This is a genomic window from Alphaproteobacteria bacterium (genome assembly GCA_016722515.1).
Classification (GTDB): Bacteria; Pseudomonadota; Alphaproteobacteria; order Rickettsiales; family JADKJE01; genus JADKJE01.
In genome coordinates, this window is sequence record JADKJE010000001.1 from 230687 (window position 1) to 288357 (window position 57671).

Genomic DNA, 57671 nt, shown 5'->3' on the forward strand with positions numbered 1-57671 from the left:
AGCTTTTGTATACGGCTTCACCAAAATGCCCCTTTAACACCTGTTGGAGACTGCTCCATACAGAGACGACACGCGAGGTATCGTTGGCAATTGGCGAATGTATCGCAGCTAATGTCATATTCACTCCCATTTTTATTCATAAGATAGCTACATAAAAGAGACTAAAAGAAAGCTCTCATCTCTTCGTTAAAAAAGAAAAGTTCTATGTAACAATCATTCATTTCATTTATATCAGAAATAGATCACATATTTCCTTCACCCATTAGGGACGAAAATTTCGCTTCACACAACCATATTTTTTTCATTTTTTTTTGACATGAGGGTTGACAACGTAACCATCCCAGACATTTCCTGGGAGCATAAAAAAAAGATTTTTTTTGCTTGCAATATACCTCTTTTCTGCTAGCCGGAACCTTGTTATTTCTTTCTCTGTTAAAGCTGAATAAATTGCTTGTAAGCTACTGAAATATCGCTATAAATTAACATAGATATTAGGAAACACCTATGACTGAAAATAATGACACAAAAATCAAGAGAATCCTTTACCGTAGCTGGCATCGTGGCTGCAAAGAGACTGACATCCTCCTTGGTGATTTCGCCAAGGCTAATTTAACTGCAATGAGTCCTGATGATATCTCATGTTTTGAACAATTACTCGATGAACAGGATCTCGATATTTACAGCTGGATTAACCATCCAGAACTCATTCCAGTTGCTTATCAACAGATGATAGCGACGATCAAGCGCTTTCAAGAGCAAAGGTTTGAATAATGATATGTCGATGCTGACACTTTCTTCTATTCCTGCAGGTGCTCGCGGTTATGTTTTAACCCAATTGTTTCACAAGCAGTCTGATACTATTATCCACGTATCGCTTGATGACCAAAGCATGACGCATCTGCATGATGAAATACGATTTTTTGATTCCACCATTCCCACTCTACTCTTTCCCGCATGGGATTGCCTGCCATACGACCGCACTTCTCCTAATATCCCGATTATCAGCCAACGCGTTGAAACACTTTGCAGCTTAAGTAAGCGCACCAAAGACAAATCAAAACTCATTGTTTTGACAACCATCAATGCCATTATTCAACGTGTTCCTCCGCAAACAGCCTTTGCTTCCCATATCTCAACCATCACGACCCAAATGCAGCTTGATCGTCAAGCATTAGTTCACCAGCTGCTTACACTGGGTTTTAGTCGTTCTGGTACGGCCGTTGAGGCGGGCGAATTTGCCGTACGCGGCAGCATCTTTGATTTAGTCATCACCAGTGACAGCGGCTATCGCCTTGATTTTTTTGGCAATCAGGTTGAATCAATACGCGTGTTTGATCCTATTTCCCAGGTGAGCCAGGGAACCATCAACTCAATCACCTTATTTCCCGCCGGCGAAGTAATGCTGGAGCCTGACCGTATCGAACATTTTCGCCAGCAATATCGCCATTTATTTGGGACCAGCTATAAAGCTGATCCACTGTATGAATCGATTTCCGCTGGCCGTAAATACCCGGGCATGGAACATTGGTTGCCACTTTTTTACCCTAAGCTTGATACCTTGTTTGATTACCTGCCAAACGCTCAGCTGATACTCGATTATCACGCAGACGATGCACGTGTCAAACGCTTAGAAACCATTACCGACCATTATCAAAACCGTAAGGACGCATACGAACATAATCGTTTTGATGATGTTGCGTATCACCCGCTAGAACCAAATTGCCTTTATTTACAGGATGATGCCTGGAAAACCGAACTCTCTAAATTAAAAGTTGTTTCTTTATCACCTTTTGTAGCTACGGACGAAAATATCGTACCGTTTGCCTTATTACCTTCGTTAGACTTAAAACCACTACCACCCGTGCTCACCTTGGCTAAACAACAAAGCCAGCATCCTCTGGCTTACCTCAAAGAATGGCTGGAATCCGTGCGTATTGCCAACAGCAAATCAAAACGTTCTAATCCTCGCCCCGTGATTGCCTGTTTTTCGGATGGCTCGCGTGATCGTTTACATGGAATGTTAGAAAAACATCAAACCAATTCCGTTATTTCAGCCAACTGGCAGGACGTACAGAAAAATCCAAGCAAGCTCATTCAGCTGATAACCTTGCCACTGGAAACAGGTTTTATCAGCGATGACGTTTTGATGATTTCCGAACAGGATATTTTCGGCGAACGTATTTCCCGAAGTCTGCGTAAAACCAAGCGCAGCCAGCAATTTATCATTGAAGCCACCTCTTTAAATCCGGGCGAATTAGTCGTCCATATTGAACATGGTATCGGTGAATTCTTAGGGTTACAGAAACTCGAAATCTCTGGCCATCCCCATGATTTTATCCAGATTGCTTATGATGGTGGCGATAAACTTTATGTACCGGTAGAAAACATCGAAACCATAACCCGTTATGGTAAAAATGAAGGTGTTAAATTAGACCGCTTAGGTGGTGTTGCCTGGCAGGGACGCAAAGCACGGCTTAAACAACGTATTAGGGATATTGCCCATGAGTTGCTTAAAATTACCGCGCTGCGGGAACTCCGAAAAACCGAGCCACTCATTGTGTCTGAAAATCTCTATCAGGAATTCTGCGCCAAATTCCCATATTCAGAAACCGAAGAACAATTACGGGCCATTGACGAAGTTGCCACCGACCTTGCTTCTGGTAAACCGATGGATCGTCTCATCTGCGGCGATGTCGGATTTGGCAAAACCGAAGTAGCCCTGCGTGCTGCCTTCATGGCCGTATTCAGTAATCTACCAGGCGATGCACCATTTAAACCCAATGGCAAACAAGTTGCCGTAGTCGTGCCTACCACCTTGCTATGCCGTCAGCATTTTCATACTTTTAGTGAACGGTTCCGTGGTTTCGGTATTCGAGTTAAACAGCTCTCACGCTTAGTAACCGCTAAAGAAGCTGCCCAAACCAAACTCGAATTAGAACATGGCGAAGTCGATATCGTTGTGGGCACCCATGCCCTGCTTAGTAAGCATATTTCATTTTTAAATTTATCGTTATTGATTGTTGATGAAGAACAGCATTTTGGCGTTAAACAAAAAGAGGCACTCAAACAACTCAAAGCCAATGTTCATATTCTGACCCTCACCGCCACCCCCATTCCGCGAACCTTGCAAATGGCTATGAGTGGCCTGCGCGAACTAAGCCTGATTACCACCCCACCCATTGACCGCCTTGCCATCCGTACTTTTGTCATGCCCTATGACTCAGTCACGTTGCGTGAAGCTATTCTACGGGAACACTACCGTGGAGGAAGAACCTTTTATGTATGTCCACGCGTCAGCCACCTGATAGACATTGAGAAAAAACTTCACCAACTCATTCCTGAAGTTAAGGTGGTGAAAGCGCATGGCCAAATGCCAGCCGCCGAACTCGACCAGATCATGACCGATTTTGACGAAGGTAAATTCGACGTGTTACTCTCCACAACAATTGTTGAATCGGGGCTGGATATCCCCCAAGCAAACACCCTCATTGTGCATCACGCCGACATGTTTGGGCTATCGCAACTTTATCAAATTCGTGGACGTATCGGCCGCGGTAAAATTCGTGCTTATGCCTATCTAACGACCCCTTCCCGCATGACATTACAGGGAAATGCCTTGCAGCGTCTTAACGTCTTGCAGCATTTGGATACCTTAGGTGCGGGCTTCACCATCGCAACCCATGATATGGATATCAGAGGTTATGGAAACCTCTTGGGAGAAGAACAATCCGGCCATATCAAAGAAGTCGGAATGGAGCTCTATCAACACATGCTTGAAGAAGCAATGGTCCTGGCAAAAACCGCTACTGAAGCCAACCCTAATCCGGTTGAACAGGACAACCAATGGAGCCCTTCGATCAATTTGGGCATTCCAGTTTTGATTCCTGATGATTATGTCAGCGATCTAAGCCTCCGCCTTGGCCTGTACCAACGGCTATCGGCATTGCAAAGCGACCCAGAAGTAGAAGCCTTTGGTGCAGAATTGATCGACCGTTTTGGCCCCCTTCCTGAAGCGGCAAATTTTCTACTGGAGGTGATGAAAATCAAATTCCTCTGTAAGCAAGCCCATATCGAAAAAATTGAAACCGGTCCACGTGGTGCCGTTATTTCTTTCCGAGAAGGCCACATCCAAAACCCCTTACATATTTTAAACATGGTCCAGTCTAAACCACATCTATGGAAATTGCGTCCGGACCAAAAGCTAGTCTACCAACAAGAATGGAACGATCATCATTCACGCCTCTTATTAATCCATGGCTGTATCCAGCAACTACTGTCAGCAAACGATGGATGCAACGGTTAATCTCCCCATAACAACCATTTCTTAATAAATTTTATTTAGGCTCATGTGTCCCGAATGTATTCCTATTGAGAGAGAGGCCTATGTATTCAAAAGGTATCGCAGCGTATCAAACCGCAAAAGCTGTTGTTAGTCCGTCACGACAAATTATTTTACTCTATGAAGGTATGATTAAACATATACAGCAAGCTAAAGCCGCTATATTGGAAAAACGTATCGAAGACCGTTATAACGCACTTGATAAAGCCGGAAAAATAGCCATGGGCCTACTGTCTGCTGTTGATTTTGATATCGCACCAGAACTTGCCAAAGCCCTTCAACGCTTCTACATCTCACTCGATGTTCGCTTCCTTCACGTCCAACGCAGTAACGATATAAAAGTATGCGACCAACTGATTAAAGAAATAAATGAGATGAAAAAAACCTGGGAAGCCGTGGATGCTGAGCAACATACGATGCAAGTCAATTAAGCATTAGCGTCATCATTATTCCCACCTTACGCCTTTGAAGACTCATTAATTAACCCAAGTTCGGAGTTTTTTGATAGATGAGATAGGAGTTGCATTGGTATGGCTCAAAACGCCTTCATCTTCGACCGCCCATGGGCGGTCGGGGAAACTGCGCAATACTATTTATCGACCAGTAAAATTCCTATCTACCCCCAATAATAAACGCCGAGCTCGAGTTAATGGTGCTTAATATCCATCACTTCCGTGCGGGTGAATAGTTCATTTTTGCTGCAAAATTCGCACTTCACATTGATTACATCGTCTATGTAAAGCGGTTCGATTTCTTCATTTGGCATCGAACACAGCACCGAACATATTCTCTCACGAGAACACCTGCATTTAGCGATAACTGGCTGTGGGTTAAAGATACGTACGCCATCATCATGGTAGAGTCGGTAAACCAACCCTTCTGGTGATAAATGCCCATCTGTCATTTCGTCATGTGTTAAGGTTTGAAATAAAATAGAAGCATGTTCCCATTCATTGGGTTCGACATACAGCGCACGCTCATCATTATCATCACTCAGTGCTTTATCGTGCTTATCATAAACCAGTTCGACTGGCTTGCCACCCTGTTGGGGTAAACGCTGAATCATCATCCCACTAGCAATCCAATAACTGCTGCCATTATTGGCTTTAAACGAACTATCTAAACGGATACAGGCATCGAGCTGATCTGACTGCCGAAAATAATCTTCCATACAACCTGCCAGAGTCTCTTTTTCGATAGGAACGATCCCCTGATATTTATCATTCCACTGGCGATGGTCAATCGATATCATTAAATTGCCACTGGCCATGAGTGCTTTAAAATCATATTCCTGGGTTTGCTTCAAATAGTCGGCGTCTTCCTCATTCCATTTGGCATATCCCCTTACGTGGCCTTCAGAAGTATAATCGGCCACGATTAAACGAATAGGCCGATTGCCATGTAACTGGATACTGACAACACCCTCTAATTTGAGTGTCGCTCCAACTAATGCAGCCATAGCCAGCATTTCACCCAACAATCGTGAAACCACATGCGGATATTGATGTTGTTTTATCACTTCAGTCAGACTCTTTTTAAGCCGGACAAAACGCCCCCTTATATGGGAACGTTCAATCATAAACGGCATCACAACATCATGCTCTAGCAGATTGTCATTTGCAGATAATTCAACCATAGGAACCCTCTTAGAAAATAAGGTTAGGAGAATAACCTGCAAATCTCTACGAATCAAGTACCTAGAGCCAACGTTTACTTCAACCACATGGTTAAAATTTAATTAACATCCAAACTATTGCCCCCATGAATACTCATTATCATTCGCATTTAATATTCAATTAAGAGTCTTGAGTCATACTAGTGAAATGGGGGTAAGTGAGTATGAAAAAAATCAACTATCATTCTCAACCTGTCGAAATTGAGCATCTGGCTTTTCGTGCTCTCGCTAAAGCCTTAACGACGGATTATGATCTCAAAAAACCGACATTAGTGAGTGCCATCCCTAACCAGAAAAGTTATACAACATTGATCCATGCCATCAAGCATGGCATCAGCAAACAATTCCATAAACCCTGGAAAGACATTTCACCACAGGAAATTCATCAATTTCTAGATCATTATGAAACCCTGGATGAACGTGTCGACCTCATGCACCGAAAAGAACTTATGTCTGATATGCTGGCGCAAGTGCTTAAATACCACCAGGTTCCCATCAAACAAGTAGACCAGTTCGAGGAACATCTCAGCTCGATTGTGGCTGATCCAAAAACCTATGAATTCGTCACGAATATCGTCTGGGATCATCACCCAAAAGCACTTTCCATTGATAAGGAAGAAGTACATTTTCTCTATCAGCTTATGTATAAAAAAGCGGATGAGCTTCATGTGGATACCGAGGCTTTATGCCAGGATGCCAAATATAAAAAGGACATTCAGGACATCACAAAAAATTATGAAAATTATAAAAAAAACAGAGGGAGTATTGCTTAAGGAAAATATTCACCTTTTAGTGTATATATGATAAAGTTATGCGCATATAAATTATAATATATTTATTATTGTAATTTATATTCCATAATAAATATCAAAAGAAGTTTATATTAAAAAGATATCGAAGAACCTGGAATTTAAGTTATGGGGTTTAACGCATCCGTTATCGATGCCCACGCTAAATGTGTCTTTAGTCGTTTAGGTGAAGGAGCCCCCCAATAAAGCTTTGCATTCTTGTTAATAATATTTTATAAATAGAGAAGCAGATCCTTATCTATTTAGCATTATGAAAGAAAAAACAGTACCTCAATATTTCAAAACCTATATAGAACCTGCCTTCGATAGGTTATGGGAACTCTCTTGTATCTATGACTATAATAAAGCGTGTGTTCAGTTGATTAATAGCCTAAGGTCATTAGACGATACGGATATAAAGGTTATATTTGAAAAAAACTTCCCGCATATTTTTACAACGGAGCAAGAAAGAAATCAAACATTGCCTCTGTTGATAAGCATGTCAAATTTACTCAAAAAACCGATACAAGCTCAGACTCTAAAACGCTGCGGGTTGGAAGCCACCGATGGCAATCAAATGGCATCAGCGTTATTAAACAGCCTCGATGGATGGCTAAGAAATCACGAAAGCAGGCACCTACTACTCCAACAGACCTCCCCCTTGGCATCACCACCAACCTCCCCTTCACGACATGCAACTAACATTAAAAATAGGCGTATACGGTTTGACCACAAACAAATAGCCCCCTCCTTCTAAAACATACGTCGCTTAAATCAACATGGCATGAATTGTTATTCTCTATGTATACCAGGTGGATTTTTGTGGTCTTTTTTAATGAGATCCTGGTGCCTCTCATGTGGCTTTCTAACTTGTTCAGAAACAGTTCTATAGTTACGCGTACGAGCCTGTTGAGCAATTTTTCTCCCCCATGTTTCTTGCTTCTTAGATTCTTCTCTCGCTTTCTGATGTTCAATGACGGTAAAAATAATTTCTGGTGACTTGATCGATTGATTAGTAACAAATTCATATAAGGTTGTCGGTTTATGAATCTGAGGCTGATCATCATCCGTTAACCACTTTATTTTTTTACCCAGAAGGGTGGGATGTTCTGTTAAAAGCGTATCCAGCAAGTCGATGTTCGATTGAATGAGTGCACATTGGAGGCGAATCTGTAGTGCCAGTTCCTTGCCAGCCACTAGATTTCTATCCATGACTTCACACATTTGATACCCTAAATTGTTGAGAGTAACCGCTTCTCCAAAACGGCCTAAAGCCTTCGCCACGCCTAATGTGTCTGGATGGTGCTTGAAAGCATTACCTATTTCTTTTGCACTACTATGAATAATACGCTGTAATTGCGTGAGATCTTTTTTTGATAAGGATGAAAAAGCCTCTAGCTTATCTGCAAATTCCAGGGAAATGAAATGTGAGGAACTAATATCATAATGTCCTCCATGAATACCCCTTACAATATCAAGAGGCAATACAGGGTCGCCCTTAGTCATACCATCAAACAAATGTGGTTGATTCATCCGATTTCGAGTAAATTTCTCATAACCAAGTCGTGATCCAAAAGCCCCAGCACAATCAAGGACCGACGCAATATCATTGCCATTTTTATCTTTCACAACCCCAACATTTCCCATATGTATATCATAATTTAAAGTTAAAATGGAGAGTGCCAAGACCTCATGTATGCCGGTGAGATGAACTTCTTCATATGCTTCGTACGGCTCTATATTCGTTCTGACAGAAAAGCTCCATAGTGATTCAAAATCTTTTATAAAACGAGAAGCGAGCAAGATGCTTTTATCACGACCTTTTACTAACCGTATTTTAGGCGCTCTTTCTCCCACAAAGAACCTGGCAATATCAGCCCCCCATTTCTCAGCAATCGTATCTTCAATCGATTGATACTTGAGCATCCATTCATTTTTATATTTAGATTTTTTTGGGGTTGTCATTTCCTTTTATTTTTTTTTCCACGACAATCCCAGCTTCTAAACCTTCTGCTTTTTCCCTTACTTCTGCGTACCTGCTAATAGGCTTAGGGCTGCCAATTGGTGTATCATGACTTTTTGAGTCATAATCCTGGGCTAATCCCCATTTCAATATGTTTATTTTTATTAGTTTTTCTGCTGTAACCGCAATGTGATGAGGCCCTCTGTCTTTATATTTTTTATCATGCTGCTCTAACCTTCTCGATTTCTTTTCATATGCCTTGTTTTGATAGGATTCCATACATTGATTAATCATCGTGACATATTTTTTCATATATTGATTTTGCAAGACTTTATCTAACACCATTTCAGGCGATATGGTCTCCCCGTTTCCCGCGCAAGCGATCGAAAAAGTTGCAAAGGCAGCATAGTTAGTTAATGTTTTATGGACAAGTTTAAGAGCAACAGCGTCTGGATCCTTTGCCAAAAACCCACGAATGTTACGTAAGAATTCTTCTTTTATATGCTGATGAACCCTTCTTATCGTGTTGTTTTGCAAATTGTGTGTTTGCACGTATTGTTGCATATTTACGAGCAACACTTTTTCGGGTAACATAACATGTGGATGTTGTTGTGTACGCCAATTTATTTCTCTTTCCAAATCAAATCTTACTTTTTTCTGAATAACAGAATGTAACCCTGCAGGATCAAAGAATAGGCTATCTTCTAAAATCGCCATAGGATGAACGCAAGCCATGTTGAAAATGTGTCGATGAACACGATCAAAATAGTCATACGTAGACGTAAGCCACCTTTGAGCATCCTGATCAATTGCGTCAATAGACAAAGCACTATTTATTTTTGTTGAAGTGTACAACGATTGAAATAAAACTTTCGTTAGCTGACTAAAATACTGTTTTATCGGCTTTCCCTTTGCGACCTCATGAATCATACTCATGCAAATAACGGGGCTTCTCCCATCTAGAACAGCCAACGAACCCATGATCGTCGCATACGTCAAGGCAAAGTTGGCTAATTTTTGTCTCACAACGTAATTTTGAGGCACATCAACAAAAGTGCCAGCATAACTATCAAATTTGTTGCACATCTCTGTAATGGCTGAATCTAATACAACAGGAGGAACGTGATCTTTATAGATCATCACGTCCATACGCTTAATAGTTTCTGGATAATTTTTCCAAGAATCAGATTGGTGGGCTTTTAAATAAATTGTATTTATATGCTGAAGAATGCGGTCATTTAATTTATATCTAAAATATTGTCCAAAATGACTTTCAATTAATTTTAAGGAAACTGAATAATGACCATCAACCATAAATTCAACCATCAATGTATTAATAAGCTTAAATCTACTATATGAACAATCATACTATATTTTTATTTTTAAGTACCAACATCATATTATCCTAATGAGAACACGTCCAGCGCTTGTCCTAATTTTAACTGCCCTCTTTTAGGATTATTTATACATGACTCAATTGAAAATGCTCTATCTCTCTATAAAGCCATCCGCACTTATCGTGATTAGAGCATTGCTAACACCGCTAATGCTGCATTTTCACTGGGCAGTTTAGGGGCATCTAATCCCATTTTCTGCAAGGCTTCTTTCATCCCCTGACGTTGATCATTCCAAACGGATTGATCGCTCAAAAGCGTGATGACTTGATGAGATAAGCGTTCTGGGGTGCAGTCATCCTGAATACATTCTGGTATCACTAAACGGTCGAGGATAATATTGACAAGTGATGCATATTTAATCGAAAGCATCCATCTGGCAATCATCGCCGTTAGTGGGTTCATTTTATAGGCGACCACCATAGGGATTTGCTGACGTGCCAATTCTACCGTGACTGTTCCAGATTTAGTCAGCGCAGCAGAACAAGCTGCCATTGCATTCATACGCTCATGGGAGTCGGTAATTAACGTCATCGGTAAGTCGAGTGATGTTAACGATGGCTCAAGGGTAGCAACCAAATGCGGCATCGTTACCACAAGCACATGAAATTCCGGTATTTTGGCTTTAACCAACGCTAACGCCTCTTTATAAATAGGCAATAAACGCTGAACCTCCCCCAATCGACTCCCCACAAAAACACCAAGCACCGGAACATGCATTGCTATACCGTGTTTTTTTCGAAAGGCCAGTCCGTCACCTCGAGGATCTTCCACTACCGGATGGCCCACCCATACCGTCCGTAACCCATGCGGCAAAAAATAAGCCGGTTCAAACGGCAATAACGCTAATAATAAATCATACAGTTGGGCCATGGTTTTAGCCCGTCCCGGCCGGTAGGCCCATACGCTGGGCGCTACATAATGAACAAGAGGAATGGTTCGAGGCTGAAGCCCTCTGGCAACCCGTTTATTAAATCCGGGTGAATCGATGGTAATCACTAAATCAGGCTTTTTAGATTTAATATCAGCCATTGTTTCCTTAATTAACTTTTTAAAATGGAAAATTTTTGGAATGATTTCAATCAGTCCCATTACGGACAATTCCTTCATAGGAAACAGGCTTTTCAACCCCTGCTCCTGCATATTCGCACCGCCAATCCCCGAAAAAACAAGATCAGGTTGATGCACTTTCAAGGCTTTCATTAATTTAGCCCCGAGTATATCTCCTGAAGCTTCACCGGCGATAAGATAAATATGCGTCATGAGTACCCCTTTCTTATACCGGACATAATCGCCCCGCTTCCTGATCTTCTACCATATAACCATAATCAAATAACCAGAGCAATTGCTTTAATGCCACCCCACGTGTGGATGTCAGATTGGGGTCCTGTTCGAGGGTGTAGCGGGCATCATCCCGTGCCGAAAGCAATAATTTATAATGGACGTTAAAATCGGCAAAGACCAGATCAGGCAAACCACTTTGTTTCGTACCTAAAATTTCACCAGCTCCACGCAAGCGCAAATCTTCTTCAGCGATACGAAAACCATCTTCGGTTTGACGCATAATTTCCAGGCGTGCCTGCGAAATCTGCGACAATGGCTCATGATAAAGCAAAATACACGACGATGCGTCCTTACCGCGCCCTACCCTACCACGTAATTGATGGAGCTGGGCTAAACCAAAACGTTCCGCATGCTCAATCACCATCACGGTTGCTTCAGGAACATCTACACCCACTTCCACTACGGTGGTAGAAACAAGGCAATCAATCTCGCCTTCTTTGAATTTTTTCATAACGCTATCACGTTCCTGCGCTTTCATTTTACCATGCACTAAACCAACGCGTTGGCCATAACATTGTTCAAGCGTTTGAAACCGCTCTACCGCAGCCGACAAATCAACCAGCTCACTTTCATCTACCAGCGGGCATATCCAGTAGACCCGTTGTTTTTTCTCAAAAACGCGTCTTAATCCCAATGCCACTTCACCGATGCGCCCCAAGGGAATCAAGCTGGTTTTAATAGGCTGACGCCCAGCTGGCTTTCCGTGTAGGCTCGAAATTTCCATATCACCATAAGCCGTCATTGCCAATGTTCGAGGAATGGGAGTTGCCGTCATCAGTAGCACATCCACTTTATCGCCTTTATCTGCAAGCGCCATACGCTGCTTAACACCAAAACGATGCTGCTCATCAATAACAACCATCCCTAAATCAGCAAAATTCACCTGTTCTTGGAATAACGCATGGGTTCCTACCAGCAGTTGGATTTCATTTTTTTCAAGCCTTGCTAAAATAGCGCGACGTTCTTTTGTTTTGGTCGAACCGGTAAGTAACGCTACCTCAACGCCAAGGGCACTAACCAAGGCGGTAATGCTAGCTGCATGTTGTTTAGCTAGAATTTCTGTGGGTACCATCAAGGCAGCCTGTTTGCCGGCTTCAATTGCTCCTAGCATACTTAAGAGTGCCACCACCGTTTTACCGCTGCCTACATCGCCTTGTAGCAAACGCATCATCCGCGTGCTGGAGATTTGGTCTTCTTTAATTTCACGCAATACCTGTTGCTGGCCTGACGTTAATTCAAAACCAAATCGACTCAGTGCTTGCTCTACGAGTTGCCCTTTTCCTTGCATAGGCTGGCCAACTGGCAGCCTTTTAAAACGACGGCTAATGGCCAGTGCTAATTGAAAGGATAATAATTCATCATAGGCTAATCGTTCACGCAGGGGTGATTTTAAATCCAGATCTTTAGGCGACGTTGGATTATGCAGTCGCACTAATGCTTCATTCCATGATGGCCAATGATTTGCTTTACAGATAATTGGATCAATCCATTCAGGTAATGGCGGAACGTGTGGAAGGATATATTTCAAAGCACCCAACACATGCTTATTGGATAAACCCGAGGTAAGAGGATAAATGGGTTCAATGCGACACACCGAATCTAGGCCGGTTTCCGGAACCATACATTCTGGATGCGGCATATTTAAACCACCATGGAATCGCTCCACTTTGCCACTGACCACATAACGTTTGCCTTTCTGTAATTGTTTTTGGATATATTGAAGGTGATAATGGAAAAACACTAAGGTCAATACTCCCGTTTCATTGGAACAATGCACTTTATAGGGTATTTTCCTGGCTCCCTTGACTGGGGCCTGGTGTGCATCAATCATAACAATGGTGGTAATATAGTCGCCATCTTGTGCCTGATGTAGGGCTGGCATGTGTCGTCTATCGATTACATCAACTGGGACGTGGCATAACAAATCCCATACCGTATGCCCTACCAACCGCTGCAAATGCGACGATAGTTTGGGGCCAACACCCTTGATCGAGGATAATGGTTGGGACAAATAATCAAGGCCTGGATGTAACATGGTGATGTGAATTGAGGATAGATAGAAACAACCAACGCTTAACGAACGCGCTTGACGATATTACCACCTTCCCCGGCAAATTCCAGTGCTTGATCAGCACATTGATTTAACAGTACTTCAGATACAAATTCTGAGGTAACTTCTTTATACGCAATACTGACCTGAATTGGCATTGATTTCTGACTATCTACAGCATAAGGCTGTGCTGTAATGCCGCGATGGATACGTCCCAATGCACTTGCTGCATCATCAATGGTACAATCAAAAAGAATGGCGCCCAAACGCCCGTCACCCAAATAAGCAACCATGTCTTCATCACGGCAGCGTTTGCGAAATTCTTCTGCTACGTGTGCCACGACAGCTTCTGCACCATTCTTGCCACGATTTTTCTGGATGAACATAAAATCTTCCAGTAGCATCACGCCCATCACCGCCCGCACTCCTTTTTTACTCAAAAAGGAACGAACCAGATCAATCGTCCTTAAATAAACTTCACGGTTAGGCAACCCCAATTCATCTTCTTTCATTTCTCCGCGCTTACGGCGTTGATAAATATCCTGATACAGTTGATGCATCGCCGTTTGCACGATCGCATCACGCATCAATAATTCAAATCCCATATGGCGTGCATCGCTCAAAATATAAAATACCGACAACGTCACCGGAGCGATTTCGCCATCTTTCTTTTTAACTTTAAACCGATTATAACGCCTAAGCAACCGCGCCACATCATTACCACCCATGGTATAATCAATTTCTTCGGTAAATTCCTGACGAATTTCTTCTGTCAAAATAACCTGTATCAATTTACCGTTTAATTCTTCAGCAGAATAACCAAGCAATTTTTCTGCGGCTTCGTTTAAACCTGTGATAATGACACGTTGATTGTTATTATCCTGCTCAACGCTTATCACACAATCGTCACGACGACTTGCAGACATCATCTTAGGTGAAGCTATGTTTTGCTCTTGGTCCATACCTTGTCTTCGCATCCACTCATTGGCTAATTTATTAAGAATGATATTAAATCCTAAATAAACTCTTAATAGGCCAAAAATAATTTACGAAAATAGATATTCAACACGGTATCCAGTTCAGCGAGTGATATGTTAATCCCTAATTTAGAAAAAGAAGTCACACCAAATTCACGAATACCGCAGGGAACGATCCCCCGGTAATGGGTAAGATCGGGATTTACATTAATAGAAATACCATGAAACGTGACCCATCGCCTGACCTTAACACCAATGGCTGCAATTTTGTCTTCCTGGCCACGAGCAGAGATAACCCACACACCAACCCGGCCTTTGCGTCGTTCGCCCCTTATCCCAAAATGCGCCAACGTCTGGATAATCCATTCTTCCAGCAGATAGACAAAGTCACGGATATCAGGGTGTTTAGGGGCATATTGCCTTTTTAAATCAAGCATAACATAACCGACACGCTGCCCAGGGCCATGATAGGTATATTGCCCACCCCGCCCTACCTGAAAAACAGGAATATCGGTGGCGTGAAGAAGGTCTTCCCCCTTAGCACTCGTACCGGCCGTATAGACAGGAGAATGCTCAACAAGCCATATCTTTTCTTGCTTCTGACCTTCCACAATCGCTCCAACCCTTGCTTCCATTTCGGCAAGCGCCACTGCATATGGAACCAGGCCTGAAGCAGCTTCCCATTCGATTGTTCTGTCATTAATAGCAGAATTGATAATGTTTTGACTTGCGCATTTCATGTTTATGGGTATCATACGTGCTTCTACCAGAGAGCGGCCATTATAATGGTTTGTTGCGGTTTTAGCAACTAAAGCTCGTCTATGCGGACATGGCGGAATTGGTATACGCGCAACGTTGAGGTCGTTGTTCCCAAAAGGAGTGGAGGTTCAAGTCCTCTTGTCCGCACCATCTGCTCTCGCTAATGTTGGCAAAGCCAACATTTAGCTACAGCAGGACTCCGTTTCCCTAAAACATAAGCTCTTGATTATATTCGATGCTCATCTAAAAATCGAGGAGGGCGCCCCAAACTCCATCATTCTCCCCTTTTTTAAGCAGTATGAACCGAAGGCGAGTACGGCTTAAAAAGGTGGAAACCCAGCACAAAACCTATTGCGCGACCAGCGCAATTATCCATTCCTTATTCCATATTCCTTCTAAGAACAACTAAAATGATAATGCTTAAACATAAGCAGCCCTTGAATTGCATTAATTAACATGATACAACAAAACAATGAAAGACGTCTACATTTTACAAAAGCATCTAACCTAAAATGTTTCTATGTCAGGTGTACCGGCGATTTCAAACGTCGTTTTTTTAGAACATCATTCAGGCTAATGAGGCCATATAAATAAATGTAAACCATTGACAGGTCGACTCCCCTTGCTCACATTTTTTACCTCCATCCTAAACCACTTCTTTCCCCCACGCTGCTTTGCCTGCCACACCTTCGTCCACACCCAAGGCATGCTTTGCACCGATTGCACCCAAACCATCAACTGGATTAGGCCTCCCTACTGCCATCGCTGCGGCCATCCGTTTGACAATGGCGATGACCAAACCACACAAACATGCCTCGCCTGCCTCACCCTGCCTCCCGAATTTCGTTATGCCAGGTCTTGCTTCTTATATGACGATGCCAGTAAATTTATGATTATCCGTTTTAAATATCTCGATAATACCCAACCTACCCGTTTTTATGCACAATGGTTGAAAGAAGCCTGCCAGGATATGATGACAGATATTGACATGATCCTCCCAGTGCCCATGTACTGGACACGTTATCTCAAACGCACCTATAACCAGGCCTATCTTCTTGCCCATTCACTGGCTAAACAAACTGGCATTCCACTGGCCGCTGGCATATTAATCCGGCGCAAATCCACACGTTATCAAGCCAAACTAACCCGTAAACAGCGACAACAAAACGTCAAACACGCATTCGCCATAAAACCAAAAAAACGTAACCAGATTGAAGGTAAACATATTTTGTTGGTTGATGATGTGCTTTCAACCGGAGCCACCCTGGAATCATGCTGTCATAAATTATTGGCCGCTGGAGCCGCATCGGTAGATGTGGTTACGCTTGCAAGGAGAATAAAAAAATAAACAACGCATTCCCTTCTTTATTCTCCGTCTATCCATTCTTTTTATAATCCGCCAATAACTGCTCCAGCCCTTCCGGTAAGGTCACATGTACATCCCTCTGCGGGTAAGGAATCGCCACCCCATGCTCTTTAAATAATTCCAATATCCGTATATAAATATCGCTTTTCAGATTACTAATGCCTTCAATCGGGTCGCTGATCCATACGCGTATTTCGTACATAATGGCATTATCGCCTAAGTTGAGCACGACAATGCTCGGCTCTGGAGCCTTAAGAATTCTAGGCATATTTTCAAATGATTGAGCCAATAATCTAAGCACCAGATGGACATCAGCCTCATACGAGGCAGAAACAGGAATGATGACCCTTACATTATTATCGCTGTAGGACCAGTTTTCTACTTTTTCGGTAATCAGAAGCTCATTCGGCACCAAATGCTCTTTGCCATCCTGCGTTACGATCGATACATACCGTGCACCAATATTATCAACCCAACCAAAGCGGTCACCGATGGAAATAATATCACCTGGCTTTACCGATTTATCCATCAGGAGGATAATCCCGCACACCAGGTTGGAAACCACTTTCTGTAATCCAAAACCAATACCCACACCCAATGCACCACCCACAAACGCAAAGGTTGTTAAATCGATACCGATTGTTTTTAAAACCACGATCAAGATTGTCACATAGAGAATAAAGCGGCTTATTTTTTGATAAATAATCTTTTGTGTAGGTGTAAGCGACGTAGAACGGTTGATACGAAAATCCATCTTTTCGATCACAAACGTCACGCTCCAATATAAACAGCTAAATGCTATAAACCCTTTGACCAATCCCAACATCGATAAGGTCACACGGCCCACTTCAAATTTGGCTTGATCCATAATCTCCATCACAGGATCAAGCCACCCTATAATATGCAAGGCAGCAATCACCCACACAGCAATAGCAACCGCAAATGACCAGCTAGGGCTACGAATAAATGTAGAAATAATCCGAATAGCCGTCCATGCCGACACTAAAATAGCCACCGTTTCCATCACATTATGCGGTAACATTAAGTGAATAAAAACTAAAACAGCTATCCATGAAAACAGCACGGTATATAGCTGGAAAAAAAACTGTTTAATACCAAAATGCTTTCGAATCCACGAACGCTTGCGGTCAAAGTTCCAGTGCCTACGTACCGCGAGTGCCGTCCCCTGCGCTAGCAAAAATGACAGCAATATCGCAAAGGCAAGGACGAGCCCTTCCATCGCCATATTTTCATTCCAGAACCGATTATATAAAAATTGAACGGCCTGATTAGCCAAATCTGGAATAGATTGATTCAGTAGAGGTGCTTTTTCTTGTGTCATGGTGTGTTCTCTTTATGCCCCTCATTCCCATTATACCCATTTTATTCTGTTGTTACTTAAGCTCTTTTTTAGCAATTTTTCCGATAAGCGTTTTAGGCAGGCTTTCCCTAAAAACAATGTCTTTTGGCATTTCAAATTTAGCAACCTTATCCTTTAAATAGTCCTTTATGCCCTCTTCTGTCAATGTCTGTCCTTCTTTGAGGGCAACAAATAGTTTAACCGCCTGGCCACGATACTCATCGTCAATGCCAATCACAGCAGCTTCTTTAATAGAAGGGTGTTGATACATGATCTCTTCGATAGCGCGGGGATAAATATTATAACCACCCGAAATAATCATTTCTTTCAAGCGGTCCTTAATGGTGATGTAGCCATCGTGATCTATCATTGCAATATCACCCGTACGCAGGATATTATCCCATAGGACCAGCTTGGTTTCATCATCATGTCGCCAATAGCCTTTCATCACCTGCGGACCTCTCACGCACAATTCACCTACGCCTCCTACCGGTAAAAAAGTTCCACGATTTTCCATATCCTCAATTAACACTTCGGTTTGCACAAACGGCATACCGATAGTTCCCGATTTTCCTTCAGAATAGAGTGGGTTACACGATACCAAAGGCGATGCTTCCGTCAATCCATATCCCTCTACCAAGACGCAACCGGTTAGAGCTTCAAATGCCTGTTTGACTTCCAGAGGAAGTGGAGCGCCTCCTGATATACATAATTCCAGTGAGGTAAAATCATATTTTCTAACATCCCGCACATGGTTGAGTGCCACAAACATTGATGGCACACCTGGCATGAGGGTCGGACGTTTCTTCACAATATCCTTCACCAGCATCCGTAAATCAAAACGCGGGTGTGCTACAATGGTCACCGCATTTAAGATACTCAAATTCATAACCGCCGTATTCGCAAAAGCATGGAAAAACGGCAATACTCCCATCATGATATCTTTGCCACGCCGATCACGCCCCAACCAGCAGGCACATTGATACGCATTAGCAAATAAATTTCGATGCGTCAGCATTGCCGCTTTGGGAATCCCAGTAGTCCCTCCGGTAAATTGCAAAACCGCAATATCGTCACTATCATTAATCTCCACCGGTCGAAAATGCCTGGATGATGTCAGGATACTATTAAGTTTTATGATTTTTTCACTGACATGGAGTGTCGCCACCTCATGTTTTTTTACGATAGGAAAAAGAATATTCTTAGGAAATGGCAGCATCGATTGCATCGTGCCTACCAGCAATTTTTCTAATGTTGTTTTCTGAAGAACCGCATAAGCTTTACTATATAACACATTGATATTTATTGTTATTAGAAACTTAGCTTCGGCATCATTAATTTCGTTGGCAATAAAATTTTCTGCATAAAGTGGGTTACAGTTAACTACCACTCCACCGGCTTTCAACACGGCATAATAGGCTATAATATAAAGTGGGCAATTAGGGAGTAATAAGGCTACTCTTTCGCCTTTCTTTAATCCAATGCCCTGAAGACCGGCACTCATCGCAGTAACTTGCTCGCCGATGTGCTTATACGACATTTGTTTTCCTAAGAAATCAATGCACGTACGGTGAGGAAAATCGTTAACCGAATCATCCAATGCTTGCGGCAGTGTTTTATGTGGAATATCCTGATCCCAGCTGATGTAAGAAGGATAATGCGATAGCCACGGATGTTGTTCCATCTTTTCCTCTGTAAACGATCCCTCCTAGAGTTACCTTAAAAAGGTTAAGATTCAACGTAAAAAATAACTTCCTTTAGCCAAACGTTCTAAGGTAGAATAAAATCATGTCGAAAAAATTAGCGTTAATTTTGGGATTTGCCATTACCGTTGTCGCCATTCTATGGTTGACATTTTTCAGCCGCATGACCTTTTCGGCCGATAGGTACGAAAATTTAGCCCATCACGATACCTGGCTCAATACCTCACGAAAACTAACCAAAGACGACCTTAAAAATCGTATCATTCTCCTGGATTTTTGGACCTATTGCTGCATTAACTGCATGCATGTTATTCCCGACCTTAGCTATTTAGAAAAAGCCTTTGGTTCGCAGATTACCGTGATCGGCGTACACTCCGCGAAATTTAAAAACGAATTCGATACCGCCAATATCCGTAATGCTATTGTACGCTATGGCATTGAGCACCCGGTTATCAATGATTTTGACTTTTCTACCTGGAATGCTTTTAATATTAAATCCTGGCCTACCTTGGTTTTAATTAACCCACGTGGTTCAATTGAAGCCGTCTATAACGGCGAAGGTCATCGTGCCACAATTGAAGCCGATATCCGAAGGCTTCTGGCAACATCATCGGCAAACCTCACCACCACCCCTCTGCCTCTTAAACTGGAAAAAAATAAAATTCTGCCAACCGTTCTCTCATTCCCGGGCAAAATTTATCCTTCTCCTCAGGGACTGTTTGTAGCGGATACCGGCCACCATCGCATCCTTAATATTTCAACCAAGGGAACCATTCTTACCACCATCGGCAACGGTATGGAAGGGTTTCAAGATGGCGAATTTAGCCAAGCACAATTTAAACGTCCGCAGGGCATTTTATTTTCAGACAATAAACTTTATATAGCCGATACCGGGAACCACGCATTAAGGCTTGCTGATCTTAAAACATCTAAAGTCACAACGTTGGCCGGGACAGGCGAAGTAGGCCATGTCCGCTCAGGCAAGCATATTCCTGCCCGCATTATGTTACTTTCGTCGCCGTGGGATCTGACCTTCTTTCCCGACAATAAACACATCGTGATCGCTATGGCGGGTACACATCAATTATGGAGTTATGCCATCGACTCTCATACCTTCAGCCTTATCGCAGGAGACGGCAAAGAAGATTTGGATGATGGGAGCCTGCCCTACAATTCGCTGGCTCAACCCAGCGGCTTGTCGGCTCAAGGCGATACTCTGTGGTTTGTGGATTCAGAAAGCAGTTCCCTTCGTTCTCTTAAGGGTAACGATGTTGAAACCTCAATCGGTAAAGGCCTCTTTAACTTTGGTTACCAAGAAGGCAACCGTTCAAAAGCCTTATTGCAGCATCCAATCGGCCTTTTAGCAACCCCCCATTACATCTATATAGCCGATACCTATAATCACGCAATCGAACGCTATGACCCACAGACCAAAACCCTCCATCACTTTATTGGCAGTGGTGAAGCGGGCAATTTCGATGGCAATATTCACGATGCTCTCTTTAATGAACCAAGCGACATAAAGCAAATTGGCAACCGGCTCTATATAGCCGATACCAATAATAATGCGATTCGAACCGTTGATCTTCGCTCCTTCCACGTCGCCACACTGCCGATTTCCCCCTCCGTATTACCACCCAGCCAGCAACGCTTCCCCTTCAGCACGATCTTTCCTAATCTGCAGCATATTCCAGTACCAACGATACCAGCCAATCAACCAATCACCATCACCCTAGGCCTTAAATCCGACTGGAAAATTAACGAGCAAGCTCCCAATTTTATCGCCCTGTATCATCATAGAAAACTGGTGGAAGGCTTTGAATATAAAGATCTTAAAAATTTAACCCTCCATTTAAATCCTCTAAAATCTGATGAAGAATACCAGCTCCAGGCGACCCTTTATTACTGCGAAAACAAAGCCACTTCGCAATGTATGATTAAAAGCTTTAATACACCACTTAGCATCAAAGAAGGCCATAAACCTTCCATTGCTTTTATGTTAAATCACTAAAGTATTTCCGATTTAGTCGTACGTAAAACGGAAGGGACTTTACTACTGGCAAAATCCCTTCCTATTTCTCATAAGACAGTCGTTATAAGTTCATGTTTTTTCCGCTACTGCCCATTTGGAATTTACCTAAATCCCGTTTACCCCTAGCACCAGAAGCCCATGTGGCTATCGGCTCCGGCTCGTGCTTCACTTCTTCTATCACAGCAATGTTGCTTGGCTGAGTAATATCACATTCTTTTTTCACAAAGACCTGCTGGCGGAATTCTGCTAGCTTCGTTTGAGCGGCGCTTTCCAAACGTGCGTTTGTGCTATCAATTAGGTGTTTATCCAAAGTAAGCGTTACCTTTAAAGCAGGCTCAAAGCACGTTTGGTGATTTTGCTGCATTTCACGCTTACTTTCTGATGGAAAGAAATCATTAATATCAGCTGCGAATTTATCAGATAAATATTTTTCACCTGCCACAATAATAGTCATGATCTTAGGATCATTAAAGTAATCATCAGCTGTTATATTCGCTTGAGTGTCTTTTAAAGCATTAGAACGTTCAGACATGGCCTCCAATAATACTTCTGTAAGCGCTTCCTTATAAGCACAAACATAAGCACACCGGGAAGGGTATGACGGGTGAGCGCTTTTTATACCATAAATTGTTCGACTTAAGGTACGTAAACTGCTTTCTCCTACGGAATTATAGGAATGCAAACTAGAGCTAATCGGCGAAAAACGAATTAATTTTGTAATAAAATCGGCCAGCGGTTGGAATTGCGGATCTAAGCAGGCAACTTCGTCACTGCCGCGAATGCTATTAAAGACTGGTTTGCCAACGCAATCTGTATTCCACGTTTGGTCTTGTCCGATTTGAGCCTCTATTCCAAAATACTTGGCAAACAATTGTGCATTGTTTTTAATATTTTTCTTGTACTCATCCTCAATTAAAATCATTCCACTGAGTGCCTTAACTGGCATAGCCATGATGGTTACTAATTGAGGTATCTCCTTACGTGGTTCATTATGAAAGCTTCCTTGAATCCTATCACCCAACATCGATTGGCTTACGAGTCCTATCAGGTCTTTGACTTCTGGCTGCTTAACAGCAATGTCATTGAATCCTGTATAGTTAGAATTAAAATAAGATTCTAAACCTGCATATTCCGCAGGTAAATAACCTCCTAATTTTAATCCTTCTGCAATGGCTCCCCGCAAGAAAATTCGGCTAGCTGCTAAAGGATGTATCGAGACATACTGCTCTAAATGGACCGCAATAAATTCGCTTATTGCTTCAGGGGAAGCTGAATTATTCCATTGAAGATAGGTTTTTGCAAAGCTCCGTCCTTCTTCAAATAAAAGATTTAAATTAGGCGTTAGAGCAGGATTGTTTACGGAGAAGGCGTTCTCATTCAATTTATTCCATTCTTTATAAGCTACTCCACATTTTTGTGCGTTCGGGCTGACCTCACTCCAGCTGCTCAACGTGCCTTCCGATGATAACAGACTCAAGGCAAATTTAGCTCTAGTAAAGCCTTTTTCGCCTTCCTCTGCGTTTATTGTACGTAATGCGGCATTCACTTCTCCAGAGCGTTCAGTAAAGTTTCCTTCTAACCCTCTATACAACGCAGGTAATTTTCCACCCAATTGAAGGGCTGCATAAATTGTACCACGCAGAAAAGCACGTTGATTTTCATTTAATGTATTAATCCATTCACGGTGTTTACCATGCTGCCCAATATAGGGATATGCGTCGATCTGGAGTTTAATAAAGCGATTGATCTCACTTGTGTTATCCTTGCCGGGAATGTTTTTGATAATGTAGTTCGCCATACGCTGTCCTTCAGCAAAAGCAGAATCTAAAGTCCCCGCCAAACTGTCTAGGGATTTTGTATCCAAACTTACATCCTTTCCATTTCGCGCTTCTCTATGACGTTTTAACAAAGTTTTCTCATTTTCTATCTGCTCATTGTACGTCCTTAAGAGTTCTTTCCGATCCTTATCCTTATGGTCTACTTGTTTCTTTAAACCCTTTAAATTCTCTACATTTTGCTTACAAGACAGAATGATGGTTGCATGGATATAGCGATTATATGTATCCAATGATTGAGGAACAAGGTCTAGATACCCAGAGATTTCACTGCGAAAACATGACCATTCCGCAAAATTGGGATAACGTTCTTCTGAGAGTTTAAATTGTGTGATTTCACCCATTTTCATGGCAAGCAATTGGTGAATATGAGCGCCAAGTCTCTTATTGGTATTTTCCAAGCATTGAGGAAGATTATGGCTGTGCTTTTTATATTCATCCGTTAGAAAATCATGTAATGATTCAAATAATTCTGATTTTATATTAAGTTTAGAAATTTTATTATCATCTCGAACAACATATTCTTCCTTAATGTTTTCCTTAGAATTATGATTGCGAGTTAATAATTTTTTTAATGTATTACCCACCGTGAATGCGCGTGAACGCAAAGGGTTTTCTAGGTTGTCATCATCCAAATCGACATCAAATCCATGTTGCATGATGCTTGATTCGCTCCGCATTTCCCGAGCTAATGCAAGCAAACGTGATGTTGAATATGTTTGTGTCTCTTCATCAACATAAACTTCCTTAGCAATAATTTCCTGAATCATTCGTTGAGAAAGCATATTCGCTTGGACATTGCTAAAAGGCTGCAACAAAGGTTTATATGTAAAATCGATAATGCGAGTTGCGGCAGTATTTTTCCCCCCCTCAAATATACCCCATTCCTTCTCAATGATATCATGTAATTTTCCCTGGTATGAACTCACTAATTGGTATGCAGCCTCATTGAAATTTAATGTTTCGATTGTCCGTTGAATAATTTGATTAAGCGAATGACTAGTCTCCGATAGCTCTTTCCAATCTAAAACAGGAGCTCCAAGAATATGCATATTGTTGAATACAAGCAACGATCCTCGCCCTGGGCATGAGTATCCGTCAGCCTTTTGTTCTGCTGCAAGCGATAGGTAAGCACTCGTGGCATTCTGCTTTAATTTGTCATTCCGTCCTTGACGAGATAATCTTATGGTATTCATTTTATCTGCAGCGTTAAATGCTGGGAATCGGAACTCAGCAAAAGAGTCAATGGCACGATCCATATTACCACCTGTCACGTTGCTTTGTGCCATAATAACATTGCGGTTGTACATAAGCGTTGCCGTGCGTCCTAGATCGCCTTTGGAGCCAGAGAACTTGGACGTATTTTCTAAATATGAAAACCCAAGAAACTCAACAATATAGCGAGAGAGTTGCTGCGGACGAATTTGTACGTAGTAGTGCCCCCCATCCTCAAAAAGGTCAATACCGGTAATGCCATTTTTAAATAATGTTTTAGCAAAAGCAAACGCTGTATTTTTACTTTCTTCTGGCTGATTCGGATCGATCGCAAAATCATAGAAAAGCGCATGGTGTCCGTAGCGGATTGCAAAGCTGTTTGCCTTAAAAGGTTGCTCGTCTTCCAGGGTATTTTCTTTGGAAATCTTATCAATGGTTGCCTTATGGAGTTTATAAGCTAAATAGTGGCATGGCCCACCCCGTATACTGTTAAATAAATTGCCTGGATCTGCTTTAAAATAAGCAGGAGAATTATAGCCTTTGCCCTGTTTGGTATTATAAAAATTTGTAAACTTATCATTAGGGACAACATTATATTCTTCTATACTTCCATTTTTTAGAATATCATTAATATTATAATACATTTTTCCATCCACTTTTGTTTGAATTGAAGCATATTATAACATTATAAATAATTTATATCAAATCATTTACTGTATAAATCAAAAAAGATACCAAATATGACTGTTTTTTACTTTGATTTATTTTTTACACAGTTATTATTCACACTATTAGAAGTTGGCGCTCATCGCCGCGGGGGGAGGCTAGCATTTTCCATGTCTATTGAAATAGTTAGAATAACTTATCTAATAAATAGGATGCTTATAGCCATCAAACCACACGAATCATGACTTCAAATAAGATAGAAAATAAGATTCTTTTCCTCTTGACCAACGACCCGTGTCCATATATGACAGAGTTTGGAGGGGGGCCAATATAATTTTTGATTGATCGAGCTTCACCCTTGGTTTTGAATATTGGCTGTTGCCACACACTCCATCATCTTCAGACCTTTTTAGTGTGTGAGGCGTAGGCGAGTACGGAAAAAAGGGCTGGACAACCAGGCCTTCTTCTTATGACTTCCATCTTTATTACTACAGGCATCTGTATCCGTTCACACGCAGCAAATAATGGAATTGCGCGGGGCGCGCAATCAGTGTTATGCTTGGGTATAATCGCTTATAATGTCAGAGCTTGATGCTCTTTTGCCAGCGTAACATAGTTAGAAGCCGATACAGGGATATACTCCCTCTCTTCTTCCGACAAATCGCGCAAATAATGTGCCGGGCTACCCGCCCAAATCTGGCCTGAAAAGACTTTCTTACCTGGGGTAACCAAGGTTCCGGCAGCCACCATCGCTTTTGATTCCACCTCGGCAAAATCCATAACAACAGCTCCCATACCCACAAAACTATAATCTCCAAGAATACAGGCATGTAGAACGGCTTTATGACCAACCGTCACATGTGAGCCAATGAACGTTGGCCCCTCTTCTCGAGAAACATGGATAACAGTAGAGTCCTGGATATTGGTATTTTCGCCAATACGGATGTGATGAACATCACCCCGTACGACGCAGCCATACCATATACTTGAACCCGCACCAATATGAACATCTCCAATAACAACGGCTCCAGGAGCAATGAAGGCGGTTTCATGAATAGTAGGATAGATTCCTCTAAACGGCAGAATAATGGGCTTCATGTAGGTTCCTTACTTTATACTCTATGGGTTGTGACTCTTTATAAACTCGATAAGGCTTATTGCTTATTATGGATATAATGGCGGAATAAGGAGCCCGGTGGTTTCAGGCAAGCCAAAGCAAATATTCATGTTTTGAATTGCCTGCCCGGAAGCACCTTTAACCAGGTTATCTATTACCGACACTAGGGTAATCCTGTTTTTAGTCCGCCCTTTAGCCACGGCAATCCGGCAATAATTAGATCCATACACCGCATGCGTTGACGGAAGATTATCTCCCTCCTCCACAATCACAAAGCTAGCGTTGCTGTAATATTGCTTTAAATGGTCCCGTAAGCTTTGCGCCGTTTGCCCAGGCACTGCCTCGACGTGGATTGTGGATAGAATACCCCGTGTCATGGGTGCAATCTGTGGGGTAAAATCAATCTCAATAGGCTCACCAGCAGCACGTGATAAAGCCTGTTCAATTTCAGGGATATGCCGATGGTTGCCTATTTTATAGGGTTTCATCGATTCATTCACTTCACAAAAGAGGCTTGACTGGGTAGCACTCCTGCCAGCTCCGCTAATACCAGATTTTGAATCAATAATAATAGGGGTCGTTTGAATAAGCTTTGACTCTAATAACGGATAAAGCGGTAAAATAGCAGAAGTAGGGTAGCAACCAGGATTAGCAATAAGCCGTGTATTACGGATAAGGTGTTTATTAATTTCAACCAGGCCATACACAGCTTTTGCCTGTAATTGAGGTGCGCGATGCGGGTGGTCATACCACGTCGCATACGCATCAAGGTCATGCAGCCTGAAATCGGCAGAGAGGTCAATGACTGTAATATGTTCAGGAATGGCGGCTACCACTTCCTGGGTGGTTCCATGAGGCAAACAACAAAACGCCACATCCACGTTACTAAAGTCTACCTCCTTAAGGGTGACAATGGTGGGCAGACCCCGGTCGCTCAAATGGGGATAAATACTGTCAATCGTGTTCCCCGCGCTTTTATCTGCCACTAATCCCACAATTTCTGCATTGGGATGAGTCAGGAGTAAACGGATTAGCTCTGCCCCGGTATACCCGCTAGCCCCGATAACCAAACTCCGAATCCGCACATGATGATGATCCATGAAAAATCCTTTTAGACCGTATTACAGCCCATAAACACAGCCGGAAACCCCTACGACTCCCGGTCAAAATACCAAGACACGCCCTATTCTACGGCAAATTAGACCAACTCTCAATAAAATTTGGGAAACTCCCCATATTTTTCATTGACAAGTATGCGATCTATTGAGATATTAAGTGGCCTTGGATAAGAAAATTTATTGATAGATGTGGTATTATGACCAAACAAACATATTTTGCAAAAGGTTCTGAAGTTAAAAACAACTGGTACGTGGTTGACGCGGAGGATGTAGTCCTTGGTCGTCTGGCTTCGCAGGTTGCTATCATTTTGCGTGGTAAGCACAAACCTAGTTATACTCCGAACCTCCACGGTGGTGATAATGTAGTCATTATTAATGCCGGTAAAGTTAAGCTGACAGGCCGTAAGGCTGAGAGAAAAGTATATTACCGCCATACAGGCTTTGCTGGTGGTATTAAGCAAACCACCCCAGAAAAAATTCTGGCTGGTAAAGCACCTGGACGTGTGATCCGTCTGGCTATTCTCCGTATGCTTCCTAAAGAAGGGGTGATGCGCCGTAAACAATATAAAAGTTTGTATGTGTATCCAGGTTCTGAGCATCCGCATGAGGCCCAGCAGCCGCAAGTATTAAACCTTGCAGCTAAAAACACAAAAAACAAACGTCCACAACAAGCGTAAGGGTTAGGATATCATGAAAAATGCTTTTCAAAATGTTCGTCTTCAAAAGAAGCCAGAAGCAGTAGTAACTCCAGTTGCACATGAGCAGCCAGTGGTTGAAGTTACGCGCAAACCTAAAAAAGACAAGCTAGGTCGTGCGTATGCAACTGGCCGCAGAAAAGAATCTTCTGCACGCGTGTGGATTAAACTACGTGCTGGCGCAACGGCTACCTTCATCATCAATGGCAGACCCGTTGAGACGTACCTAGCTCGTAAAGTACTGCAAATGATTGTCAACCAACCATTCGCAGCCACCAAAACAGAAGGCCAATTTGATGTATTCTGCACCGTTAAAGGTGGAGGTCTTTCTGGACAAGCTGGAGCTATCCGTCACGGTATCGCTCGTGCACTCGATAATTTCGATCCTCAAGCCTATCATAAAATTCTCCGCAGCCTTGGATTCTTAACACGTGACCCACGTGCGGTTGAGCGTAAAAAAGCAGGTCTCAAGAAAGCCCGTAAGAAACCACAATTCTCTAAACGTTAATTTTTTATTTGTGGTTTACAAATTCTTAAAAACCCCTTGTTTCACAAGGGGTTTTTTTTGTTTATTCTAAGAGTTAGATTTTAGTGATATGCAATGGGGGGGCCATTTTTAGATGAGGGCTCACCCATCATTCATATAAAGAAAGAATATGAGTAGTTTGTAGGCAGACCAGCTCTCCAATGTGCCGTTATTCGTACCTTTTTCTAAGCAGGCTGGACAAAACATGCTGCATTCAGGAGAATGCAGCCATGACAACACTCCTTGTGCAGCCCTCGGGGCAAATGCCTCATCCAAATCTTAACGTATGGGCGTGGACTCCTACGGCTCACCATTCATTCCCAAACAACGATGTCGTCGCAAAAGTCTCGAGATACCCAAGGACGCTCTGCCAAGTCTTCAAAGCGAAGGACTTAACTATTGGACAAAAATAATTGAACAACAAAAACAACATAAGAATAACGATAAGAGCCAGAGCTTCATCAAAAAATAACAATAATTTCTAGATAAAACGCACAGAAATCCCGATTACGCGTCAAGCATAAAATCCATTCTTCCAACGCATGACACACATGAAAACGCACGAATCATGTTATTCCCTCCCTCCATAAAAAAAGCACCCCCAAAGCAAACGCTTGAGGGTGCCTTAAAAAATCAAAAAAATTACATACCGTCAAACAACGCCGTAGAAATATAACGCTCAGAACAGGATGCCACAATAACAACAATTGTTTTACCCTTATTCTCAGGACGCTTAGCCACTTCAATTGCAGCAGCAACCGTAGCTCCAGAAGAAATCCCCACTGGAACCCCCTCTTTCACGGCCAACAGGCGCGCTGTTTCAAAAGAGGCATCATTGCTAATTGTAATCACTTCGTCAATAATCGTACGATCCAGTACATCAGGGATAAAACCCGCCCCAATCCCTTGAATCTTATGCGGACCTGGAGCTCCACCGGATAATATTGGACTATCTTCAGGCTCAACAGCGATTATTTTAACGGAAGGTTTGAGTTTCTTTAACACTTGACCTGCACCAGTAATGGTTCCCCCCGTGCCCACACCTGCGATAAAAATATCAACTTTACCATCAGTATCATTCCAAATCTCTTGTGCCGTCGTGCTGCGATGAATAGCAGGATTGGCCATATTCTGGAATTGCTGCAAAATAATGGCTTGGGGATTAGACGCTAAAATTTCTTCTGCTTTAGCAATGGCACCACGCATCCCCTTAGATGCTTCCGTCAATACCAATTCAGCCCCTAAAAATCTCAGCATCTTACGACGCTCAACCGACATGCTTTCAGGCATCGTTAAAATAAGCTTATAGCCTTTGGCTGCACAAATAAATGCTAGTGCAATCCCGGTGTTTCCAGAAGTAGGTTCTATAATCACCGAATCCGCCTTCAATTTCCCCTCTATCTCAGCGGCCTCAACCATGGATAAAGCCAGGCGGTCCTTAATAGACGATAAGGGATTAAAAAATTCGAGTTTCATGTAAATATCTGCCACACAACCTTGTTCTTTGGCCAAGCGGTTCATTCTTACTAACGGGGTATCGCCAATGGTTTCGATAATCGAATTATAAACACGTCCCCTGCCCTTTGTGGAATGGTCTTTTTCAATTTTATCAATAGTCGCTTGCGTTGTCATAAACCCTCTTCTAACGATTGCACGCTTTAACATTCATCCTAATGATGAGCCATCAAGTCGTAGCACAAAATAGTGCTAAAAACAAGACACCTTAAATGACAAAATTTCCTTCAGATTTTAAGCCAGAGGGTCTATGTTTGCGACAGGCAACAACCAAATCATCCAGGGTATGTTGCTGCAACAATACATGAATCCGCCCATCCAACTCCGCTCCAAAAATGCCGATATACTCAGGAAGCTCAGGCTCATTTGCTACATTAGCTTCATCAGCATTCATGACAACCGTATATATATCAGAAATACAAATCTTACGTCTTTCTTTACCAAGAAAATAACCTCCTCTTGGTCCGCGGACACTTCGCAACACCTTCTCTTTGACCAGCCCCTGCAAAATAACTTCCAAGTAACGTGGCGGTAACGACAGGTATTCGGCTAGTTCTTTAGCCCCAACAGGCTTTTCTATACTTGCCAATGAAATGTAGACAAGCGCATCTAACGTAACATAAAATTTTCTAGGCAGCATGGGGCGTTACCACATTTTTGGAAAGTTGATCCACTCCAGTTGAGCCAAAACCACCTTGTCCACGGCTGCTTTCATCAAGCTCAACAACCGCATTCCAGCTAATTCGCTGGTATGCAGCGATCACCAATTGTGCAATTCTCATGCCATGGGTGATGATGAATGCTTCCTGACTTGTATTCACAAGTAATACCTTAACTTCACCTCTGTAGTCGGCATCAATTGTCCCTGGCGCATTCAGCACGGTAATGCCATTTTTATAAGCAAGACCAGATCGTGGGCGTACCTGGGCTTCAAAGCCTTCCGGTAGGGCAATAGCAATACCGGTTGGAACCAACATGCGTGCGTGGGGAGCCAATGTGATTTCTTCCGAAATAGCAGCCATTAAATCCATCCCAGCGCTGGAAACCGTTGCATAAGCAGGCAAGGGCAATCCTTCTGCATGCGGCAATATTTTTATACTAACGCTTAATTCCATACGCAATCCTTCTATAGCTATCATTTTAATGTTCTAAAAAAACTACACCAAAATGACGTAATTTTAAATATTATTTTTTGCGTTTAGCTTCTTCTTGTTCCAAAAAAATTATTTTTTCCTGATAGCTCCTTGGACTGATCGTTGGTAATTCAATGCTCGTGTAGTAGGTTACCTCCCCCTCTTTTTTCCAGCGATGAAAATAATAAGGCCCCGAATCAACCGTATTCAACGCCAAATACGCTTTATTCCAATACCAGCGATAAGAGCCATTATTTGAAACAATCCAATCCCCATAACGAAAATTCCCCACCATGTATCGAGCGGGATGCTGGGATTTCCCCTGATTAATCTCCGTTAACATTTGTATCCAATCCAACCATGATGCGTTGTAAACCTCTGGCGCAAGCCCTTTCTGTAGACGCATTATTTCATTTTTGATATCAGCATTTTTTTCGGGTTGGCTACTTACTGCTATGACTTGTTTGACAATATCGACTCGTTGCTGCAAATTAATCATTTTGGCACTATAGAGATAAGCCTCACGTTCACATATCTCTAAAAAATCAGTCCACGAATCCTGCGATTGTTTTTGTTTCCTGATGGTATCGCATAAATCACTGATTACTTTCTGGTTAGCGAGCATTTCATGGCCAATTTGCTCTTTGAGGTGGATTAACGACGTATCCAGCGCCAAAAGCTGCTTTTCGCTTTCAGTTTTTGAATCGCATCCTGCTGAGAAACCAAGCAACAGAAACGTTATAATGACTGATCTCTTGAACCTATTCATCTTAATATGCTACTTGCTAATTTAGTCGATTTCCAGTACTTCTTGAACAAACTTCAGTCACATCATTGAATAAGGGTTCCCCATGGATAAACAAGCAATCCTCAGCGAATTTGAAAATGCTCATGCCATTCTAAGAGGCCATTTTATCCTCTCATCTGGCCTGCGTAGTGATACCTATATGCAATGTGCCAGGGTATTAATGGATGCTGCAAGAGCCGACCGCTTATGCAAGGCACTGGCAGGAAAACTTAAACAGGAACTAGGAGATATCCAGCTAGATGCCGTCGTTGCCCCTGCCATGGGCGGCGTTATCGTGGGTTACGAAATGGGCCGCCAACTCGGTGTTCCTTCCATGTTTTGTGAACGGGTCGAAGGGATGTTTACTCTCCGACGTGGTTTTGAAATAGCCAAGGGTGCAAAAGTGCTCGTGGTTGAAGACGTCGTAACCACCGGTAAATCATCGATAGAAACCTTTGAATGTATCCGTGCCTATGGTGGCGAAGTTATAGCAGAAACCTGTCTGATTGACCGAACAAACGGCTCAGTAGACTTGGGAGTTCCTCTCATTTCATTGATGACGTTAGATATAAAAACCTACGACCCAGCCAATCTCCCCCCTGAACTGGCTGCCATACCAGCACTAAAGCCAGGGAGCAGAGGGCTGAAATAAATTCGGATGGGGAAAAGCACTCGTGTTCCATCTCGTTTTTCTGCCTTAGTACACACCATTGTACACGACAGCAGAAGACGAAGCTGGAACCGAACTATTTTTAATTAAAACTCATTTACGTCATCATCAATATGCTGACGTTCATATTGTTCATGGCGTTCTTGTGCTTCAATACACAACGTAGCAATCGGTCTGGCTTCTAAACGAGCGACACCAATTTTCTCACCCGTTTCCTCGCAATAGCCATATTCACCATTTTCGATGCGACCAAGCGCAGAATCAATTTTGCTTAATAATTTACGATAACGGTCACGCGTACGCAGTTCAAGCGATGTATTGAAGGATTTACCGGCGGCATCATTTTCATCAGCCTCACGCCATTCTTCTGTTTGCAATTCTTCAAGGGTTTTTTGGGATGATTTCAATAACTCTTCACGCCATTCTTCTAATTTTTGGCGGAAATATTCTAAATGTTGTGGGCACATGTATTCTTCTTTATCGGTAGGTTTATAACCTTTTGGAAGAACAACTTGATCTTTATCTTTTTCTTTAGCAGCTGATTTTGGCATATGAATTCCTCTTATGTTAATAATATAAGTATCACTTCAACTAGTTAAGCAATTCCTATAGATCCCAAACTAACTAACATTATCTCTCCATTATACCCCAGGCATAATCAAGAATCAAGTAGGCTAAACGTCAATATCAAGCCATCATTCAGTCGGTAATCTGGACTCCCTGCACTTCTAGATGCGACATATCAATGTAAGGATGAATAAATATTTCCGGTGGCAAAGTACAGGTTATCCCTCTGCCGTCTTGTGTTTTTGACAAACGAAAAACCTTATAAGCCAAAGCCAGACCACGCCATACTGGCGATATAATGGTTTCCGTATTGATAGTCTTACGAAAACGTTCCAATATCACTCCTCTGCCACCATCACGAATCGTCAAATTCAGACCAAAGCCGTTTCCTGAAACCACCGCATGGACGGGTCCCAATGGTTCCGTTGCCTCAGCAAGAGTATGGGTGATAAAATGATCTAATTTGCCTGATAATAATAGCCTATTTTTTAAAAATGAAACTCCGCACATCCCGTGCTCAATTCCATTTTCAAGCAGTTGATATATAGCCTCAACTACATCACAAGGTGATTCATAATTAAGCGCCAGTCGAGCAGCGGCCTCAGGTGCCTCTTTTAATGATACAATTTTTATATCTTTGGTCGCACGCTCAGCACCATTATGTTGAAAATACGATTCAAAATAGCGCTGCCGTAATAGCTTACGGATAGGGGATCGAAGATGGGCGGTTAAAGTCGCTTCGTTAAACGGTTTGGGGATGACATACTCCACCCCTTCATTTACTAATAAAGCAAGGTCGTTATCATTAATCTTACCGGTTTGGAACATCACAACCATATTTTTTAAATGAGGCTTCTGTTTTATAAAACGATACAGGAGCAACCCATCCATGCGCGGCATCATTCTATCCAGCAATGCTATATGAACCTGGTCTTGATGCTGCAAGTAATGCCAAGCCGTATCACCATCATCAAAAATACGAACAGAACCAAATCCTAGCTTTTTTGCTAATAAGTGGTGCGTAATATGGCGATTAGAATCATCATCATCGGCAACCACAATATTGATACTGCTAAAATCCTCATAAAGATTAGCAGACGAACAGGAAATAGACGATTTTGACAGTTGTTCGTTCATGGTACCTCCTTAATCTAGAGACGTTTTTTGGGAAACTTCAGTATCTAAAAATTTCTCAAATTTGCGAATGGTCTCAAGATCATATTCATCATGTACATGTTCAGCCAAATCGGGGTGTTCACCCTCCATTGAGTGAGCATGCTCAATCAACGACTTGTTTTCATTGGGTTGGACACGCGGCAAAATAAACACAAACGTTGCCCCTTGACCATTAACATTATTTTGAGCCCAAATTTTTCCACTATGAGCGACAATAATATGACGGCAAATAGATAATCCAAGCCCCGTACCACCAGCTTGCGAACGCGTCCTGCTGCTTTCAGCAAAACGTTCGAAAATTAAATCAAGCTCATCTTGAGGAATCCCTATGCCTTGATCGACGATAGACATGGCGATCGCAGGCAATAATGCTCCTTGATTTTGTATATCAGATTCCGTTATTTCGATTTTAATCTGTCCATCTACTGGGGTAAATTTAAGAGCATTACCTATCAAATTACTAATTACTTGTGCGATACGTGTCGCATCGATTTCAACAAGATTTCCGGCCGTTAAAGCATTCGTAATAGTAACGGAAATCCCCTTTCTAATAGAGAGGCCTTCCATTTCTTTTAATACTTGGTCAAGTGGCTCGCATATATCACATTTTCGCATTGAAAATGCCATCGTATGATTTTCTAATTTAGCTAAATCCAAGAGATTATTGATAAGCTTGGAAAGCCTTAAACTGGCATCTTGAGCTTTTCTTGCCATTTCACGCTTTTTTTCTTCCGACAACATTTCCCAATCATTGACTAAAAAATCAACAAAATTTTGTACTCCATGAATAGGTGTGCGTATTTCATGGCTCATATTGGCCATAAAGACATCCTTAACTTCCATTGCTTTAACCAGTTGTTGACGAGTACGCTCCAGTTCATCATTGCGTTTTACCAATTCACTTTTTTGCTGTTCGATTTCTGAAATACGCTTTTCAACTTTATACTCAAGGCTTTCTTTAGACTCCATCAAGGCTGCGTCACGCACTTGCACCTGCTGCAGCATATCGTTAAATGCCCTCACTAGCACACCCAGCTCATCTTCATAAAATGTATCAACCCTCAATTCATAATTGCGATCACCCATAATACGCTTTGTCGTATTAATAAGTGCATGAATCGGGTCTAATACCAAATGCCCTAACAGCCTGACAATCATAAAAGCCACACAAAACATGACCACCGCAAATAAAGCAATGCCTATTCCCAAAAATCGCAAATGCACCGTGATAAAACGGGCATCTGAAATCAAAAATAATGTTCCTACATAGGTTCCATCAGCCGTTGTGATATCGTGAAACAGATGCAGATTACCCCCTACATATAAATGACTCTCCCTTTTCACAACAGGACACCGAAATTGGGAGGCTCGAATATTCATTTCTGCGATAACATTTCCCTGTTTCGCATACAGACAGGCTGCAATTATATCGGAACGATTACGAATAACCTTAATCTCATCCAGAACCTTTTTTATTTCTTCATCACTACGATTCTGTGTTTTTTCCAAGCGAACCATGTGTGGCTCAAGATGGCGATTAATAATATCGGCAATACCATAGATCTCATTTTCAAGGTTATGCCTGGTATTCCATACGTCATAACAGACAAATCCAGCAAACGTAAACATGAGCGTAACACCCGATACCATCAAAGTCATCACCATCAACTTTGCATTAATCGAACGCTGCCTTATAAACCGATCAAACACTGACATACTAACTATTTTATTCCATCCCATTTATTAAGGGGGTGCAACCATGGATTCCCTTAACTTCAGCCACCCAATTATTCCCCACAACGCAATCGTAAGTTACTCGAGGGCTTATAGCCTATTTTATACCAATTGGCTATAAAATTTTGCCCAACCTTGGTGAGATAAATTGGCTCATTTGATGACATAAAAAGCGATGTAGAAAACATAGTTTTCACACATTCTATTGTTGATGATTGCGACCAACAATAGGTTTAACTGCCGGGCCGACTAAGCGCTTTAAAGAAAATTCTGATTGAATTGGCGGGTTTAGTGCAAATACATCCTTTTTTGCCTCCATAATCAACACCCCTTGAAAAGCTGGCATGATATATTTTCCAATCCATTCCCAAATTGGGGCGGCCTGAAGCAAAATAACATTTTCTGTCGGTGGATAAAACAGCGCTGTATTCAAACCGGTGACTCTAAATCGCACAAGATTAAGCAATTGCGATAATTGCATTGGATGAAAAGGGTGACCATATCCGAAGGGAGTTTGGTCGCCATGACTCCAAAATCCCCTGCGATTTGGAACCACCACCAGCATTTTCCCTCCTGGCTCAAGAATCCGCCAGCATTCCGCTAGAAATTCAGGCATACAATTACTGTACTCCAGTGCATGTAGCAACACAAGCCTGTCTAACGATTCATTCTCAATAGGAAGCTCGCACGTATCTGCAATACAACAACGTAAAGGCGACGTTGACAAACTATATTCTGGATGAACCATATGCGCTGGAATAATATGAAATGCTTTTGCTTCCTCAACCACCCCAAGAGTATAGCCAATTCCCACCGTAGGCACGTGGTGGCCACGACAAAATTTCTGAACATACGACACCAACACCCGATGGACTAATTCTCCCGGGTGAGAGTGATAAAATGCTGATAAAGCCATAATATCAGGTGCAAACATCACAAGCCTTCCCAAACCTACCTCTCATAGGTTAAAACAATCTACACGCATGGTCAATAAAAGCTTATGCTCCCCTATAGATACTGTCGGCACGAGATATTGGCCGACAAGCTACTGCATCGTATCTATACCGCAGCCAGAAAAGGGGCTGTATTTTTAGCATCACGCATAGCGATAGCACGCCACCATTTCAAGTGGAGAAAAGCCAAACCATAATCATTTCACTTATTTTTTATGGAAAACTATGTGCTTTCTGGTTAGGTAGACCCTGTGTACGTTGTGTCCAATATTTCTCTTCGATAGGATCTCTCCAGATAATTCAGGAAACATCTCGTGCAGGCAATATGCCAATTGACAAGGCTTGCTGATCCTTTGCAAATACGTATATCACCCGTTAAAACAACCATTAGGCACTACCTTCTTCTTCCATTATCACTTAACCGGACTTTCCCTCGTAGTTCTTGCGCTATGGATATTATGATATTTAGAACCCATGTCCTGATCATGCTCTGACCATGCAGAAACTATCGCCCGATCACGCACATAATTTTCGCACAAGAATCAATCCCTTTAAGCTCACTAAATATTTCAATTAATCCATAACACTCAGTTTTATTCTAAATTTATCTTTTATTTATTATACTTATACATAACATTTCTAGAACTTCATTTTTACAAGAATTTAGGTATTGCATAGAAAAGCAAGCTGTTATATAATGCCTAGAGTTATTTTTGGTTTCAGGTTTTACCTGGAATGTTTAAAGGATGGTTATGCCTATGTACAAAAAAATTGTCAGTGCTGCCGTTATTTCATTACTGGTAGCGGGTTGCAGCTGTAAGTCTTCAGTGAGGGTTCAGCCTATTCAACGTAAAGATAAGCTGCTTACCTGTAAAGAATTGGCTTTAGAGATCAACGAGGCAGAATATTTCCGTCGTGCGGCAGAGGTCAACAAAGACTCTCCGGTTGATATTTTCTTACCTCTTTGCTATGCCCACAGCCAGGAAAGCGCACAACGCGCCGTTAAATCTGCTGATGAACGCTTAGAATATCTTAATCATATTTATGATTTATTAGGTTGTGCGCGTCAACGCCCACCTAAACCTCCTGCTCCACCAACGGTGAAAGACTAGGATTAATAAAATTCAAAAACCCCGGCTAGCCGGGGTTTTTTTATGGGTCAAACGATACCATCTTACCCCATCAAACGTATCCGTTTCACAGACTGCGAATGATTGAATTGCGCCGGTAGCACAATGACCGTTGTGCTGAGTCTCTCATCTGTTTAAGCAGTCCTATTGTCGCAACGCCGAAATATTCCTGGCATAAGACGCTTCATTGCCGCCCCTAAAGACTGCGGATCCTGCTACTAATACATCGGCTCCTGCCTCAATGACCTGTTTGGCCGTTTCTGGGTTAATGCCCCCATCAACTTCCAAATCAATAACACGGCCACTAGCAGCAATTTTCTGCCTGATGATTTTAATTTTATGGAGCTGTGAAGCTATAAAGGATTGGCCACCAAAACCAGGATTGACCGTCATCACCAAAACGAGATCAATTTTATCCATAACATAATCGAGTAATTCTGGGGGTGAGCTTGGCACCAGTGACACGCCTGCTTTTTTTCCAAACGACTTAATTAAACTGATAGTCCGATCCAGATGAGCCGTTGCCTCAGCATGAACCGTAATAATATCGGCACCGGCCTTTGCAAAGGATTCAATATAAAGATCAACGGGCTGAATCATCAAATGCACATCAAATAGCTTAGATGAGCAGGGCCTTATAGCGTCTACGACTAAGGGGCCAATGGTGATATTGGGTACAAAATGACCATCCATCACATCGATATGGATATAATCAGCCCCGGCCCTATCAACCGCTTTTATTTCCTCACCCAGCCTAGCAAAATCAGCAGAAAGAATGGATGGGGCAATTTTAATAGGTCTCATAATTATCTCTAATACATGTTCTTGTTAATGGGTCGATGAGTGTAACAGATTTTATTCCCACTCGATAGTCCCTGGTGGTTTTGATGTAATATCATAAACCACCCGGTTCACACCTTTTACAGTGTTGATGATGCGGTTAGCCACTTTTTCTAAAAAGGACATTTCAAAATAATAAGCCTCAGCAGTCATTCCATCGACCGAAGTAACAGCCCTTAATCCACACACATATTCATAGGTTCTGGCATCACCCATAACGCCAACCGTCTGTACGGGTAATAAAACAGCAAAAGCCTGCCAGATAACATCATAAAGACCAGCATTCCTAATTTCACTGATATAGGCCGCATCCGCATTACGAAGTATTTCTAATTTCTCTTCAGTAATCTCACCTAAAACCCGAATAGCAAGTCCAGGTCCAGGGAATGGATGACGCCCAACCATTTCATCAGGCATGCCTAGCTCACGCCCTAATGCCCGTACCTCATCTTTAAATAATTCCCTCACTGGCTCAATTAAGCTCAAATTCATACGATCTGGCAAACCGCCAACATTATGGTGTGATTTGATCGTCACGGAAGCATCACCATGAACCGAGATCGATTCAATGACATCAGGATACAAGGTTCCCTGAGCTAAAAAGGTCGCCCCCTCAACTTTCTTGGCTTCTTCTTCAAAAATATCAATAAAGGTTTTGCCAATGATTTTGCGCTTTTGTTCTGGATCACTAATCCCTTTAAGCCGGTCTAAGAACAAGCGTTTTGCGTCCCTACGGATAAGTGGTACATGACCAAGGCGAACAAACATCTCTTCCACCTGTTGCGATTCATCTTTTCTAAGTAAACCGTGATCCACAAAAATACAGGTGACCTGGTCCCCCAATGCCTTATGCAATAACAGCGCAACCACAGAAGAGTCAACCCCGCCACTGACCCCGGCAATAACCTTGCCCTTTCCAACTTTTTTACGAATATCGTCAATGGCCTGCTGGAGAAAGGCTTGCATCGTCCAATCCCCTTTGCAATTAGCCACATTGCGAACAAAATTATGGATTAGTTTTGCTCCTGCAGGCGTATGGGTCACTTCAGGATGAAACTGCACACCATAAAAATGACGAGATTCATCGGCTACTGCAGCAAATGGAGCGTGTTGCGTTGTTGCAATGACGGAAAACCCCTGTGGCAAAGCAATGACCCTATCGCCATGACTCATCCATACCTGCTGAATACTATGAAGCTTCCAGACATCTTTGAATAGAGGTGATTCCCGTTCAACCGTAACGAAGGCCTTGCCAAATTCACGATGGTCTGAGGATTCAACTTTTCCTCCCAACAAATCACACATTAATTGCTGACCATAGCAAATACCAAGGATAGGAACCCCATATTCAAATACATCCATACCGATGCGTGGCGATCCATGCTTGCCGACTGAAGACGGGCCTCCAGATAAAATAATGGCTTTGGGCTTAAAATCCTCAAGCAACGAAGCAGAGACCTTATTATACGGATGGATCTCGCAATACACCCCCTCTTCCCTTACCCTTCTGGCAATAAGCTGGGTAACTTGTGAACCAAAGTCAATAATGAGAATTTTTTCATGGTGCTGCATAACTGGTCCTTAGGTTTCTAAACAATATTTTTTATGCTCTTTTTTAGCAGCTTTTGGCTCAAATGAGAAGTTATTTCAGCCTTGAATTTTTAACGATACTCGCCTATAACATTTATATGGGTTGAATGTTTTTATAGAATTATTAATCTTTATCTATAAGAATGATAAAAGCCATTTTTTATTATGGCTAAAAATCCAGCTAATAGCATAATAATGAACATTATTTAATAGAGAAAAAGGTAACAATGTCATCTTCTTTAGGTATTTTTTCTTTAATTGCTGCTGTTTTCTCGGTGCCTGCATCTTATGCTGCATTAAAATCGGGCTTTAGCAGTGCCGAGAGGAAAACCTTAAAATCAACGTTAGCCGCACTGGAAGAGATGGGGATTACCCCTGAAAAAGTTATTGAAATTCAAAAACAATTAGTTATCGAAGAAGTCGATTTGGTCCTCAGCGGAAAAGCCGCAGATATTGAGGTGAACAAAGCAGAAACGACCGAGAAAGCCCCTGTCATGGCACAAACACCTTCGGTTACTCCTGCTGAACCCGAGCAAACGCAGGCAGAAAAAGATTTAGAAAAAGCAAAGCTCATGGCTGAAGGGCTGGCAACCGGAGCAAAAGAAGCCCAAACAGAAGAAGAACTAACCATTCTTAAGAAAGAAGAGGAAGAAAAGAAAAAACAAGCCTATCGTATGCACTTAGAACAACAAGTGCTTAACGCTCTCAAAAAACTAAATAATAATAATCCGCAAAAGCTGACTTCTGAACGACGGTTCACTAAAACCGATGCTATAAAAGCACTAGAGCATCTCAGCCGCACCGGGCAAATCGACCTCAAAAGATTAGGGGAATTAAGCAAACCATTTACAGGCCCAACCCCACCACCACAACCAGGTGGCAGAGGCATTTAAATTGGGCCTCTTAATAGGTAACAGGAGCAATTGGGTTACTGGTTCTGCTTATCCGGTATAAACACCCCGTGCACTCTTCCTTTATGCGTCGTGGCTCCTGCAGTACCTGGGGCACTGGTTAACTCACTTTTCCCAGTGGCCATATTATAAACAAGATGGTCACCTTTTATAACATTCTTACCTTGAGTAAGAATGACATTGCCGTCTAACGTAACCAATTTTTTGTCCACATTATACTCTCCCTGCCTTCCAGATGCCGTTTCCTTTTCGGTGGTTAGGAATACTTTACCTATGACCTCAATCAAAGACACGGCACTTTGATCATTATTATCCTTTTTATCCCGGTAATGAACGATCATCTTTTCCGACCTGATAATAACAGAACCTTGAACCGCCTCTACATTGCCCAGAAAGGTTGCTAAATGCTTTTCCTGGTTAACAGACAGACTATCTGAATTAATTTCTACAGGTTTGGAGGAATCTTTTTCAGCCGCTAACGCTAGAGGAGAAGTTAATGCCATAAATCCGAGTAGCAGCATTGTCGTCAACGATGCTTTCACCATATATTAATCCTTCTTTTGGGGATAAAAAACTAACTTAACAGGTCCAGTAAAATCAACATTTTTGGCCTCTTTATTAAACATGAATCCTTTGGCATAAAGAGTTCCCATAGCATTTTGTACTTCAACGGGTTGTTGACCATAGGCGGTCCCTGAATCCATATCAATATGCACCTGTTCCGTTCTAAATTCCAAACCATTGGACAGCAAAATATCTACATGCCCCATAAGTTCAATAGCCTTTTTCTCTGCGTAAATGTGGCCCTTATCAGCAACTGCCTGCATGAGTAAACTTTTGCTTAAAGTCACATCTGCAGTAATTCCTTCTACATCAAAATTTCCATTATCAATCCGTACAGCAGAAACAGCCTGAATATCATATGGGTAGTTTGCACTGGTAATCCCCATAAAACGCGGGTTAGTCATTTTGTTGATAAGGGGGAATACTTTATTAATCATTGGGCTGATCAAACTGACGCGTTTTTTCCCTTGATCAATATTAGGAAGCACCAACAAGACCAGAATAAGAATAAGCCCCAATAACACAAGTATAGCTTTCGTCAAGCTCACCCATTTGGTATGATAAGCAACACCTTTCAACGAGATTTTGTGGACATCAGTCATATCCGGCTTATGTGCAACCATAAATAAAATTTACACCACACCAGCTTTGAGTATGTCATGAATATGGATCACACCTACCGGCTTCTCATTTTCAACGACAAACAGATTGGTAATTTTTTTAGAGTTCATAATGTTAAGCAATTCAGACACTAAGACATTCGGTTTCGTGGTAATAGGATTTTGGGTCATCACTTGATAAGCCAGCTTATCTAAGAAATCGTTCCCAAGTGTTCTCCTCAAATCACCGTCGGTAATAAAACCTGTTAGGTGCCCCCTATCATCGACGACTCCAGCACAACCCAACCCTTTGGAAGTAATGACCGAAAGGACTTCTTCCATTTTTGCCTGTTCATTAAGTAGTGGTACTGATTCACCGGTATGCATTAATTCTTTTACCCTGATAAAGGATGCACCCAATTTCCCGCCCGGATGAAACGTCCGAAAATGCTCTTCATTCAATCCTTTTCTTTCAAATAAGGCGATTGCTAGCGCATCACCAACTGCCAACATCATTGTAGTAGACGTAGTTGGGGCTTGCACCGATGAAGCTTCAGGGATTTCAGGTAAAATAAGCGCAACATCAGCTGCCTCAGCCAGGGTTGAAGTTTTTCGCCTAACAATACCGACCAGAGGAATAGCAAATCGTTTGCAGTACAGAATCATATCCCGCAATTCTTGGGTTTCTCCTGAATTAGATAAGAGCAACACCACATCATCTTTCGTAATCATCCCCAAATCGCCATGACTGGCTTCGGAAGGATGAACAAAATGTGAAGCAAGACCAGTAGAAGCAAACGTTGCAGCAATTTTCCTGGCAATATGGCCGCTCTTACCAATACCGCTTACAATCAGCTTTCCTTTTAAATCAGAAAGCATATCAAGCACACGTAAGAAGTCATCTCCAACCCACTGTTTCAAAGCTTGAAGTCCCTGAATTTCAAGATCAAGAACACGAAAAGCACTTTTCAAATCAGTCTCCTTACAATTAGTTGTATGGCTTTTATCTAATAACGCTTCCATATGATCCTTATTAATGGTCGAAAATTTTTGCGGGCGAATTCCATCCTCCCAGGTCAAGCTCAACGCGGGTTGGTAAGAAATCAAGACAACCACGCAATAAATGTTCGCGCTTTTCGCGCTTCAGCATGTCATCCAGCACATGTCTTATCTGATTGAGGTACAATACATCATTGGCTGCATAATGGAGTTGTGACTCACTTAAGTCAGCCCTCCCCCAATCCGATGATTGTTCCTGCTTAGAAATCTTGATATGCAGCAATTCCTGGCATAAAACTCTTAAACTATGTTCATCAGTATAGGTACGAGCAAGTCGCGAAGCTATTTTAGTACAATAGACATTCGTGGCCATCGCTCCTAAATATTGCTTCATAATAGCCATATCAAACCGGGCGAAATGGAAAATTTTAAGCACCTTGGGGTTTAAAAGTAAATGAACCAGATTCGGCGCATTAAACACATTATCACGAAACTGTACAACATGCCCCACACCATCTGTACCAGCTAACTGTACCAAGCACAGCCGATCCCGTGCATAATTAAGTCCCATTGCCTCGGTATCAATCGCAACCGACTCCTCAAAAACCACATCACCCGGTAAATCACCTTGGTGCAGCCTAATTTCTACCATGTCTAAACCTCATTATTTATATACCGTATTCTATATCATCCCCTGGCAAATACCAAGAAAAAAAGGGCCCCATAGGGGCCCTTTTTGGTAATAGAAAGGTTATACTCTAGAAAATGAAATCAGAGCTATCCAATGCAACACCACCCGTTATCACTTTAAATGACAGACCAGATTGAGTGTCTGACACGGTATAATCAATCTTATCGCCGGTTGCTGTGAACTCATTCCCCGCAGCAGAAATTGACAAGTGAGCGAAATCAAGTTGGTTGCCAATATGCGACAAGTCGATTTTATCTTCACCATGCACAAAGTGGACGATATCAGAAGCAGGAGCCGTTGAATCGCTGGCTGCATCGAATACAAAGGTATCATGTCCGCCATTGCCATATAATTCATCGATTCCAGCACCGGCATGAATCTCATCATTACCGCTTCCACCACGAACCACATCATTGCCAAGATCTCCATACAGTACGTTAGCCGCTGTAGAGTCTGAGTAATCGATAATATCATTGCCTTGACCGCCGCGAGCATTGTCTGCTACAGCTCCAGAACCAACAATCAAATCATCACCAGCATTCCCGTTGATGGTATCACCGCCATGCGTAGAGATAATGGTATCGTTTCCGTCACCACCAGAGATATTATCACCACCTGCAGAGCTGGTATATTTATCATTACCAGCCAGCAAATCAATCGTCGTATGACCAGTCGTGTTAGTAAGATCATCATTACCTGTGGTTACACCGGTTGTTACAGGTATGTTACCTTGACCTTGTGGAGTAAAGACGAAGTCATCCGCAGCCAAATTCCCAGAATAATTAACCACTAATTTCAAGCCAGTCGCTGTATTAGTAATCGTATCAACGCCATTGCTTTCGGTAATGGTCAAATCTGTGAAAGAACCAATATTCAAAGCAGAAATATCGAGCTTATCACCTTTAGCAAAGTCGGTAATCGTATCAGAAGACAGCGTTGTTGAATCACCAGCTGTTTCGAGTACGAACGTATCGACACCATCGCCACCGGTAAGTGAATCAGCACCCAGACCACCGAAGATTGTATCATTACCTGCATCACCGAGGATAACGTCATCACCTGTTTGACCACGTAATACGTCATCACCAGCGCCACCGCTTATATGATCATTACCAGCATCACCTTGGATTAAGTTATTTCCAGAGCCACCCGTTAAAGTGTCATCTCCATCACCACCATACACGGTATCATTGCCTGAACCAGCAACAATACTGTCATTACCCATATCACCGTATAAGGTGTTATGTGCAGTGGAGCGTGAGTAGTTGATAAAGTCATTATCTTGACCGCCACGGACAAAGTCTGCAATAGAACCAGAACCAACGATTGTATCAGCTCCTTTATTCCCATTGATCGAATCACCGCCAACACTAGAGATAATAGAATCATTACCATCATTTCCAGAAATCGTATCACCGCCTACTGCGCTTGTATAAATATCATTTCCAGCAAGCAGATCGATATTCACATGCCCCGGGCTTGAAAGAGTATCATCCCCAACAGTAGGTACAGCAGGCTCAGGATTTGGTTGTGGATCAGGATCGCTACCCGCAAACACAAAATCTGTCGCATCTAATATACCTGTATGGTTAACAAACAATTTCAAACCAGTTGCCGCATTCGTAATGGTTGCGATTCCTGCTGAGTCTGTAATGGTTAAATCACTGAATGACTTAATATCAACGAGTGCAGATAAGTCAATTTTGTCACCACCATGGGTAAAGTCTTTAATTTTATCAGCACCATTTTCAACAGAATCACCTGCTGTTTCGAAAACGAAAACATCGTTTCCAGTACCACCGGTCAATTGGTCAGCACCAATACCACCATAAATGGTGTCATTTCCAGCATTGCCATTGATTGTGTCATCACCGGTTTGGCCACGAAGCACGTCATCACCATCACCACCATTAATCTCGTCATTTCCGGCATCACCTTGGATCAGGTCGTTTCCACCATTACCACTTAACGAGTCGTTATCGTCACCGCCATAAATGGTATCATTACCCGAACCACCAGCAACCGTGTCGTTGCCATCATCACCATAGAGGGTATTGGTTCCAGACGATTGGCTGTAATCAATGTTGTCATCACCTTTACCGCCGCGAACAAAATCTGAACTGCTTCCCATACCGATGATTGTATCATCACCCGCATTACCGTTGATAGAATCTGTTCCGTCACCTGGAAGGATGTAATCATTTCCATCACCACCGTTCACGATATCATTACCACCTCTAGCATCGTAGAAATCATCACCACCCAAAAGATCAACGCTGTCTTGACCATCGGTACCGACAAGGCTGTCATTGCCGGAGGTAGGACCGTCTACGGTTACGTTAGGAATACCATTTGAATCATTTCCATTGATTAGAAAATCAGCGGCCGTTAAGTGTGTAGCGTTTGTTAAAACATCAATTTTAATACCAGCTGTCGTGTTAGCGACTTCAAAACCACCATTAATTTTAGTAATAACAAAGTCCGAAAACTTAAGTGTTGACACAACCGTAGTGATATTAATTCGATCACTACCTTGGGCAAAGTCCGTAATCGTCTGTACATATTGAACACCGGCTACCTGTCCAGCTTGGATGGTAAACAGATCATTGCCCGCTCCACCAGTCAGCCTTACATTGCCTTCCGTTGTGTAGAAAAGGTCATCGCCTTCACCCCCGTCAATGGTATCATTGCCTTCAGCATAAAGAGTATCATTTCCAGCACCACCATAGAGAGAATCATCTCCAGTACCACCATAGACTCGGTCACTTCCATCGCCTGCATCAATATAATCATTGCCGGCATCACCATTGAAAAACTCATCAAATCTACTGCCCTGAATGGTATCATTTCCATCCCCACCAGACAGCACATCCTGGCCATCCGTATCAGACGTATTATTGATTAAATCATTACCGATACCACCCGATACATTCTCAGCTCCACTACCAACAGTGATAATGGTATCATTACCAGAATCGCCATAGACATCTGAGTTACCGTTACCGTGGAAAATCACATCATGTCCTTCACCACCACGTAATACGTCATCACCGCCAGCACCATTAATCGTATCATTACCCGCGAGGGCATCAATGCTATCGTTATTAGTGGTTCCAACAAGATTATCATCATGTGGTGTAGCCACATTATGATTATGACCAGGCGTTGGGTCAGGGACAGGAGATTGTCCGAATTGGAAGATACTCGAAACCAATTCAGGAGAATGATTACAGAAAAAACCACTCAGTGTAATAGCTTGGTTTGCTGCAGGAATAACAATCAAAAGGTCGTTGTTCACATGCTCTATTTGAATGTCACTCATTGAGTAGACGCCAGGAAAACTCAGGAAGCTAATTTTATCACCATCATGAGCATTGAAATCTTTGATTAAGGTCGAACCGCCTTCTTTTTGGAATTCAAAAATATCAGCACCAGCACCGCCACCAACACGATCATTTCCAGTTCCGGTTATAATTTTATCGTTGCCGCAACCACCCCAAACAGTGTCATTACCCGCACCACCGTAAAGTGTATCGTTACCTTTACCTCCGCCGAGCCTGTCGTTTCCTTCGTCCCCAAAAATAATATCATTACCTTGGCCACCACCGATTGTGTCATCGCCTTGATTGCCGTTCAACAAATCATTTCCTGCATCACCATGCAGCTTGTCATTACCTAGGCCACCTGACAAGTAATCCTTGCCGGATCCACCGTACAGTGTGTCATTACCGCTATCGCCAGACAGCTGGTCGTCACCTGCGTCTCCGAGTAATCTATCGTTTCCATCATTACCATGGAGTCTGTCATTACCGCTTTGACCGCTGATAGTATCGTCGTTGCCACCTCCGTAGAGATTATCACTTCCATTTCCGCCATCGATTTTATCGTTGCCTTGCGATCCATAAACAGTATCATTTCCACCGTTGGCCTCAATTCTATCATTTGCCCCGAGACCATCGATATTATCAGCGCCATTAGTGCCCACCAAATGGTTGCTTTTAGCGTCACCCATAATTTGGTTTACCGTACCAGAAGTAGCTGAACCAGATGAACTAGATGAACTATTGACAACACCTAAAACTGATAAAGTTTGTGTTGCAACATGCGGATTACTTTGTATAGCCATAAACGAAACTCCTTGGTGAATACCTTAAATTTAGACTGACGCGAATTATAGAGCATAAACTGCTCTAGATCAAGCTCATTTCATTAAGAATTCAAGAAATCTTACTAGCCCTTATTAATCAAGCCTTCATCACGTCAAAAAAGAACCATATTTCAAAAAATATGCATCACCAACACAAAGAACAACAAAGTATCTAAAGTAAAAATAACAAACAACTAAAACAACGACTTAAAATAACCTTTTTTTATTATAAAAAACAAAGGATATGAATGAGCCATTGCACATATATCCAATACCAATTAAATGTCACAATACCACAACAATAAGGGCATGACAGAATTTAAAAAGCCCGAAAGCTCCGCAAAACTGACATTTTGTGGAGCTTTCAGGCAGATTATTAGAAAGCGAATTAGAATATAAAATCACCCGCGGATAAAGCGCTATTCGACGTAACCTCAATTATTATATGACTTGCGGAGATATTTACATAGTATTCACCGTGGCTCTCTGTAATCTCCAAATCACCGAAGCTTTTGCCAAGTGCAGACAAATCAATATAATCCTGACCCGTCACAAAATCGGTAATTGTATCCATATTTTGGGGATTTGATTGAGTATTAGCTACGAAATAAAAGACATCATTTCCATCGCCGCCGGTCAGGTCATTATTCCCTGTGCCTCCCCATATGGTATCATTGCCATTATCACCAGCAAGTACATCATTACCTGAGGATCCTTGGAGAATATCATTGCCATCACCTGCGCGCACATAATCGTTACCTGAGCCGCCGCAAATGTTGTCCCGGCCATCGCCACCAATGATTTGGTCATTATCATCTTGCCCGAGCAAGGTATTATTACCATGACCACCAAACAAGGTGTCCTCCCCCTTTCCGCCTTGCAAGTAGGTATCAACATACAGTGTCGAATAATTAAGCAAATCATTCGTATCTGCACCGTGGAATAATTGCTCAGAGGTATCACAGAAATTAAACAATGCACCATTTCCATGATTGGGCGCCATCGGTTCACCGTCACATCCACAATGATCCGTCTCATGACTAGGTGGAGTCGTTGGTGGAGTCTCAGGTGGTGTGGAAGGTGGAACTTCCGGAGGGCTCACCGGATCATGACATGAAGGCGTCTCTACGGGTGGAGTCGTCGGTGGAGTCTCAGGTGGTGTGGAAGGTGGAACTTCCGGAGGGATCACTGGATCATGACATGAAGGCGTCTCTACGGGTGGAGTCGTCGGTGGAGTCTCAGGTGGTGTGGAAGGTGGAACTTCCGGAGGGCTCACCGGATCATCACATGAAGGCGTCTCTACGGGCGGAGTCGTCGGTGGAGTCTCAGGTGGTGTGGAAGGTGGAACTTCCGGAGGGATCACTGGATCATCACATGAAGGCGTCTCTACGGGTGGAGTCGTCGGTGGAGTCTCAGGTGGTGTGGAAGGTGGAACTTCCGGAGGGATCACTGGATCATCACATGAAGGCGTCTCTGCTGGTGGAGTCGTTGGTGGAGTTTCCGGAGGTGTGGAAGGTGGAACTTCTGGAGGGATCACCGGATCATCACAGGGAGGCGTCTCTACTGGTGGAGTCGTCGGTGGAGTCGTGCCAAGAGAACTAAACGTAAAGTCGGTATCAGCAATACCGCCCAAATGATACCCTATAAAAATAACTTCTTGTCCGGTTTGGCCAATCGTTGCAATAACACTATTGGTTCCTTCGCTAAAATGAATATCGGTTGCGGTAATATTAGAGAAATTTCTTAAATCAACACGTTCATATCCCTTTTCAAAATCATTAATCGTAATCGTTCCGCCTTGCGATTCAAGAATAAAGTCATCTTCGCCCTTCCCGCCATTCATGGTATCATTGCCACTTCCGCCTACGAGGACATCATGCTCGACACCGCCGACAAGGCTGTCATTGTCTTTACCTCCATCCAGATAGTTGATATCATCACCACCTAAAAGTGTATCATTGCCTTCGCCACCGCAAAGCGTATCCCTGCCAGAACCGCCATTAATCGAATCATTCCCGGCATCCCCACGGATGGAATCATCGCCGCTTTCGCCTAAGATAGTATCATTGCCATCACCACCAGATAATGTGTCGTTTCCAGATTTATCATCGATGTAATCGTTCCCGTCTTCACCAAAGCTCACATCATCTCCAGCACCACCATTAAGATTATCCTCACCCGTACCGCCAAATACTGTATCATTACCTTCCTGGCCATAAAGCAGGTCGTTACCTGACCCTCCTGTTAAAAGGTCGTTACCTTGCCAGCCATAAAGTGAGTCATTTCCGTGATTTCCATAAAGGATATCATCGCCTGTAAATCCGAATAAACTGTCACTGCCATCACCGCCCAAAACGCTGTCATTCCCCGCATCCCCGATAATGGTATCATTCCCTGTTTCCCCATCGATGCTATCATTTCCATTCCCGCCAACGATTGAATCGTCACCTTCATAACCATAGATTGCTTCATCAGCACTTGTTCCTGTTAGAATATCATTATTAACAGTTCCTTTGATAACGGTCATAAAGTCCCCCGACTTAATTATGGTTCATACGTTAAAATGAAAGCAAAGCGATGCACTACTCGCAAGCGCACTTACATCTATAAAGGCAAATTATGAAAAAACGATTAATTGAAAAATCAAGTGCAGTTTTTTATGTATTGGCTAAAACCCCAACTCTTAGGTGGCTAGCCACCCGAAACTCATAGGAGCACAGGATGGTGCCCAGAAGAGGACTCGAACCTCCACACCTTGTGAGTACTAGCACCTGAAGCTAGCGCGTCTACCAATTCCGCCATCTGGGCATTATGCGATAAAAACAGACCCAAACGAATACGGTATAAAACCCTCAATGTCAAGCAGCCACGAAAAAACTTTGACTTGAAAGCCAAAGAGCACTATTTTTTTTATATCACGACAACACAAAAACCATTCAGGATTACCCATGACATGTTCAAACAAAATCGTAAGCATCATTGGCGGCTCAGGTTTTATTGGCAGTTATATTGTTCGTGCTTTTGCACAGCAAGGAGCACGCATCAAAGTCATCAGCCGTAATCCACAAAAATCGGACTATTTAAAAACATGCGGCACCGTTGGCCAAATTGAACTTATCCCAGCCAATATCTCTAACGAATCCGTCCTGCGTGATGCACTCCGAGGCAGTGATATCGTCATTAACGCCACAGGCATTTTATATGAAAAAGGCAGACAGCGTTTTGTAAAGATGCATTCCCAAATTCCTGAATCCATTGCTAAAGTAGCGAGTGAATTATCGATTCCTGTTTTTATCCATCTTTCCGCACTGGGTGCTAACCACGCCATAAGCTCAGCCTATGCTTCAAGCAAAATAAATGGTGAAAAGGCCGTGCTTGCTGCGTTTCCTAAAGCTACTATTTTGCGCCCCAGCGTTGTGTTTGGCCATGAAGATCAATTCTTTAATCTGTTTGGGCGCCTATCTGCCTTATCACCTATGTTGCCCTTGATTGGCGGAGGCAAAACACTCTTTCAGCCAGTTTACGTTGATGATATTGCCAAGGCCGTTGTCTTTTGCGCAACACATGCAGAGACTCAAGGAAATATTTATGAACTAGGCGGGCCTGATAAAGTTTCATTTAAACACATTCTTACGTTTATCCTCGAAAAAACACATCGTCACAGATTATTGTTACCGATACCTTTTACCGTAGCAAAAACCATGGGGATGTTCTTAAAATTGCTTCCTCATCCTCTCCTTACCGATGATCAGGTTGAGCTCCTTAAATATAACAATATTGTGGACGAGCACGCGCTTGGCTTTAAACATTTGGGGATCACTCCTCAAACATTTGAAATTATTGCTACAGAGTATTTAAGATAAACTAATTATCTTTATCCAACAAAATGACCATCTCGTCATCTCTGGCTAGGCCTAGTTGAGAGCGGGTTTGTTCATCCAACACATCAAGATCCAGTGAATTAGGACGCAATAATGATACACGGTGCTCAAGCTGCTGACGCTCCGTTTTGGTTTTTTCTAATTTAACTTTGGCTTCATCCAGTTGATGACCAAGTGTGACCATCGCCAGCGCTCCCCTATCACCGCTTAATGCATGGTAAGAAAAATAGCCTACCCCTAAAAAGTAGAGAACCATTAATCCTACCTGCAATGACTTATTTTTACGCCGCGGTCGCACCATATTATCCTTACTGAACACAATTATAGAATAGGAATAAAAGATTAACCTTTTCTTATCTTAAGTCAAATCATTACCCATGTTTAAACATGGTTTTAAGTAAACCAGGATAAACAGCATGATCTTCAAGTTCCTCTTCAATTCGAAGCAGTTCGTTATATTTAGCTAAACGATCCGAACGGCACAACGACCCGGTTTTGATCTGACCACAATTAGTGGCAACCGCTAAATGGGCTATCGTGGTATCTTCGGTTTCGCCAGAACGATGTGATAATATCGCACCATAGCCAGCACTCCGGGCAATGGTGATAGCTGTTAGTGTTTCTGTTAAGGTACCAATCTGGTTGGGTTTAACCAGCAAGGCGTTCGCCAGCCCTTGTGAAATTCCTTCGGAAAGGATTTCAGGGTTTGTCACAAACAAATCGTCACCCACTAACTGAATTTTATTTCCAAGCGATTGGGTCAGTATTTTCCAGCCTTCATGGTCATCTTCAGCCATACCATCTTCAATAGACGTAATCGGAAAGCGCGATACTAAATCTTCCCAATATTTGGTTAATTGTCCGCCATCAAGGGTTTTCCCCTCACCTTCCAGATGGTATTTACCATGCTTATAAAATTCAGAAGCAGCAGCATCTAGAGCAATCATGATATCTTCGCCTGGACGATAGCCGGCCTTTTCAATTGCTCTCATAATAAACCCCAGAGCTTCATCCGCGCTTTTGAGATTAGGCGCAAAACCACCTTCATCACCAACAGCCGTGATATGGCCATTTTCTTTCAGAAGGGCTTTTAAGGCATGGAACACTTCAACACCACCACGCAGTGCTTCAGAAAATGTTTCAAACCCAGAAGGAACGATCATAAACTCCTGAATATCAATAGGATTATCAGCATGTGCACCACCATTAATAATATTCATCATCGGTATTGGCAAAATATGCGCTGATAGCCCTCCAATATAACGGTATAGTGGTAAATCAACACTGAGAGCCGCCGCCTTAGCCGTCGCCAACGATACCCCGAGGATAGCATTTGCACCCAGTTTTGATTTAGTTTCAGTACCGTCCAACTCAATCAGACTTAAATCAATTTCGCGTTGATTAGTTGCATCCATCCCGGTAATCGCGTTAGCAATGTCGATACATACATGTTCGACGGCACGCTGGACACCTTTACCACCATAACGATCTTCTTTATCACGTAATTCATTGGCTTCTTTTTTGCCGGTTGAGGCACCACTGGGAACCGCGGCCCGGCCTATGGACCCATCTTCCAACTCAACATCAACTTCAATTGTTGGATTACCTCGGCTGTCTAGAATTTCACGTGCAAATACATCGATAATATCAACCATCTTAACTCTCCTTATGATACACTTATACGGAAGGTTTTAGCCGTCTCACCAAAAGAATGCAATAGGCTTGTTACATGTTTTTTTAACATAAACCAAAAAAAAGATTCCATCTTTGCAATATCACTTTATAATCCGGGCGTTATAACATTTCTATTTCCAATGGAGGAACCATGCTATTTATCGCAGATGCATTTGCCCAGGCGGCCCCAGCAGTCACAGATCCAAACGCTACAATCGGTGGAATTCCGAGTTCGATTTTTCAGATCGTTGCGTTGGTCGCTATTTTCTATTTTCTCCTGATTCGCCCGCAAATGAAAAAAAGCAAAGAACAGCGCGAATTGGTTGCTGCCTTGCAAAAAGGAGACAAAGTAGTCACCAATAGTGGTATCATTGCCACCATTGCGAAAGTAGAACCGAGCGATCAAACCTTCATCATTGAAATTGCCCCGCAGGTTAAAATCAAAATCCTTCAATCTTTTGTGACCAGTAAATTTAATCCAGATGCTCAACAGGCCAAAAACACCTCTACTAAGGAAGAAAAAGCAGTTGAAAATAAATCTTCAGACAACGAAAAATCTGAGATTGACAATCCTGCTGCATCTTAATCAATCCCTATTCCTATAAGAGTGTTCCCTTTATGCTTGGATTAAACCGTTGGAAAATTTAATTATTCTTTTTGTTGTTCTTGGAGGTAGTATTCTTGCGCTTCCAAGTATGCTTCCAGTCTCGGCTGTGGGGTATATTCCAAGCTGGTTAAGGGGACCCTCTATAAACTTGGGTTTGGATTTAAGAGGCGGTTCTTATTTATTACTCGAAGTCGATACAGGCACTTACTTTAATGAACAAATGTCATTCCTTGAAGACTCTGTCAGGCAAAATCTGCGCAAAAGTCATATAGGTTATAAAAACCTGAAGCATAATGCTTCATCCGTTACCTTAGATATCCTGCGCACGGATGATATTGATGCGGTGAAAAAGGGATTGCTCGATGTAAATTCTCAACTCACCCTTGATGTTAACAACGGTACGGTGGTTGCTTCATTAAGTCCAGCACAACAAACACAAATTGCCAAACAAGTTATTGGCCAATCGATCGAAATTATCCGCCGTCGTATCGATGAAACCGGAACCAAGGAACCGGATATCCAACAACAAGGTGAAAATCGCATCCTGTTGCAAATGCCAGGTGTTGAAAATCCAGAACAAATAAAATCGATCCTTGGTAAGACGGCTAAACTGACGTTCCACATGGTCGATGCACATGTCAGTCCTTCCGATATTGCCCAAGGTCGAATTCCACTTGATACTCAAGTTCTGCCACTTGAGGATAGCCATCGTGAAAACCATAAGCTTGCCATCAAACGGCAGTCTCTTTTATCGGGTGATATGTTAACCAATGCTTCATCTACCTACAGTCAGGGACAAGCTGTTGTTAGTTTTACATTTAACCAGGCAGGTGCACAAAAATTTGCGGAAGTCACCCGTGAGAATATCGGTAAGGCTTTTGCAGTTGTACTGGATGATAAAATCATAACAGCTCCCGTAATCCAGTCCGCCATTTTAGGTGGAAGCGGCATTATTACCGGAAATTTCACCATTGAATCCGCAGAAGAATTAGCACTTCTGTTACGAGCCGGTGCGTTACCTGCGCCGTTACATATTGTTGAAGAACGTACCGTAGGCCCTAGCCTTGGTAATGATTCTATTGCAGCTGGAAAATTCTCAGCGATTGTTGGTGTCTGTTTTATTATTGTCTTTATTTCCTGCCTCTATGGATTATTTGGTATTATTGCCAGTATTGCATTGCTGGTGAACTTAATCTTGTTGATGGCAGGCCTTTCTGTACTCCAGGCCACCTTAACTCTACCAGGTATTGCCGGTATTGCCCTAAGCCTTGGTATGACTGTGGATGCCAACGTGTTAATATTTGAACGCATCAAAGAAGAAATCCGCAAGGGCAGCTCCGTTATTGCCAGTATTGATAGAGGGTTTAAACATGCCTTTGGTACGATTATCGATGCGCACCTCACCGCATTGCTGGCTGCGTTTCTGCTATTTACGTTGGGTAACGGCCCTATCAAAGGGTTCGGAGTTACGTTATCCATCGGCTTGATTTGTTCACTGTTTACAGCCATTACATTTACTCGCTTGCTCATTTATGTATGGTTGAAATTAGCAAAGCCAAAACATTTAACTTGCTAGGCATTTTTCTTTTATGTTATAGTCATTATCAGGGGATGATTATAATTTATGGGGAATCTTGCTATGCTTACACGTCTTATTGCCACCACGCTTGCATTAACATTGGTCTCAACAACAGCTCTGGCGTCTCAATACAGCGGAAACGAACCAATGGATCAGGTAATTAGTTATGCAATGGATCACAACCCAGTAGCGTTAAGCTACATGATGAAAGAAACACCATCAACACTCAGGGATTATTTTGAACGTCACCCAGAGGATGCCAAAATACTCGCATCACGTTATTGGGGATTAGTGGATTCACCCAAAGCGAGCACATCTGCCAACAATCACATCAGGCCACTTCCCGCACCATCAGCAGTTACCACGATTCAACAGATGAGCCATATTGAAACATCAGCTGGACCTAATCATTATCAATTGGCTGTGGTTCCGCTAGGCAATCCTTATATGATGATGGAACACAATCGAACAACGTCTATCTCCGACAGCCCTTTCCCAGACAGCACTAAAAAAGAAACATCGGCAAACGCTGCCATAGATTCACCTGCTGATGCGGCCCCAAAAGGTAAAGAGACAACGATAAAATCAGATCCGAAAATATCTTCAAAACAACCCTCGTCTAACTCAGCTAACGTTGCGGTTAAAAGCACCATAAATAACCAGCATGCTTCGAATAAACATCCATCGAAGCCAAAAGAACAACGTGGTAATGAACAAGATTCTACAGAGCCTCATCAGGCTGAAGCAATTTCTGCTCTTAAACCGAGTTTAAAGCCTGAAGTTATCTCAACTTCAAATACGCTGGCCGATACAGGAAAACAACCATCCAACGTCACCACACAGTCCACAGGTGGCTCGTCTAAACACAATAAACGCAATTGGGCAACCCCCGTTGAAAAGGATGCGGCACCTGATTCTGTTCATAAAGGCACAGATGTCGAAAAAAATAAATAAGCCAATGCAGTGAATTTACGTTCCTTAATTAAGCACGTTTACCTTTGC

Annotated in this window: 47 protein-coding genes, 2 tRNA genes and 1 pseudogene (1 of these 50 cut by a window edge); 16 read left to right on the forward strand and 34 right to left on the reverse strand. The window is 42.4% G+C overall.

Annotated features, from left to right (window positions below; translation table 11 throughout):
- Positions 1 to 118, reverse strand: the start of a protein-coding gene (gene dnaA, locus IPP74_01025) for a chromosomal replication initiator protein DnaA (GenBank protein ID MBL0317883.1). It extends 1304 nt beyond the left edge of the window; only the first 118 of its 1422 coding nucleotides appear in the window; it begins with the start codon at positions 116 to 118; its stop codon lies off the left edge, out of view.
- 386 nt (positions 119 to 504) lie between these two features.
- On the opposite strand from dnaA, the gene IPP74_01030 reads away from it, so the two are divergent.
- The 3 genes from IPP74_01030 to IPP74_01040 all read left to right on the forward strand — a co-directional run bounded on the left by IPP74_01030 (position 505) and on the right by IPP74_01040 (position 4770).
- On the forward strand, positions 505 to 771 hold the full coding sequence (locus tag IPP74_01030; protein ID MBL0317884.1) for a succinate dehydrogenase assembly factor 2: 267 nt from the start codon (positions 505 to 507) through the stop codon (positions 769 to 771).
- Positions 772 to 775: 4 nt separating this feature from the next.
- Entirely contained in the window at positions 776 to 4303 is a 3528-nt protein-coding gene (gene mfd, locus IPP74_01035) for a transcription-repair coupling factor (GenBank protein MBL0317885.1), read from the forward strand.
- An 80-nt stretch (positions 4304 to 4383) separates the two neighbouring features.
- The gene (locus IPP74_01040) at positions 4384 to 4770 is read left to right on the forward strand and encodes a flagellar protein FliS (GenBank protein ID MBL0317886.1); all 387 of its coding nucleotides are present in this window, start codon (positions 4384 to 4386) and stop codon (positions 4768 to 4770) included.
- Positions 4771 to 4985: 215 nt separating this feature from the next.
- Here the strand turns inward: IPP74_01040 and IPP74_01045 are convergent, their stop codons facing one another.
- A complete protein-coding gene (locus IPP74_01045; protein ID MBL0317887.1) occupies positions 4986 to 5975 on the reverse strand; it encodes an Hsp33 family molecular chaperone HslO in 990 nt (329 codons plus the stop codon).
- A 203-nt stretch (positions 5976 to 6178) separates the two neighbouring features.
- Here IPP74_01045 and IPP74_01050 point away from each other — a divergent pair, with 203 nt between their 5' ends.
- Complete coding sequence (locus IPP74_01050; GenBank protein ID MBL0317888.1) at positions 6179 to 6787, forward strand: hypothetical protein; 609 nt, start codon at positions 6179 to 6181, stop codon at positions 6785 to 6787.
- An 807-nt stretch (positions 6788 to 7594) separates the two neighbouring features.
- Here IPP74_01050 and IPP74_01055 read toward each other — a convergent pair.
- From IPP74_01055 to lipB, 6 genes are all read right to left on the reverse strand, one after another.
- A complete protein-coding gene (locus IPP74_01055; protein ID MBL0317889.1) occupies positions 7595 to 8767 on the reverse strand; it encodes a hypothetical protein in 1173 nt (390 codons plus the stop codon).
- Complete coding sequence (locus IPP74_01060) at positions 8745 to 10079, reverse strand: hypothetical protein (protein MBL0317890.1); 1335 nt, start codon at positions 10077 to 10079, stop codon at positions 8745 to 8747. The genes IPP74_01055 and IPP74_01060 overlap by 23 nt, the downstream gene beginning before the upstream one ends.
- Before the next feature lie 209 nt (positions 10080 to 10288).
- Complete coding sequence (gene lpxB / locus IPP74_01065; GenBank protein ID MBL0317891.1) at positions 10289 to 11422, reverse strand: lipid-A-disaccharide synthase; 1134 nt, start codon at positions 11420 to 11422, stop codon at positions 10289 to 10291.
- A gap of 13 nt (positions 11423 to 11435) precedes the next feature.
- Positions 11436 to 13538, reverse strand: a complete 2103-nt coding sequence (gene recG, locus IPP74_01070; protein ID MBL0317892.1) for an ATP-dependent DNA helicase RecG — start codon at positions 13536 to 13538, stop codon at positions 11436 to 11438.
- A 38-nt stretch (positions 13539 to 13576) separates the two neighbouring features.
- A complete protein-coding gene (locus tag IPP74_01075; protein ID MBL0317893.1) occupies positions 13577 to 14515 on the reverse strand; it encodes a PAS domain S-box protein in 939 nt (312 codons plus the stop codon).
- A 65-nt stretch (positions 14516 to 14580) separates the two neighbouring features.
- A complete protein-coding gene (gene lipB / locus IPP74_01080; GenBank protein MBL0317894.1) occupies positions 14581 to 15270 on the reverse strand; it encodes a lipoyl(octanoyl) transferase LipB in 690 nt (229 codons plus the stop codon).
- Positions 15271 to 15353: 83 nt separating this feature from the next.
- On the opposite strand from lipB, the gene IPP74_01085 reads away from it, so the two are divergent.
- A tRNA-Leu gene (locus tag IPP74_01085) sits at positions 15354 to 15439 on the forward strand.
- Between the two features lie 496 nt (positions 15440 to 15935).
- Here the strand turns inward: IPP74_01085 and IPP74_01090 are convergent.
- Entirely contained in the window at positions 15936 to 16097 is a 162-nt protein-coding gene (locus IPP74_01090; protein MBL0317895.1) for a hypothetical protein, read from the reverse strand.
- Positions 16098 to 16178: 81 nt separating this feature from the next.
- On the opposite strand from IPP74_01090, the gene IPP74_01095 reads away from it, so the two are divergent.
- Positions 16179 to 16637: a ComF family protein gene (locus tag IPP74_01095; GenBank protein MBL0317896.1), complete on the forward strand. Its 459-nt coding sequence runs from the start codon at positions 16179 to 16181 to the stop codon at positions 16635 to 16637.
- A 28-nt stretch (positions 16638 to 16665) separates the two neighbouring features.
- On the opposite strand, the gene IPP74_01100 is transcribed toward IPP74_01095, so the two are convergent.
- Both IPP74_01100 and IPP74_01105 read right to left on the reverse strand, forming a co-directional pair.
- Complete coding sequence (locus tag IPP74_01100; GenBank protein MBL0317897.1) at positions 16666 to 17997, reverse strand: mechanosensitive ion channel; 1332 nt, start codon at positions 17995 to 17997, stop codon at positions 16666 to 16668.
- 52 nt (positions 17998 to 18049) lie between these two features.
- A complete protein-coding gene (locus tag IPP74_01105) occupies positions 18050 to 19699 on the reverse strand; it encodes a long-chain fatty acid--CoA ligase (GenBank protein MBL0317898.1) in 1650 nt (549 codons plus the stop codon).
- A 104-nt stretch (positions 19700 to 19803) separates the two neighbouring features.
- Between IPP74_01105 and IPP74_01110 the strand changes: the two genes are divergently transcribed.
- Positions 19804 to 21729 carry a hypothetical protein gene (locus tag IPP74_01110; GenBank protein MBL0317899.1) on the forward strand — a complete coding sequence of 642 codons (1926 nt, stop codon included), beginning with the start codon at positions 19804 to 19806 and terminating at the stop codon, positions 21727 to 21729.
- 82 nt (positions 21730 to 21811) lie between these two features.
- Here IPP74_01110 and IPP74_01115 read toward each other — a convergent pair whose 3' ends face one another.
- From IPP74_01115 to IPP74_01125, 3 genes are all read right to left on the reverse strand, one after another.
- The gene (locus IPP74_01115) at positions 21812 to 25444 is read right to left on the reverse strand and encodes a hypothetical protein (protein ID MBL0317900.1); all 3633 of its coding nucleotides are present in this window, start codon (positions 25442 to 25444) and stop codon (positions 21812 to 21814) included.
- A gap of 595 nt (positions 25445 to 26039) precedes the next feature.
- A complete protein-coding gene (locus tag IPP74_01120) occupies positions 26040 to 26564 on the reverse strand; it encodes a gamma carbonic anhydrase family protein (GenBank protein MBL0317901.1) in 525 nt (174 codons plus the stop codon).
- 66 nt (positions 26565 to 26630) lie between these two features.
- Positions 26631 to 27683, reverse strand: a complete 1053-nt coding sequence (locus tag IPP74_01125) for an N-acetyl-gamma-glutamyl-phosphate reductase (GenBank protein MBL0317902.1) — start codon at positions 27681 to 27683, stop codon at positions 26631 to 26633.
- A gap of 215 nt (positions 27684 to 27898) precedes the next feature.
- Here IPP74_01125 and rplM point away from each other — a divergent pair, with 215 nt between their 5' ends.
- Both rplM and rpsI read left to right on the forward strand, forming a co-directional pair.
- Positions 27899 to 28378, forward strand: coding sequence for a 50S ribosomal protein L13 (gene rplM / locus IPP74_01130; protein ID MBL0317903.1), 480 nt, complete (start codon positions 27899 to 27901; stop codon positions 28376 to 28378).
- A gap of 13 nt (positions 28379 to 28391) precedes the next feature.
- Entirely contained in the window at positions 28392 to 28904 is a 513-nt protein-coding gene (rpsI, locus tag IPP74_01135) for a 30S ribosomal protein S9 (protein MBL0317904.1), read from the forward strand.
- A gap of 660 nt (positions 28905 to 29564) precedes the next feature.
- Here rpsI and cysK read toward each other — a convergent pair.
- The 4 genes from cysK to IPP74_01155 form a co-directional block, all read right to left on the reverse strand.
- Positions 29565 to 30554, reverse strand: coding sequence for a cysteine synthase A (gene cysK, locus IPP74_01140; protein MBL0317905.1), 990 nt, complete (start codon positions 30552 to 30554; stop codon positions 29565 to 29567).
- A 91-nt stretch (positions 30555 to 30645) separates the two neighbouring features.
- A complete protein-coding gene (locus tag IPP74_01145) occupies positions 30646 to 31077 on the reverse strand; it encodes an Rrf2 family transcriptional regulator (protein MBL0317906.1) in 432 nt (143 codons plus the stop codon).
- Positions 31067 to 31552 (reverse strand): dUTP diphosphatase, encoded by a 486-nt coding sequence (gene dut / locus IPP74_01150; protein MBL0317907.1) that lies wholly within the window; start codon positions 31550 to 31552, stop codon positions 31067 to 31069. Before dut ends, IPP74_01145 begins: the two co-directional genes overlap by 11 nt.
- Positions 31553 to 31622: 70 nt before the next feature.
- Positions 31623 to 32339 carry a hypothetical protein gene (locus IPP74_01155; protein ID MBL0317908.1) on the reverse strand — a complete coding sequence of 239 codons (717 nt, stop codon included), beginning with the start codon at positions 32337 to 32339 and terminating at the stop codon, positions 31623 to 31625.
- An 82-nt stretch (positions 32340 to 32421) separates the two neighbouring features.
- On the opposite strand from IPP74_01155, the gene IPP74_01160 reads away from it, so the two are divergent.
- Complete coding sequence (locus IPP74_01160; GenBank protein MBL0317909.1) at positions 32422 to 33009, forward strand: orotate phosphoribosyltransferase; 588 nt, start codon at positions 32422 to 32424, stop codon at positions 33007 to 33009.
- A gap of 104 nt (positions 33010 to 33113) precedes the next feature.
- On the opposite strand, the gene dksA is transcribed toward IPP74_01160, so the two are convergent.
- The 5 genes and pseudogenes from dksA to IPP74_01185 form a co-directional block, all read right to left on the reverse strand.
- On the reverse strand, positions 33114 to 33578 hold the full coding sequence (gene dksA, locus IPP74_01165; GenBank protein ID MBL0317910.1) for an RNA polymerase-binding protein DksA: 465 nt from the start codon (positions 33576 to 33578) through the stop codon (positions 33114 to 33116).
- A 148-nt stretch (positions 33579 to 33726) separates the two neighbouring features.
- A complete protein-coding gene (locus tag IPP74_01170; GenBank protein MBL0317911.1) occupies positions 33727 to 34731 on the reverse strand; it encodes a response regulator in 1005 nt (334 codons plus the stop codon).
- A 9-nt stretch (positions 34732 to 34740) separates the two neighbouring features.
- Positions 34741 to 36399 carry a HAMP domain-containing protein gene (locus tag IPP74_01175; protein MBL0317912.1) on the reverse strand — a complete coding sequence of 553 codons (1659 nt, stop codon included), beginning with the start codon at positions 36397 to 36399 and terminating at the stop codon, positions 34741 to 34743.
- A 307-nt stretch (positions 36400 to 36706) separates the two neighbouring features.
- A complete protein-coding gene (locus IPP74_01180; GenBank protein ID MBL0317913.1) occupies positions 36707 to 37441 on the reverse strand; it encodes a methyltransferase domain-containing protein in 735 nt (244 codons plus the stop codon).
- Positions 37442 to 37563: 122 nt separating this feature from the next.
- Positions 37564 to 37644 (reverse strand): annotated as a pseudogene (locus IPP74_01185) (IS5/IS1182 family transposase).
- Between the two features lie 565 nt (positions 37645 to 38209).
- Here IPP74_01185 and IPP74_01190 point away from each other — a divergent pair.
- A complete protein-coding gene (locus tag IPP74_01190) occupies positions 38210 to 38569 on the forward strand; it encodes a hypothetical protein (protein ID MBL0317914.1) in 360 nt (119 codons plus the stop codon).
- Between the two features lie 162 nt (positions 38570 to 38731).
- Here the strand turns inward: IPP74_01190 and IPP74_01195 are convergent, their stop codons facing one another.
- Entirely contained in the window at positions 38732 to 39391 is a 660-nt protein-coding gene (locus IPP74_01195) for a ribulose-phosphate 3-epimerase (protein MBL0317915.1), read from the reverse strand.
- Positions 39392 to 39442: 51 nt separating this feature from the next.
- Positions 39443 to 40999 (reverse strand): glutamine-hydrolyzing GMP synthase, encoded by a 1557-nt coding sequence (guaA, locus tag IPP74_01200; GenBank protein MBL0317916.1) that lies wholly within the window; start codon positions 40997 to 40999, stop codon positions 39443 to 39445.
- Positions 41000 to 41244: 245 nt separating this feature from the next.
- Between guaA and IPP74_01205 the strand changes: the two genes are divergently transcribed.
- Positions 41245 to 41910, forward strand: coding sequence for a hypothetical protein (locus IPP74_01205; protein ID MBL0317917.1), 666 nt, complete (start codon positions 41245 to 41247; stop codon positions 41908 to 41910).
- A 35-nt stretch (positions 41911 to 41945) separates the two neighbouring features.
- Here IPP74_01205 and lptA read toward each other — a convergent pair whose 3' ends face one another.
- From lptA to IPP74_01240, 7 genes are all read right to left on the reverse strand, one after another.
- A complete protein-coding gene (gene lptA / locus IPP74_01210) occupies positions 41946 to 42473 on the reverse strand; it encodes a lipopolysaccharide transport periplasmic protein LptA (GenBank protein ID MBL0317918.1) in 528 nt (175 codons plus the stop codon).
- Between the two features lie 3 nt (positions 42474 to 42476).
- Positions 42477 to 43115: an LPS export ABC transporter periplasmic protein LptC gene (lptC, locus tag IPP74_01215; GenBank protein MBL0317919.1), complete on the reverse strand. Its 639-nt coding sequence runs from the start codon at positions 43113 to 43115 to the stop codon at positions 42477 to 42479.
- A 9-nt stretch (positions 43116 to 43124) separates the two neighbouring features.
- Positions 43125 to 44114, reverse strand: a complete 990-nt coding sequence (locus tag IPP74_01220; protein ID MBL0317920.1) for a KpsF/GutQ family sugar-phosphate isomerase — start codon at positions 44112 to 44114, stop codon at positions 43125 to 43127.
- Between the two features lie 10 nt (positions 44115 to 44124).
- On the reverse strand, positions 44125 to 44742 hold the full coding sequence (locus tag IPP74_01225) for a ribonuclease D (GenBank protein MBL0317921.1): 618 nt from the start codon (positions 44740 to 44742) through the stop codon (positions 44125 to 44127).
- Between the two features lie 106 nt (positions 44743 to 44848).
- The gene (locus tag IPP74_01230) at positions 44849 to 48907 is read right to left on the reverse strand and encodes a M10 family metallopeptidase C-terminal domain-containing protein (protein ID MBL0317922.1); all 4059 of its coding nucleotides are present in this window, start codon (positions 48905 to 48907) and stop codon (positions 44849 to 44851) included.
- A gap of 409 nt (positions 48908 to 49316) precedes the next feature.
- Positions 49317 to 51455, reverse strand: coding sequence for a hypothetical protein (locus IPP74_01235; GenBank protein MBL0317923.1), 2139 nt, complete (start codon positions 51453 to 51455; stop codon positions 49317 to 49319).
- A 195-nt stretch (positions 51456 to 51650) separates the two neighbouring features.
- Positions 51651 to 51736, reverse strand: a tRNA-Leu gene (locus IPP74_01240).
- 140 nt (positions 51737 to 51876) lie between these two features.
- Here IPP74_01240 and IPP74_01245 point away from each other — a divergent pair.
- Complete coding sequence (locus IPP74_01245; protein MBL0317924.1) at positions 51877 to 52791, forward strand: complex I NDUFA9 subunit family protein; 915 nt, start codon at positions 51877 to 51879, stop codon at positions 52789 to 52791.
- Position 52792: 1 nt separating this feature from the next.
- Here the strand turns inward: IPP74_01245 and IPP74_01250 are convergent, their stop codons facing one another.
- Together IPP74_01250 and eno are read right to left on the reverse strand one after the other, a co-directional pair.
- Positions 52793 to 53110, reverse strand: coding sequence for a septum formation initiator family protein (locus IPP74_01250; protein MBL0317925.1), 318 nt, complete (start codon positions 53108 to 53110; stop codon positions 52793 to 52795).
- A gap of 70 nt (positions 53111 to 53180) precedes the next feature.
- Complete coding sequence (gene eno / locus IPP74_01255) at positions 53181 to 54464, reverse strand: phosphopyruvate hydratase (protein MBL0317926.1); 1284 nt, start codon at positions 54462 to 54464, stop codon at positions 53181 to 53183.
- Positions 54465 to 54634: 170 nt separating this feature from the next.
- On the opposite strand from eno, the gene yajC reads away from it, so the two are divergent.
- The 3 genes from yajC to IPP74_01270 all read left to right on the forward strand — a co-directional run bounded on the left by yajC (position 54635) and on the right by IPP74_01270 (position 57623).
- Positions 54635 to 55069: a preprotein translocase subunit YajC gene (gene yajC, locus IPP74_01260; GenBank protein ID MBL0317927.1), complete on the forward strand. Its 435-nt coding sequence runs from the start codon at positions 54635 to 54637 to the stop codon at positions 55067 to 55069.
- A gap of 109 nt (positions 55070 to 55178) precedes the next feature.
- Positions 55179 to 56666, forward strand: a complete 1488-nt coding sequence (secD, locus tag IPP74_01265) for a protein translocase subunit SecD (protein MBL0317928.1) — start codon at positions 55179 to 55181, stop codon at positions 56664 to 56666.
- 63 nt (positions 56667 to 56729) lie between these two features.
- Positions 56730 to 57623 carry a hypothetical protein gene (locus IPP74_01270; GenBank protein ID MBL0317929.1) on the forward strand — a complete coding sequence of 298 codons (894 nt, stop codon included), beginning with the start codon at positions 56730 to 56732 and terminating at the stop codon, positions 57621 to 57623.
- Positions 57624 to 57671: the final 48 nt, after the last annotated feature.

Bases quoted from the DNA above. Each gene is read 5' to 3' on its own strand.
- lptA (MBL0317918.1), bottom strand. From the start codon at position 42,473: ATGGTGAAAGCATCGTTGACGACAATGCTGCTACTCGGATTTATGGCA.
- IPP74_01195 (MBL0317915.1), bottom strand. From the start codon at position 39,391: ATGAGACCTATTAAAATTGCCCCATCCATTCTTTCTGCTGATTTTGCT.
- guaA (MBL0317916.1), bottom strand. From the start codon at position 40,999: ATGCAGCACCATGAAAAAATTCTCATTATTGACTTTGGTTCACAAGTT.
- rpsI (MBL0317904.1), top strand. From the start codon at position 28,392: ATGAAAAATGCTTTTCAAAATGTTCGTCTTCAAAAGAAGCCAGAAGCA.
- IPP74_01155 (MBL0317908.1), bottom strand. From the start codon at position 32,339: ATGAATAGGTTCAAGAGATCAGTCATTATAACGTTTCTGTTGCTTGGT.
- IPP74_01105 (MBL0317898.1), bottom strand. From the start codon at position 19,699: ATGGAACAACATCCGTGGCTATCGCATTATCCTTCTTACATCAGCTGG.
- IPP74_01270 (MBL0317929.1), top strand. From the start codon at position 56,730: ATGCTTACACGTCTTATTGCCACCACGCTTGCATTAACATTGGTCTCA.
- dksA (MBL0317910.1), bottom strand. From the start codon at position 33,578: ATGCCAAAATCAGCTGCTAAAGAAAAAGATAAAGATCAAGTTGTTCTT.
- IPP74_01045 (MBL0317887.1), bottom strand. From the start codon at position 5,975: ATGGTTGAATTATCTGCAAATGACAATCTGCTAGAGCATGATGTTGTG.
- IPP74_01100 (MBL0317897.1), bottom strand. From the start codon at position 17,997: ATGACACAAGAAAAAGCACCTCTACTGAATCAATCTATTCCAGATTTG.
- IPP74_01160 (MBL0317909.1), top strand. From the start codon at position 32,422: ATGGATAAACAAGCAATCCTCAGCGAATTTGAAAATGCTCATGCCATT.
- secD (MBL0317928.1), top strand. From the start codon at position 55,179: ATGCTTCCAGTCTCGGCTGTGGGGTATATTCCAAGCTGGTTAAGGGGA.
- eno (MBL0317926.1), bottom strand. From the start codon at position 54,464: ATGGTTGATATTATCGATGTATTTGCACGTGAAATTCTAGACAGCCGA.
- IPP74_01040 (MBL0317886.1), top strand. From the start codon at position 4,384: ATGTATTCAAAAGGTATCGCAGCGTATCAAACCGCAAAAGCTGTTGTT.
- IPP74_01050 (MBL0317888.1), top strand. From the start codon at position 6,179: ATGAAAAAAATCAACTATCATTCTCAACCTGTCGAAATTGAGCATCTG.
- IPP74_01245 (MBL0317924.1), top strand. From the start codon at position 51,877: ATGACATGTTCAAACAAAATCGTAAGCATCATTGGCGGCTCAGGTTTT.
- IPP74_01190 (MBL0317914.1), top strand. From the start codon at position 38,210: ATGCCTATGTACAAAAAAATTGTCAGTGCTGCCGTTATTTCATTACTG.
- IPP74_01235 (MBL0317923.1), bottom strand. From the start codon at position 51,455: ATGACCGTTATCAAAGGAACTGTTAATAATGATATTCTAACAGGAACA.
- IPP74_01110 (MBL0317899.1), top strand. From the start codon at position 19,804: ATGTCGAAAAAATTAGCGTTAATTTTGGGATTTGCCATTACCGTTGTC.
- IPP74_01220 (MBL0317920.1), bottom strand. From the start codon at position 44,114: ATGGAAGCGTTATTAGATAAAAGCCATACAACTAATTGTAAGGAGACT.
- lipB (MBL0317894.1), bottom strand. From the start codon at position 15,270: ATGAAATGCGCAAGTCAAAACATTATCAATTCTGCTATTAATGACAGA.
- IPP74_01060 (MBL0317890.1), bottom strand. From the start codon at position 10,079: ATGGTTGATGGTCATTATTCAGTTTCCTTAAAATTAATTGAAAGTCAT.
- IPP74_01145 (MBL0317906.1), bottom strand. From the start codon at position 31,077: ATGCTGCCTAGAAAATTTTATGTTACGTTAGATGCGCTTGTCTACATT.
- IPP74_01225 (MBL0317921.1), bottom strand. From the start codon at position 44,742: ATGGTAGAAATTAGGCTGCACCAAGGTGATTTACCGGGTGATGTGGTT.
- yajC (MBL0317927.1), top strand. From the start codon at position 54,635: ATGCTATTTATCGCAGATGCATTTGCCCAGGCGGCCCCAGCAGTCACA.
- IPP74_01055 (MBL0317889.1), bottom strand. From the start codon at position 8,767: ATGACAACCCCAAAAAAATCTAAATATAAAAATGAATGGATGCTCAAG.
- IPP74_01170 (MBL0317911.1), bottom strand. From the start codon at position 34,731: ATGAACGAACAACTGTCAAAATCGTCTATTTCCTGTTCGTCTGCTAAT.
- IPP74_01175 (MBL0317912.1), bottom strand. From the start codon at position 36,399: ATGTTTACGTTTGCTGGATTTGTCTGTTATGACGTATGGAATACCAGG.
- dut (MBL0317907.1), bottom strand. From the start codon at position 31,552: ATGGAATTAAGCGTTAGTATAAAAATATTGCCGCATGCAGAAGGATTG.
- lpxB (MBL0317891.1), bottom strand. From the start codon at position 11,422: ATGACGCATATTTATCTTATCGCCGGTGAAGCTTCAGGAGATATACTC.
- IPP74_01095 (MBL0317896.1), top strand. From the start codon at position 16,179: ATGATTATCCGTTTTAAATATCTCGATAATACCCAACCTACCCGTTTT.
- lptC (MBL0317919.1), bottom strand. From the start codon at position 43,115: ATGGTTGCACATAAGCCGGATATGACTGATGTCCACAAAATCTCGTTG.
- IPP74_01230 (MBL0317922.1), bottom strand. From the start codon at position 48,907: ATGGCTATACAAAGTAATCCGCATGTTGCAACACAAACTTTATCAGTT.
- recG (MBL0317892.1), bottom strand. From the start codon at position 13,538: ATGTTACATCCAGGCCTTGATTATTTGTCCCAACCATTATCCTCGATC.
- cysK (MBL0317905.1), bottom strand. From the start codon at position 30,554: ATGACAACGCAAGCGACTATTGATAAAATTGAAAAAGACCATTCCACA.
- IPP74_01125 (MBL0317902.1), bottom strand. From the start codon at position 27,683: ATGGATCATCATCATGTGCGGATTCGGAGTTTGGTTATCGGGGCTAGC.
- IPP74_01115 (MBL0317900.1), bottom strand. From the start codon at position 25,444: ATGTATTATAATATTAATGATATTCTAAAAAATGGAAGTATAGAAGAA.
- mfd (MBL0317885.1), top strand. From the start codon at position 776: ATGTCGATGCTGACACTTTCTTCTATTCCTGCAGGTGCTCGCGGTTAT.
- IPP74_01075 (MBL0317893.1), bottom strand. From the start codon at position 14,515: ATGGACCAAGAGCAAAACATAGCTTCACCTAAGATGATGTCTGCAAGT.
- IPP74_01205 (MBL0317917.1), top strand. From the start codon at position 41,245: ATGTCATCTTCTTTAGGTATTTTTTCTTTAATTGCTGCTGTTTTCTCG.
- rplM (MBL0317903.1), top strand. From the start codon at position 27,899: ATGACCAAACAAACATATTTTGCAAAAGGTTCTGAAGTTAAAAACAAC.
- IPP74_01120 (MBL0317901.1), bottom strand. From the start codon at position 26,564: ATGAAGCCCATTATTCTGCCGTTTAGAGGAATCTATCCTACTATTCAT.
- IPP74_01250 (MBL0317925.1), bottom strand. From the start codon at position 53,110: ATGGTGCGACCGCGGCGTAAAAATAAGTCATTGCAGGTAGGATTAATG.
- IPP74_01030 (MBL0317884.1), top strand. From the start codon at position 505: ATGACTGAAAATAATGACACAAAAATCAAGAGAATCCTTTACCGTAGC.